Origin of the sequence: Roseofilum sp. SBFL (assembly GCF_017746885.1) — a bacterium.
Classification (GTDB): domain Bacteria; phylum Cyanobacteriota; class Cyanobacteriia; order Cyanobacteriales; family Desertifilaceae; genus Roseofilum.
On sequence record NZ_JAGHZH010000196.1, the window covers coordinates 1 to 57671 of the forward strand.

The window sequence follows — 57671 nt, forward strand, 5'->3', positions numbered from 1 at the left end:
GCAGTTAATGGAAATTTCTCAGTTCTATGGCCAAACCTTGTTGGATAAATTCCGTTATTTGCAAGTCGAACTTAGTCGGCGCTGCTCTATTATTCATTGGAGTTACGATCTGATTCCAGAAACCCTGATTTAGTTCACTAGTGACTTTTCTTCAGTTGAATGTAAAGTTTTATGTCAACCTTCAACACTTCTGCCCTTTTTCCGAAAGTGACAGAAGAGGGATAACTCTCTCTTCTCTTGCTATATTCTGGCGCTCTACTGCATAGCAAAGGAAAACTGCTGAAATTCAAGTTAGGGAGATAGCTTGACGCACTAAAATCACAGTACAATCGCATCCGGAGGCGATCGCCTCTGGAATGTTGCCTTTAATCACCTGTTTGAGTAAACCTTCTCGTGATGCTCCCATAATCACGACATCAATGTGAGATTTTTGAGCTTGTTGAATAATGGCTTCGCTGACCTGTTCAGAAATGAGCTGTACTCGACTCAATTTAGGTAATCTTAACTCTTCCTTGTGTCTATCCCCAGATACCAAAGAAACTGATTTTAAGCGACTGTGCAAAAATTGCTGCACCTCTTCCAACATCGCAGAAACCTGGGCTTTCTGTTCTGGAGAACAGACCTGACACAATTGAATTTCTGGGGGAAAAAAGGGCTGATCCCAATTGTGGCCTTTAGATTTGAACTGAATGTATCGCAAGCGCATTAAACCCGGTAACAATTCAGCACCGGCGATCGCATTCGGCCCTCCTGCCAACGGCAGTAACCAGCGATTAAAATGCCACTTCGCCTGTTGTCCACGGGTAGCCCATTTCACCAATACGACTTCACAAGGGGCTTGACGAATTAAGGTATCCACCACATCCCCAAAAATGCGCCCCTCTGTTGTTGTTTTTCCCTTCCATCCCATCAGCAACAGATCTACATGGCGATACTTCACCGTCTCTAGAATCGTTTTCCCAATATCATGGGTGACTCGCACCTGAGTATGGACACTAATACCTAACTGTTCACCCAACTTTTCGGTATAGTTCGTCCAGCGTTGAAATGCATCAAAGCTGACCCGGGCTCGATCGACCGGAGTATGATGGGAAACCAAAGCGACTTGCAGACATTCCAACTCATAATCTTGTTCTGCGGCGATCGCCCCTGCCATCTGTAACAATAAAGCTGCCGTACGCTGATTGACCACTGGAACCAAAATCCGGCCCTTACCCGTTGCCGGCCCCTGTGTTCTATAAATTACATAAGAAGTCCCACCAGCCGGCCCCAAGGTTGGCCCGATACCACTGAGCAAATCTGACTCCGCCCGGATAATATCACTGCGGGTAATAATCCCGACTAACCTCCGTCCCTCAGTCACCGGAAGACGACTGAGTTTATAACGATTCAGGCAATAGACCACCTCACTTAAGGGACAAGAAGGGGGAACACTCACCGGATCGGGGGTCATAATTTCCCCCAATACGGCCTTCTGATTCATGTTGCGTTTCTTTAGATCTTCCTGGGTAACAATACCGACTAACTGACCTCCATGCACCACAGGAAATCCCCGATGATGAGAGCGAGAAAACGCTTGCACCACTTGATCTAAAGGTAAATTAAGATTCAAAGTTTCCACCCGGTGTTGCATCAGATCCTCGGCAATCAATTCATCAAAGCCTTCCGGCGTTTTTCGTTGATGGCTTTGGGCTTCCATACCATTCCAGACCAACAGGCGTTGGTACAGGGAGTTTTTCTCTAGTAAACTTGATACAAAATAGGCCACCACTGACACAATCATCAGGGGTAAGACCAAATTAAAATCTGCCGTGATTTCAAAAACAATCACAATACTGGTCATGGGAACTTTACCCACGGCACTAAAAAAGGCTCCCATCCCCGCCAGGGCATAAGTATCAGGAGAAATACCTAGAGGTAATCCCAGAGAGTAGCCCACCAAATAGCCAAGAGCTGCACCTAATGTTAGGGTTGGGGCAAAGAGTCCCCCAGGTGTCCCTGCACCATAGGCTAAACAGGTGAGTAAAAAATGAACAACAAAGGCAAGAAGGACTTCAGGAGCCTTGAGATCCCCAACTAGCAACAGTTGTCGTAAACCCGCATGGTCATTAAACGTTTGTGGCAATAAAGCAATACAAAGGCCAGAAATTAAACCAGTCAAAGCCATGCGAGCAGGTAAAGTCAGCGGTAAGCGCCGATTGAGAGTCAGGCTGGTAATAATACTTTGGTTAAAGAGTGTACCTAGAATTCCGGCTAGGATACCTAGCATCAAGAAAGACGGAATTTCTGGGGCAGAGAAATGGGCAACCGAAGCACTGACTTCCCGATTGAGGTTGAGGTCATTTCCAAAGATGCGAGAGACGACTGCACCGATAAAGGAGGCTCCGATCGCTGTTTCTAGAGTTAATTCCGAAACATCATGGAGTAATTCTTCTAATACAAATAACATGCCAGCGATCGGGGCATTAAAGCCAGCCGCCAGTCCTGCGGCGGCACCAGCGGCGACCATTTGCCGACGATGGTTAGGAGAGGTGGGAAAAATTCTCGCAATTTCCGAAGCTAAAGCAGCTCCAATTTGTACAGTTGGCCCTTGACGACCGAGGGTGAGTCCAGAAGAGAGAGAAAGCAATCCGGCAATAAGCTTAACCAGAGCAGTCCGCCAACCCAGAGGAAGCGGGGTTCCTTCGAGAACAGCTTTGACGTGGGCAATACCGCTCCCTTGGGTTTCTGTGGCAAAGGCTTCAATCAAACAACCGGAGAGAAAGGCAAAGGTCATGCCTATGATGGGTAAGACAAACCAAGCGGGGAAGATTTGGGTGAGCCAGATCCGCCACCCCCCCAAGGTTCCTATGCCATTTCTGAGTAAGACGGCGCTACAACCAGAGACTAATCCAATCAGACAAGCCTCGGCAATCATCACCCGTCGTTTGGGTAGCAATAGAGGGCGCACGGTTCAATTATGCGCTTTGCGCTAGAGAATAGGGGAGAGGCAATAGGGAAGAGCCAATAGGGTTATGGTACATGGTAGCCAGAGGATTTAACTCTGATGTCAACCATACCACTACACACTGAGAGTCCCCATCGGATTCAATTAAAAATTTAAAATTAGGTCTGATGTTACAGCGCAAAGCCCTCTATGTGTGGGAATGGGGCAAAGTGAACAACAGACTCAATCTCGCGAGTGATACCATTTCTCCATGATGCTACGCTTAATGAAACGACTCAGACAACTACCTCTAGAGAAATCATTAGTGGTAAGATTAAAGAGAAATAGTATGAGCTTTCTGGCTATCTTTAAAAAACCGCTTATCCCTCTTCTATCACTCTGGGAAGAGTATAATAAAGAAACAAGGCTTTCAGCCTTCTCAGAAGTATGATTGCACCAAGAACTGCTCAACCGACCCTCTCTGTGATTGATAAATATTGCGACTTCTATAGAAATCTATTATCAGGTGTTAGGAGTTATGAAGCATTTAAGTAGCTTCATGAGGGATATAACTGATTTTCCTCCCGTCATACTAAGTGAAGTCATTGTTCAAAGAAACCTCGAATCATGAAACCTCATCTGAGTTTACTTCTAAGTGTTACTGTCGTTCTCTTCGCCTCTCCCTCTCTGGCACAAACTACCTGGCCGAGAGATTTTCCTGTCGATACTCAACCGGCTCCCTCTGAACCATCCCCTCGTGTTCCGACTGATGGAATTCCGGTAGAGACTCAACCCCGGTTCACTTGCGAAATTGAGCAGGGGCAACCAACGGTAAGGTATCATCCCACCAGTCAACCGAATCAATCCTATGCTTGGGCAACTCCTATTGAACTGGGAGGAGGATGGACACCGGAACGTCGATGTACAGAAATTAGTAGACGACTGGAGTTTTATCGCGCCGATGGATTGCTGGAATTGCAAACGGGTTTTGAGAATGGTTATGATACGGTTTGTGTCACAACCCGTGCAGATAATCGCTGTCGCATCGTTCTCACCGTTCCTCCTGGACGAGATCCAGGATTAATTCGCGATCGCGTATTTGAGAATTTGGCGATCGCCGATAGCGGCCAAAATACCCTCCCCGTCACCACCTTTACTGAAGGACGCAGCACCAGCAACTGGTTAGATCTGCTGGGTCAAGTTACGAACCGCGATCTATCCGGACTCAACCGCATTCCCAACCCCCAACCCGACACTCCTCAACCGCGCACCCTATCCAATGGAATCGATCTCAGACCATTCCTCGATCCAGCCGATGGAGGAACTGGCCAACATCTGCGTTAAAATAGGAACTTTGAAGGGAAAAACGGTTTGTTCCTATTCCCTATTCCCCATTCCCAGCGCGAAGCGCTATGAAAATTCTCGCCTATGTTTGGTGTGACCCCATCCTCGAATCTCCCCCTAAATCTAGTATTTGGGGATGGGAAGTCGATTGCATCTACCAAGATTTAGGGGGAAGAGAAGAACTAAAAACCCTATTTCAAGACCTGGAAACAGAAGAAGAAACAGGTGAGATTTACCTGCTCATTCGCCGACTGGAAGAACTGGGAGATAATGCTGAAACGATGGCTAATGCTCTCCAGCGCTTAGAAACTCAAAATGTACAGGTAATTGCACTTCAGGGTGAAGAACAACCTAGACCAGAAAATAGCGATATTCTGCACCTCTTTAATCGCCTCCAAACCTATTATCACAGCCTCCGCATTCGCCAAGGCCATGCTCAAAATCGTCTGCAAGCCAAACCTCCACCCGGAAAAGCACCCTATGGTTATAAACGTAGCCAAAATAGCTATAGTCTAGACCGCAGTTATGCCCCCGTTGTTAAAGACTTTTTTGACCATTTTCTCCTTTATGGATCGGTTCGTGCTGCCGTTCGCTATCTGAATCAAAAATATCGTAAAACAATTTCCGTCTCCACCGGCAAACGATGGCTAACGAATCCTGTTTATCGAGGAGACACTGCCTTTAAAAACGGCGAAGTCCTCTCCGATACTCACACCCCTATTCTCTCACGAGAAGAAGCCGCCCAAATCGATCGCCTCCTGCGTCGGAATCGTCGCCTTCCCCCTCGCTCGGCAAGCGCTCCGCGATCGCTCTCTGGCTTAGTTTCCTGTCAAAACTGCCAATCTGGAATGAAAATTACCCGTGTCACCCGTCATCGCCAACCCGGGGAATATCTCTATCTGCGTCCCATTCACTGCCCTCGACAACCTAAATGCAAAGGATTACGCTATGAACAAGTTTTAGATGCAACCATTACCAAAATTTGTCAAGATTTACAGCCAGCCGTTGCTAAACTCACTCTCCCCGATCTCGAACAGATTGAATCACAACTTCAGCAAAAAATCAACCAGAATCAAAAAATATTAGACCAATTACCTGAACTGAAAAAACACGGAATTCTTGATGCAGAAACTGCCGATCTTCGCACCTATAAAATCCGTAGCGAACTCTCCAAACTACAAGCTAATTTAGCCGCACTTCCTCCAGTTAATTTAACCTCTGTCGCCCAAGCGGTTTCGATTCCCCAATTTTGGCTCGATCTTTCTGAAGCAGAACGGCGCTTTTACTTGCGTGAATTCATCCGCCAAATTCAACTGATCAGACATTTTGAAACTTCCCCTCCGAATTGGTCAGTAAAACTCATTTTTATCTTCTGATCCTTGGTTTAGCTATCCCTTGCTAAAAGTTAAGATTGACTATCCAAACTAAGAATCTGAATCCCATTCCAAAATGTATGATAGTCCGGTAATACCATTTCTCTATGCAGTTGCGCTTAATAAGGCATCAACCAAGTAGTCCCATGCAGTTATCGAGGAGATCGTTACCTTGTATATCCTAAAAGCAAGCCGAAATAGTAGGCAGTTGTGAGAACAGCTATAGATATCCGTGGTATACAGTTACTAGGGATGAATTCGTTCTTGGACTATTTCGATCGAGAGAGCGAAGACAGCACTGACCCAATGTAATCACTCAAGCCTCAATCGTCTAAACCGGTTGAATTGCCATGAATACGGATCTTAAAAACCTGCTCTCGGATTTAATCAAACGCTATCGCGCTCAAGTTGATTTCCTCGCTATCCGTCTGGAAGAAGCAGAAGCGACTGATATCTTGCTGCGGGGGGATAAAGTAGAAACCCTCAGTGAAGGTATTTCCCTAGGGGGACAAGTACGTGCTTGTTACAAAGGCGGTTGGGGAATGAGTAGCTTTAACCAACTGGGGGTATTGTCGAAGCGGATAGAAGAGGCGATTGCCTCTGCGCGGTTAGTGGGACAAGAAGAAACCATCCTAGCGCCGATTCCCATTATCGAAGATAGCCAGGTCTTGCCCCTAGGAGGAACCCATCCCAGGGAGATTCCTTTAATCGAGAAAAAGCAATTGTGCGATCGCTACGCGGACATTCTCCACAGTACCAATCCGCAAGTAGCCACAACCTCCGTGCGCTATGGAGACTGCTGTCAGCGGATTATCTTAATCACCTCTGAAGGAACCCTCATTGAACAATCCTGGGTCGATTTAGAGATGCGCTTTGCCGCCACCGCTCGGCAGGGTTCCACCGTACAAACTGGACGGGAAACCACCGGATCGCGCAATGGGTATGAAGATTTAACCCAACTCGATGACCAAGTGCGATCCGCTGCCCAGCGTGCCGTTAATGCCCTCTCCCATCCTCCCATTAAAGGCAATACCTACACCGTCGTCATCGATCCAATTTTAACCGGATTATTTGTCCATGAAGCCTTTGGTCACCTTTCAGAAGCCGATATGGCCTATGAAAACCCCGATATCCTGGAAGTGATGACCCTAGGGCGCAAATTTGGCCCGGACAACCTGCAAATTCTGGATGGTGGAGCGCCACAAGGTCACCGAGGCAGTTATTTCTATGATGATGAAGGAACCCCAGCCACAACCACCCAACTCATCAAAGATGGGGTATTAGCCGGCCGTCTGCATTCGCGGGAAACCGCTGGTAAACTGGGAGAGGAACCCACAGGGAATGCTCGTTGCCTCAATTATCATTATCCTCCCTTAGTACGAATGACCAATACCTGGATTGAGCGAGGGGAAACTCCTGTGAGCGATTTGTTTAGCGGTATTCAAGAAGGCGTTTACGCTAAAAACTGGCGGGGGGGAATGACCAATGGAGAAATGTTTACCTTTGGTGCAGGAGAAGCTTGGATGATTCGCAATGGGAAAATTGCTGAACCGGTACGAGATGTGACCCTTTCCGGCAATGTGTTTAGTACCTTAGCTGATATTGAAGCGATCGGTGATGATTTTTACTGGGATGAGTCCGGCGGTTGTGGCAAAGGGGGACAAAATGGGTTAGCTGTCGGCTGTGGCGGCCCCTCCTTGCGCATCCGCAATGTAGTGGTGGGGGGAGAAGCCGATAGTGAATAAAGGATTCGATATAAACAAAATAGGAAAAGTGTGATTCCTATGTATGGTCCTGACTTTGCGCGATTCTACCACCTTAAATGTGAGGGTTTTGCTAATGAAGTGGCCCCCAGAATATTAGAGTTCTATGCTTCAACATCTATGGGTCAAACCAATTCCTCCATCTTAGACCTATGCTGCGGTACTGGCGAACTCGCTTTATATTTTTTGCAAAGGGGATACAATGTGACGGGTATTGACCTATCTGCTGCGATGTTAGAATACGCTAGAACTAAAGCCAAACCATACATTGAAACTGGTCGAGCTAGATTTATTCGGGACGAGGCCACTAAATTTACGCTTAATGAGCGTTTTGGTTTAGTGGCAGCCACCTATGATGCACTCAATCATCTGGAGAATGAAGATGCTTTGCACTCCTGTTTTCAGCAGGTCTATGCTGTCAGTGAAGGATATTTTATTTTTGACTTAAATACCCAAGCAGGACTACAGCGCTGGAATAGCATTCAGCTTGATGAGAGTGAAGAGGCGATCGCGATCGTTGACAAGACCTTTAATGAAGAGTTGGGAAAAGCCAGGGCAAAATTTTCATGCTTTCTGCGAACCCCAGAAGGACTCTACGAACGGATTTCCGAAACTGTTTTTAATACGCTCTTCCTGATGGATAATGTCAGAAATGCTCTCTTGGAGGTGGGATGGAAAGAAGTCTATTTTGCTAGGATCGGCAATCTGAATCAGGCTGTTGCAGATCCAGAGCAAGAGGGGCGAGTGTTTATCGTTGCCAAAAAGTAAAATTTAGCAGATGCTCAACTGTCATCGGAGTCTAACGCTGCCTTAAATCTACGCCCTATTCGCATATTTTCTTCTTTAAAATATTCGAGAGAGGGAACGATAATTCTCACGACTTGCAGCCTCTCATCGGGTGGTGTATAAACAACTCTGTAAACAGGCATATCTGTCACGCGGCGCAGACTCTCTAGCAGTAGCTGCCACTCTTGCTCCAGGGTCTCAGTTGCACCTAAATCTGGGATTTCCGAATAGGAGACCATTTTTTCCTGACTAGAGACTTTTGCAGTCATTTGCCGCACAAAATCCGCTTCGCGATCGCCGGTTCCTATATTATGAGGCAAGACATACTTGCGCCCGCCGTGAATAAAAGCAAGGCGACTTTGGGCAACTTCACAAACAGCCCGCACCAAGGCAATATCTCTATGAGTATGGCATCCCCAGCCACCGTTGAAAAATTGGGCGATCGGGTTTTCAGGGTCGAAGAGAAATGCTGAGAAGAAAGGCAGACCATAATCGTTGGGTACATAACGGACTCGGAGTTGCAATCCTTCTCGATCTGCCCGTTCGAGAATATCCCCAACAAGAGCAGGAAAAGTGCGAGGATCGACCAGAAAGGAGGAGTCTTGGATAAACTCAAAAGACCAGATATCCCGTTCGATCACTTCGGCCAGGGCATGAATAGTGGCTTCGAGAACGGAGTTTCCCGAAGCTAGACCATTTGTCGAAGAACCAAACAAGGATTGACCGATATCCGGTGCTGGATGATACACTAACTCGGCGGGAACGAGACATTGCTTCCCATTTTCTACGTCATTAGTAACGGCCAAAAGCAATGGTGCATCAAGATCTATTGGTTTCTGAAATACCGGAGCAAAGTCAAGGATGGCATCTGCCCTGATGTTGGTACCAGCAACATCCCTAGCTGTACCCCATTCTGTGACAACGCTCTCAGTTGCTGGTTCGGCAAAATACAACTCGATCGCCTCCATATACGCTCCCACCTCAGCATCAACTGGAATCAGCCCCTTGCCATAGGTTACTGCCGATCCTGCGGCACGGGGTCTAATACTGGCGAACACTGGAAGTCCCAAGCGATCTAATGGCGTTAGATCGATAAGGTGGTCGATCCCGGCCATTTCTGCCCAAGCCTGAGCTTGAGACAGAGTAACGTCGGCGGAAACACAGCGGACACTTGAAAATCTCTGATGGCTTTTACTTAACATTACATTTAGACTTCTTGCGCAAGTCAGGGAATAGGGAAAATAATACAGGATTACTCTATTGCCATTTATTTTCTACCCACTTTATGCAAGAAGTCTATTAAGGTTTGGCTGACCAATTCAGGCACAATATGGCAAACACCCAACTTAGTTTTTGCATAGAAAAACATCGCGACGTTTGAAAGGGTCACGATGTTTTTCACGGATCTACGGAGTGTGGCAACAGCTATCCGCAATGGGCTGAGGCTGGTGCGTAAACATTACCGCAAGGGACTCCGGCTGGTGAGTGGTAGGCGCAAGGGACTCCGGCTGCATGAATAGATTTTGTACTCAGGTTTTGCAAACGCTTGATGGAACTGGCGCTAAGATCTAGGGATAAGTACTCTTTAGTCATATTTTTCTTCTCGAATCAACTAACTTAATAATAGTCGCTGATCGCATACGATTCTCCAGAGCTAAGGCAAGTTTATCCATAAACTTAATGAAACTTAATGAACTCGCCCAAGCTGACTTTAAGTTCTAGTTGGCTCTAAGTTAATGAAGGTCGTGGTGTATCCCCTTCAACAGCTCTGCGATAGGACTCTACATTATCGTTGTAATCAATCGGGAGGACAGCAACTACGTTCTCGTGGGGACGGGGGATAATCACCCAAGATTCTAGGGTCGCGCCGTAAGCCTTCTCTACAGCGTCTATTCCTGCATCCATCGCCGTTTTGACCTCAGAAACATCTCCCCGGATATTTACGGTAAATCGAGCGCTCCCAACGCGAATATAGCCAACTAAGGTAATCCGTCCAGCTTTTACCATGGCATCAGCAGCAGCCAAAATTCCTGGAAATCCCTTGGTTTCAATAGCTCCAACAGCTTGCTGTCCCATAATTGTTGCTCCTAATGTCCTAATGTTAATCAATAACCATCTCTGTGCAAGACTTTATTGTAGGGGTTTAAGGGGTCACTTGGGTAATCAGGGAATAGGCAATAGGCAATAGGCAATAGGCAATAGGCAATAGGTTAAGAAAACTGGGGTCTATCTTTTCCTTAAGTTGTGACTATTGCCTAGCGCTACGTCTAGCGAAAGGGTTCACTGACTTCCGTGTAGTCGATGGGAAGTACGGCTTGGACATTTTCGGGGGGATTGGGGACAATGTAGTGCATCATCACTTTGCCTCCGTAGACTTTTTCCGCTTCCTGAATGCCCACTTCCATTGCTGGCACAACTTCGGATGTCCCCCCACGAATCGCTATGACAAAGTTGCCACTTTCGGCACGGTCGAAATAGACTAGGGTTACTCGTGCTGCTTTAACCATGGAATCAGCAGCAGCAAGAATAGACGGAAATCCTAGGGTTTGGATAACACCAACAGCTTCAGGCACAGTTGTTCTCCTTTTGGGGGCATTTAGGTGAGTTCACAAAAGTGATTTCACTATTGTAGGGGAGAAAGGCGATCGCGCTGCTTTGGCTTTAAGCTAATTTAGCTTCTAGAGATTTGAGTAACTCTGTATTCACCCCAGATTCACGAGTGAGGGCGATTTTACCCGTGCGGGCAATTTCCCGAATGCCAAATTTTTGCAGCACTTGGACAATAGCTACCATTTTCCCCGGATCTCCGACAACTTCCAAGGTTAGAGAATCTTCCGCTACATCTACTACACGGGAGCGGAAAATATTGGCTAACTCAATAATTTCTGAGCGACTTTGAGCAGGAGCATTAACTTTGAGCAACATTAATTCCCGTTCTACACAGGGGCTGTCCGTTAAGTCTTGTACCTTGAGGACATTAATTTGTTTGTAGAGTTGTTTGGTTATTTGTTCGATAATCTTGTTATCTCCAGGTACAACCATAGTAATCCGGGAGACTCCAAGCTGTTCGGCTGGCCCTACCGCTAGACTTTCGATGTTAAAGCCGCGACGAGCAAACAAACCCGAAATGCGACTTAAGACTCCAGCTTCATCTTCTACGAGTACAGAAAGGGTATGTTTCATAGTTGCTTCATCCGCTTACAGGTGATACAATCAGGTTCTGATTTTAGGTTTAATCTTACAGTATACGCCATAGACCCAACTATGATAGGAGGTTCGACTCGGCGATCGCCGACCCTATAATCCTTTCTTAAGATTAATCGGGGTTAATAACTCCATGAATCAGTACCGTACCAACCTTAAGACTCCTCAGTCCCTGCTCAGAAGCACTCAAAAGGGTCACAATCCTGGTCTAGAGCAAGAAAGAAGTTAAAAATGTAGGGCAATTCAAAATCTGTCAGTTACAATGGCAGAAACTCACCCATTTTGCCCACCTCTCCCACCGATTAAGGAATGGGGAGGTTGTGTTTAAACCTGATATCGAGTTCTCCTGAATCCTTAGATTCAATAGCCCACCATTGTTCTATCCCTAGAAAAACAAAAAACGCCTGTGGTTGACAAGAAAAGAAATCGCGATCTGCCCCAAATTAACGAACGGATTCAATATCCCAAGGTTCGAGTCATTGATGGTGAGAACAAGCAACTTGGTATTCTGTCGCTCAAAGAAGCCCTAAAGCTTGCACAACAAGAAGAGCAAGACCTGGTTCTAGTCAGCGATAAAGCCGATCCCCCTGTATGCCGAATTCAGGACTACGGAAAATTCAAGTTTGAGCAAGAAAAGAAAGCCCGCGAAGCTAAGAAAAAACAGCACACCTCTGATGTTAAAGAAGTGAAAATGCGTTATAAAATTGAGGAACATGATTACAATGTGCGCCTCAAAAACGCCAGGAAGTTTCTCCAGAAAGGAGATAAAGTTAAAGCAACAATTAACTTTAAAGGACGGGAAGCCCAGCATAGCGATTTGGCAGAAGGGTTGCTCAAACGCTTGGCCAAAGATCTAGAAGAAGAAGCCGAAATACAGCAAGAACCGAAGCGGGAAGGGCGCAATATGATGATGCTTCTCTCGCCGAAAAAACAGTCATAAGTCATACTCTACTTAGGTGAACAGAGACTCTCTTGAGAGCCTAGGTAGAGCTAGACCGATGTAAACGACCAAAATATGGAACTCAACTATCAGGGACGCAGCTTAAACAGGTGGGGACAACGATTCTTCCAATGGTTTAACCTTCGGCCAGACGAAAGTGAGCGTACAGTATTAATGCTGGCGTTTTATACCGCAAGTTGTGTGGGACTCAGTTGGACAGAAGCGAGTACCGCTGATTTGTTCTTGCAACGATTTGGAGCCGAATCTTTACCCTGGATTTATATTGCTAGTGCTGTAATGGGTTCAGGATTAGGGTTTTTGTATGACTGGTTGCAGACCCTACTCCCTTTGCGTAAGGTGATTGTGATTACCGCCGTACTGATGGCGATCCCCTTATTTCTATTACGCCTAGGGTTAGATCTAGTTATTATTGCCCCCATCTTAATTTTTTTGCTGCGCCTGTGGTGTGAAGCGATCTTTATTCTCAATGAACTCAACACCAGTATTTGCGCAAATCAACTGTTTAATATTCGAGAAATCAAGCGCACTTATCCGCTGATTTCTAGTGGGATTCTAATGGCCGATGTGGTCAGTGGATTTTCGTTGCCGGTGCTGTTAACGTTTCTGCGGGTCGAGAATATCCTCATTTGTGCCAGTGTCTTGATGTTTGTCGGGGGAGGCGTTGCGTTTTATCTGACTCAAAATTATCAGCAATTTTTTCCCGATACTCCCAATCGTGTCTCTCAAGAAGAAGCGTCAGACTTTACCCAGCGCCGGTTAGGTCGTCCGGTATGGCGGTATGTGATTCCCTTAATTCTGTTCTTTTTCGTCGCCCAAGGGTCTTTGCAGTTGGTTGAATTCCAGTTTTTTGACCAGCTTGAAAAAAAACTTAATTCGGGAGAAGTTGCCAGTTTTCTAGGGTTTTTCAATGGTGTTTTGGGAATCTTTGAATTGGTTCTTCAATGGTTTGTTTCCTCTCGGTTGATTGAACGTTTGGGCGTATTTGTGGCTGCGTCCCTACTGCCTGGAATGATGGGGATCATCAGTTTGGTCTCGTTGGGCAATGTGGCAGATTTATTCTGGTGTCTGATTACGCTGAAGTTTTTTGATGATTTGTTACGCTATACGGTGGTCTTGGGGTTGGGTCCGGCTCTGTTTCAGCCACTTCCAGAGAGTATTCGTAATGGCATCCAGACTTGGCGGGCGATCGCCGAACCGATCTCAACTGGGGTAACGGGTTTGTTGCTCTTGGGAACGATTTGGTTTTGCAATCAAATTCTGCCCCAATTTCAAGACCGTCAGTCAGATATCTTCCTGTTCCAAACCATTCTCATTGCCTTGGGATGGTTATTAGCCATTTTCTTCCTCCGCTCTGGGTACGTGCAACTGTTAGTATCGAGTGCCAAAAGTGGCCGCTTAGGGGTCTCGGATGTGGATTTGCGATCGCTACAACGCAATGTAGCCGAAACCCTCAAACAACCGGGAGCAGAAGAAGATAAGCGCTCTTGTATTGAACTGCTCAACCGGTTTGATTCCCAAAATATTAACGAGGTACTGGTTCCCCTGCTTCCTTCCCTCTCTCCTGCTCTACAACGCCAAAGCTTAGAGGTGCTACTCGAACATCCCCAACCCAAGGATGTGGAATCCATTCGCGCTCTCACCCAAACCTCCTTACTGCCCGATGTGTTGGCCCTTGCCCTCCGCTACATTTGGCTCACGGAACCGGAACCCGATATCCGTCAGTTACGCAGCTATCTGCAACCGGCGGTCGATCCGGTGGTGCGCTCAACGGCGGCGGCTTTAATGTTACGACGAGGGAATGCCAAAGCTAAAGCGGAAGCGACGAATACCCTGCGACGGATGGTCACCAGCGAGCAGGAACGGGAGCGGGTGATGGGATGTCGCGCTTTGGGGGAAGCGGTGTATATGCAAGCGCTACGGCTCTATGTGCCCAATTTACTTCAGGATGATTCTCTGCGGGTGCGCTGTGCCCTTCTAGAGGCGATCGCCGCCACCCGTCTAGAAGAATATTATCCCTCTTTGCTGCGCGGTCTATATTATCAATCCACCCGTGAGGCAGCGTGTAAAGCTTTAGTGCGCTTACGCCATGAAGCTATTCCCCTATTATTAGATTTAGCCCGCGATATCTATAAGCCCGATCTGGTGCGCATGTACGCTTGGATGACCATTGGTGATATTAAAACGCCAGAGTCCTTGCATGTCTTAACCCAAAATTTAATGGCTTCCTGGGGAACCACTCGCCGCAATATCCTCAAAATCCTGATTAAATTACCCGATGATACAGGGATTGAACAGGTACAAGCCGTCTTAGGGCGATCGGGGATTGAATTATTAATCGATCAAGAACTTATGTTTATCGGGCAGCTCTATGCAGGACGTTTAGATCTAGCTGAGGATCGAGTTTCAGGGCGAGAAGCTCAATTGTTACAGCGATCGCTTGCCGATCTCGAAACAGACTCTATTGAGCGCTGCTTCTTATTGATGAAGTTCTTGTATCCCATCCAGAGCGTACAAGCGGCTGCCTTTAACCTTCAGTCCAATTCCATGAGCAGTCAAGCGAAAGGGTTAGAAATTTTAGACAATATTGTAGATATTCCCCATAAGAAAGCGCTGTTAACGGTACTCGATCAATACGCGATCGCCGAAAAACTCTCTTATCTAGAAGATTTATTCTTATATCAACCGCTCAGTCCGAGCGATCGCCTGCGCCATCTTCTCGACCTTCGTCATTTTCTCTCGGATTGGCCCTTAGCTTGCTGTTTCCATGTTGCTCAAGCCTTCCGCTGGAGTACCACCACTGAACATATTCTGGCTGGACTACGGCATCCTAGGGGGTTTGTACGGGAGGCCGTCTTGAATTATCTTAAAGTAGCAAGCCCTTCAACTTTGAGTCAATTGTTGCCTATGCTCAAAAACGATCCCGATCGCCTAGTGGCTGGCCAAGTTCAAGCCTTAATTGAAGAGTGTGGACTCTCCCATATCCAGGACTCCTCACCCTCAATCTTGAGTGAAGATGCCTCAGATTTCCCCATCCCTCCATTTCCCTATCCCCCATCCCCCTAACCCCGACCCGGAGAAGTTATGTTAAGTAGCGTTGACCGCTTGCTGTTTGTGCGAGGTGTTCCCATCTTTAAAGAGTTACGGGATGATTTTTTAGTGAGATTGGCCTCGATTATGGATGAGTTATCGTTTCCCGCTGGGCAAACGATTTTTACGCAAGGACAAGAAGGACGCTCTCTGTATATTGTGGTCTCCGGACGGGTAAGGGTGCATATTGGCGATCGCGATTTGGCTTATTTGGATAAGGGAACGACCTTTGGAGAAATGTCCCTGTTTGATGCAGAACCGAGATCGGCTTCTGTGACGGCGATCGAAACCTGTGATTGTTTGGTTTTAACTCAACAACAACTCTATGATGCTATTGATGAAACTCCAGGCATTGCGGTTAATATTATTCGCTTGCTTTCTCGACGGATTCGCGAATTAAACCAGAAAATTAATGCCCAAGAAAGTAAGATTCAAGAATTACAATTATCTAGCAAGCATTAGGACGTGGTAAGGAATAGGGAATAGGGAATAGGGAATAGGGTCTAATGCTTCAAGCTGTACTTGAGAGAAGAGAGAAGTGCTAATTATTCATTATTCATCAATCCTTGAATCAGCTCGGTATAATACTCCGTTCTTACATTAAGGTGTTGGGCTAATTTCAGGCCTCGTTCAAGGGCAGCTAGGGCTTGTTCTCGTCGATCGAGAGCGCTATGAATCTCGGCAATGCGTTCATAGGTGTTCATCATGCCATAAGCATCATAGGCTTGAGCTTGAGTCCCTAGAAGCGAGCGATAAACGGCTAAAGCTTCGGGGAATTTCTGTTGGTTGTTATAGAGTATTCCCAAGGATTGTAGAGCTTCGGCAGCATAGGCAAGGTGTTGCTGTTCAAAGGCAATCAGGTAGGCTTGTTCGTAGAGTTGGGCACTGGTTTTAAAGTTACCTAGGGTTTCGTAGTGTTTGGCGATCGCTATTTGTTCCTTGGGAATTGAATTAACTTGCCCTAATCGATCGTACAGGTTAATGAGATTGAGTCGCGTGGCGATCGCTCCTTCCCATTCCTCCATCTGCTCGTAACTATAGGCTAACTGTTGATAAGCCTGAATTTGAGTCAGAAAATCCTCCTGTTCTTGGGCAAAACTCAAAACTCCTTCATATCCGGCAACCGCTTGGGGATAATCAAACCAATTGAGGTGGGTTTGGGCAATTTGTCCTAGAAGTGTATTTTGTTGCTCCTCATTAGAGTCTTCAATTGCCAGATCTAAGAGTTTCTGATACACTCCTACAGCAGATTGGGGCGATCGCAATTGTTGATAGGCAACTCCCAACTCCTGCAATGTTCCCTGGTCTGTGCCTTCAACGTCTCCCTGAATTTGATCTAACCGAGCTATAATTTGCCGAAGCATCACTAACTCGCCTTCGGACCAAGCAATGGCTCCCACTCGTGAGAGGGCTTGGATTTCTGGAATGATTCCTAATTCTTGGCGTAACTCTAATTCCTGCTGCCAGAGTTGAAATGCTTCAAGTGAATTCCCCTGTTGTAGTAACTCTAGGGCTTCTTCATGAAGGGTTTCCACATCTGAAGATTCTACAACGCGATCGGAGAGTATCGGCTCGGCTGCAACCGGCACAGTCCACAACCCCCCCAATAGGCAAAGTATCCAGGGAACCAGATATAGGGCTACAGACTGGGGAGTTGGGAGTTGGGAGTCGGGAGTGGAAGTCATGATATCAATGAAAAATTAAAAACTAAAAATTGCCGGAGACAAGGGGATGCGGAAATTACTGCCGATTGCCGATTGCCCACTCCCTATTCCCCTTGCCATTACTCCTTAATCAAACCTAACTTTTGCTTCAGTTGTACCCATTTCATCCGCAAGCGCCAAGCTTTATTGGCTTTAATCGCCGCTAATTCCAGGTTACGGTGATGCAGTTGACTATTGAGATCTTGCAATTGGGCATTCAGTTGAGCTTGAATGTCAGCCGAGAGGGTATGGGTATTTTGCAGTTGGGCACTGGTGTTCACCAATTGTTGGTTAATCTTGACGGCTTCCGCGTGGGATTGATTCAGTTCTTTTTGGGTTTGTTCCAGGTCATAATTGGCTTGTTCGAGTTGCGATCGCAATTGATTCGCCATATGTTTGTAATGTTCGCATTCGGACTGAGTCTTTTTGAAGAGGGCTTGCTTTTTGTGCATCAGGGATTTTTGATATTCTAATTCTTCATACTGCGATCGCATCCGCCGCAACTCTTCTGCTTGTTGCTCGAGTTCCTTCTGTTTCAGTTTTAGCAATTTCTGATATTTTGCCCCACTGCCCACTTCCTGCCAACTGCTAAACGCCCAATCTTGGGGACTCAAGGCTTGAATTTTTTCCAATTCTGCCTCCACATCCAGTTCCGCAGGCATAATCGAGTCTGCGCTTCCCCAAGAACCCGCTAAGGTTTCCAATTCTTGATAGAGCGTAATCGCTTCTGGGAAAAAGGCCTGAATGAGTGCCGGTTTACGGGTTTGAGAAACATCCCGTTGGAGTAATCCCGGTTCAATCACCGAGGGTTCCACAGCGCCTAAAGAGAGTTGCCATTTGTCCTCTAGTCCTTGTATCCACCCTTGCGGATCGCGGACAATAGCATCTAGATTCGCTAGGAAGCACCGTTCTGGATAGGCTCGGACAAATTCGAGCATCTGCTGATTGTAGTGCATCCATAATTCTACTGCCTTTTCGGGATAAGCCGCGACCACTTCATCGGAACTGCGGCGATAGAGGGAATCAACTACTTCCCAGGGAGAGCGATAGACCAATATAAAATAAGCTGAGGGGACTAACTCAGCCCAAAACTTGAGAAATAGGGTGGTGCGGGGGTCTTTCCATCCCCACAGAGGGCGTTGGGTTTTCTCTTTGAGCAGGAGTTTAGCGCTTTGCTGATAGCGAGGAGCGAGGATAATTTCTGATTCTAGGGTGAGTCCGTCGATTTCTAAGCCTTGGGAGCGGAGGACATTTTGGTGGAATTCTACAAAGTCTAAATCTTCAAAATGACCGCGATCGTTACCAATTGTAGTGGCGACGAGGCGATCGCCCAAATGAACGCCCACACTATTGAGCAAGGAGGCACTCAGAGAAGTCCCAGAGCGATGCATTCCCCCCAGAATAAAAATGCCTTCAGCCAATCCTTTACCGGATGAATGTCCCGATTCTAAACTGGCGAGTTGTTCCAAAGTTTGGCACACGAGCATCCGTTCTAAATTCCCCGTTTCCCCTATCGCTTTAATCATCACTACATCGTCGCGCTGCACTTGACTATGATTCAGATGACACACCCAAGATCCTTCAACACGGGGGACACAGCGATGGATAATTGTATCATTCACCCACAATTCAATCGATTTGGCCGAGGTAGGGGCGGGTTTCCCTATCGTTTGACTTTGTAGATCAGATGTCGATAAACCCGCCCTTACAGAATTTAAACTCCAGACTTTACCCTTAAATTCCCAATCTCCAGACGAGTTCAATTCTGTACTCTCTAGATTCCCTTGGGGAGGATAAGTAAAGGTAAATGTTGACCAGTCCGGGCTACTATTTTTACTAATAATGTATAGATCTTGATGGTCAGCGAGTCCCTTGGGGATACGATGATAGGTGGCACTTGGTCCTAAAATTTGATTGAGGGAATGTTGGATAAATTCTTCACTGACATAGGTTGTACCATACACGGAAGGATCTAGGGTACGACTTTCGCTTTGGGGAATAAAATGAATCCCGGAGGCGGAGAGGGCGAAGGGATTTGGGGCTAGAGTAACATCATGGGTGCTAAAAATCAGGAGTCCCCCTTCATTCAAATTATGGTAGAGGGTTTTTAGCCAAGGCACAAAGGTGCTTTCAGGGATATGACTAAAAAAGGAACTGGCGAGAATACAGTCAATGATTTGGTCTATTTTGTACTCAGTAGGGGTGAGGGTGGAATGAATCCCCTGAACTTGGAATTGTTCGATTTGAAATTGTACGGCTTCTGGATAGATGTCCGAAATCCAAATGTGTTCGGGAGGGAGAACTTGAGTCAGGAAGCGGGTAAAGCGTCCATATCCTCCGGCAAAGTCGAGGAACGTGGAGAGGTTGTCCCAACTGCCAAAGTGATGGGTGATAATTTGTTGGATGGCTTGGAAGATGCGGAGTCCATTGCCATGGTAGCGGATAGCGGCTTGAGTCGGGTCACCGTTGCTGTTCTCTAGAGCCATGAGGAACATCTCGTCGTTGTCGGAGATGCTGGTATTGAAGGAGTTGAAGGAGGGAACCATTGCTTGTACAAACGATGCTAGGATGCGATCGCCTGCTCCTTCCTCAAGCTGTTGATTTTCAATCCTACTCACAGTCATTGACACTCCCCTCTACTCTATGGACGTTAACCGTATATTGTATAGCGCGATGCGCTGGTCATGGGAATGAGGAGTTGGACATCTTCCCGATCTGTAATAAAATTCTGGCGATCGCCTCGTTAATCTTTGGATTTTCTGACACTGCATGAGGGTCCATTATCTCAGACAATTCTTTGATCTATCCGATCGCAGTCTTCCTGAACCGCTTTTGCCATCATTTGTAGATCTTCTTGGCAGTTATTGTAACTGGGTCTGACTACAACCGACGAAGTAACTGATCATATTCTGTATGTATACCAATCCAAAACCAGTAAATGCGATCGTCTTCTAATAACCTCGGTAGTTTAAAGTTACACGAGCTGAATAAATGGATGGATTCTGGCGAACTTGTTTGAAATGAAGACTATTATGGTAAGGATCTAATCGCCAAAGGTCATAAGCTTTAGCTGCTTGTTCTTGAACTGAAGCAGGAAGTTCATCAAGTTTTTGACGAAAGGCTTTTGTGACAATTGATTTCATGGCGACTGAGGAGGAAAAACTTCATCAAGAGGTGTTGTTTCACCTGCTGCGATTTCTTTCCTGACGCTCTGGGCGATCGCTTCCCACTGCTCGTCTGTAGTGGCTTCAAATCTTGCTGTCCAGTTCAGTTCGTCTTGGATCTCAGCCAGCAGACGAGCGGCGATTCGCTCCGCGATACCTTCGGGAACGCATCCTGCTGATCTTCGGGTAATTGCTTCAGTTGGGCGATCGCCTCTTCGAGTAATTGAGTCATATTCACGCTCCCAATCGATGGCTTTGCCCGTTATTCTAACGAAACTGACTGGGTTTATAGCGATCGCTCCGCTATACCTTCGGGAATGCCCCCCCATTTTCCCATGAGAGGCCATTTTCTCATAAATGATTAGCGGCTCTGGCGTTGTGCGATTTCCATCAATAATCGTAAGGCTTCATTCACAGATTCTTCACTTGGAAATGCTTTTGCCACATCAGGATCAAGCAAAACTAGATTATTGCCTGCTCGATAACGTTCCACATATTTTCCTTTAATTCCCCCTGTTAACTGGGAAAAATCATACTCAGGTCGCAGTTCATCATCCATTTCATTATTAATGTTATTCGTTTCCTTCTTCATAAAATCTTTGTTGTAGCAAAGCCAACTTAACTCAAGGAAATTTCACCTTTAAAAACATCAATAATTGCCTTTTCTTCCCTGAGAAAATCAATTCCTAATAGTCCATTGGCAAAAGAACTCAGAGGTAAATCCATCGCTACTACAGAAAAATTCTCTTTACGGACTCCTAAACAATTAAACCAAGGAACAGAGACAATCGGCAATTTTACGGTAGCTGAAGCAGTCACAATCGTAGTGGTTTGAAGGGGGTGTTTCAAGTCACACCCTAAACATTCTAGGATTTGGCAGGGCAACACAGTATAACTTGAGCCTGTATCGAGCAATAATCTTAAAACAATGGGACTTTCCCTAGCTCGTCCTACTGATGCTCTCAACCAAAGTAAATTCCCCTGTCGATTTAGGCGATAGATTCTACGAGAACTCATAAAATAAAGGCCACATCTTCAGGAATTTGCCCTACATATTCGATCGCTAGGGGTTGCTCAGGAATAGAAGCTAACATTTCATAGATGTGCGACGGGTTGGGAGAATGAGCCAGCACTTCTCCTTCTATAACCTGCATCTGATCATCAAGGTCTTTATAGGCAATCAGTAACCATTCCCCTTGATAATGCTGTTTCATTTCTTCAAAGGTCATTAGCTCAGACATTTTCTTGGTCTATCCGATCGCAGTCTTCCTGAATTGTTTCTACCATAATTTGTAGATCTTCAGGTAACTGCTTCAGTTGGGCGATTCGCTGCGCGATACCTTCGGGAACACCTCTTCCAGTAATTCAGTCATGGTCACTATCGCGATCTATAGCGTTGCTAGTTATTATAGCAAAAAAACATTTCCTGGACTCTTTAACCCAAGTCTATCTATCTCCCTATCCCTATCCAAGAACCAATTGTTTTGAAAACTTGAACTCCTTTTTGCACCACAGGAGAGTTTGCAACTCTACTAACAAAACTAGCTGCTGCCTTAGCACCACGAGCTACATAAGGCCCAGCTTTCTTGCAGGCCTTTATTACTTTAGGTACTACTTCAGCAATGTCCCCTACTATCTTCACTGTTTTTTCTAGCCATTCAACCATCCGGTTTCTAATGGTTATTTCCTGTTCTTCATTCAGAATAATGTCTTGATTGGTCGCAGAACTTCCACCAGAGTCATTATTCACATTAGCTGATTGACTATATTGAGTTCCCGTACCAGACCCAGACCCGTCTCCGCTGGTTTTAACTCTGTCTATGGTAGACATGAAGTAAGGTAGTATCGCATCCGCATTGACCCGCTGAAACACTGTTGTGTAAAGTTCCCCTAACCATGGTTTTCTGTCAGGAGTATTAATGCTTTTATTATCAACAGCCACTGATGGAACCCGTTCCGCCACTTCTTTGCCAGTGTACCGGGCAATTTCTGCTTGAATTAACTTAGTTCTTGTCCTCAGTTTTCCAGAAAATTTTTCAGGCTCTACAAAACCCGCAAATGTAAATACAATAACTGCTGCTGCCCAAATTTCTGGCCCAAATGATTCATTAATGACACGAATAGCTCGTTGCTCATCAGAGCGTACTCTCGTTTCATAGAGAGGAGTAACAAACCACAGACAGTCCACTTCCCGTAAATCAACTTTGGACTTAATTCTGCTAATATATTCTGCATCATTTTTCCCCTCTATTTCATCACACAATCCTGGAGTATCAATTACCTGAAAAGGAATTCCAGCAACTTTTGCATCAAAAAATTCTACAGTGCAAGTAACTGGTTCATCATCTCCTACTCGACAGACTTGTTTGCCCATCAAAGTGTTAACTGTGCTAGACTTACCTACCCCTGTTCTGCCAACTAGGAGAAACGTAAATCCCCTCTTTTCTCCTTTTTCAAATTCTGCTAATTCTTCCTCTTTCCCCACATCTTTGAGCCGCTGAAACACGGTTTCATGAAATTCTCCTAACCATAATTTACCATCAGGAGTTGTTTTGCTCTTATTACTAATAGGTACTGATGGAATAAGGTCGGCCATTTCTTTTCCAGTGTAACGAGCAATTTCTGTCCGAATTGACTGAGTTTTTTGTATCAGTTGTGCAGGAAACTTTGAACGGTTTACATGATCTGTATCTGTAAATATAATCACAGATGTCTCCCAAATACTTTCTCCAAACGATTCATTAATGAGCCGAATAGCTCGTTTATCGTTCTCATACACTTTCGTTGCACCAAAACGAGTAAGAAACCACAGACAATCCACTTCCTGTAAATTAATTTTAGATTTGATTCGATCGATATATTTAGGATCGTTCTGTCCGTATGTCAGATCGCACAATCCTGGAGGATCAATTACGCGAACAGGAATTCCAGCAATTTTTGTCTTAAAAATTTCTACAGTGCAAGTAAGTGGTGAAAACGGTCTTACCCCACAGATTTGTTGACCTATTAAAGCGTTAACTGCCCTACATCTATCCACTTTATCCACTTCGGCGCTACTAACTAGGAGAAACGTAAATCCCCTGTTTTTTCCTTTTTCAAATTCTTCTATGCTCATATCAGTCTCCTATTGATTGTTATCAAATTACTTTTGGCAAGGGAAATCGCGATTTCCCTTGCTCAGTCAATGTTTCGTCACTAATCCCTGACCCACACTTTCAAGTTATAGGTCAACTTTGTGCCTGCATCGAGCCAGTAGTGAACTCCAACCTTAGATGAGTTTTTCTGAGTATATTTAGCGTCTCCGCGACCCACACCAGGATCGACTTTAGTTATGGAAATTGCACTGACAGTTTTGTTTAATTCGATTTTCGATATTTTTCCGTTACAGGGAAAATCATCATCGCCTTTTTTACCGACCAACTTGGCTTCATAGGTCATCGATGTATTAATGGCAAGCCTTTCACTCATGGCTCATTTAGCTCCTGCTGTTCTTGAAGACAAGGAGTTCCAATTGTAGACTTCCTTGAGAAATAGAATTATTCTTTACAGTATAGAATACTGGTTTTGATTGGCCTACTGACAAAAAGATAAATTTGGTCTATAGTTTAAGCAAGGATTTAACAATTTGTAACGCAAAAAGTTAATTAAAATTAAAAAAAGTTGTAAAAGGTTAAAAAAGTGATAGGATAGCGACGGAGTGATATCGGTATAACTAATGGATGTGGAAGCAATCCTGACATGGGCCGATGAGTTGATGTTGGCTAAAACAGGCACAAGGTTAAGTAGTCTGCAACGAGCTGTGTTAGCTGGGGTTTGGAATCATCAGAAATATAAAGAGATTGCGGATGAATATCACTGTGGCGAAGGGAATGTGAAAATAGTGGCAGGGAATTTATGGAAGTTGATTGCAGAAGAGTTGGGAGAAAAAGTTAATAAGAAGAATTTTCGCGCAACATTGGAGAGGTATTATATTTCCCATTCTAATATTAACAACCTTGTTCAACAGCCAAATTTTAATCAAAGTCATGTTAACATTTGTGCAAAGAATTTGTACCCTAGAGAGCCAACCAAACAACGCTCACCTTCTTACTCTATCAATCAACCACAACAGCGCCACGATCTCACAGAAGCGCCAGAATACTATCCTCTGAACAACCGCAGCACCGAACTAAGCACACTGAAACAGTGGGTATTGGATGAAAAAATCAAGATAGTTACAATTTTTGGATTACCTCGCATCGGCAAAACCACTCTCGCGAGAGCATTGCTAGAAGAGGTTAAAACTCAATTTGAAGCCGTCATCTGGCGCAACTGCACGAATAGTCTAGAACGGGAATTTCTGGAATCTGAAATTATAGACTGTATCGGCAAAGATCAAACCGATAAACCTACAAAGCTCATCCATTATTTACGCTTTTCTCGTTCCCTGATTATCCTCGATGACTTCCAAGAACTCTTTACTCCGGGTGAGTTGGCTGGGACTTATTTACCTGGATGTGAACGTTATGGTAAACTCTTAAGAGAAATAGGGCGCTTCCATCACCGCAGTTGCTTCCTCCTTCTCAGTTGGGAAAAACCGACAGAAATCGCCACCTTAGAACGGGAAAACAACCATTGTCTCAGCTTACAACTGGAAAGTTTAGGAGCAGCAGCACGGGAAATCTTGAGCCAGCACCAACTCATGGATGAGGAGCTATGGGAAGAACTGATTCAACGTTACGGAGGTAATCCGTCTTGGCTCAATATTATTGCTTCTACTATCCAGGACTTCTTTAACGGTAGCGTTGATAAGTTCCTATCCTATCCTAACCCCTTTCTGGGCGACCTAGAACCGATATTGCAAGACTATTATCAACGCTTATCCCCCTCGGAAATGACAGTAGTCCAGTGGTTAGCCAGTCACGAAACCCTTGATATTTTCCACAAACCTACAGACTTAGCCTTATCTGATGCTGAATTTTTGCAAGCGATACACTCTTTAATCAAACGGGGAATTATTAAGAAACACACCCATGATAAAGTCGCCCAATTTATACTACAACCGACGATTGCATCTTATGTTAATTTCTTATAGGACTTATGTATAAACATATTTTTTGGGTAATATGCCATGACGCAAGGTACTGCCAGAGTTGTCCCCCGCTTAACACCACAGGACTATTTGGAATGGGAAGTCCAACAACCACTACGCTACGAATATTTTAATGGGGAAGTATTTGCGATGGCAGGGGGAACGTTGCCCCATGCAGATATTGCCCTAAATTTAGCAAGCCTTCTGCGAGAACCGTTACGGGGGCGCTGTAAGGTGCGGAACTCTGATGCCAAGGTGGGCATCACCGATGAGGGACCGTTTACCTATCCAGATATTAGTATTAGCTGTGATGAACGAGATCGCACCGCCCGACACTTCATCCGCTATCCCTGCGTCATTATTGAAGTGCTTTCTCCGAGTACGGAGGCATATGATCGCGGTGGTAAATTTGCCCTGTACCGTCGTCTCTCAACGCTACAAGAATATGTTTTAGTGAGTTCTGAAACCAAAACAGTTGAGATTTTTCGGCGAGATGCTGTTGGAGAGTGGCGATTCATTCCTTACAGTGAAGGTGATACGATTGAGTTGATGAGTTTGGGAATCACATTATCGCTAAATGCTATTTATGAAGATGTTGTTGTAGAGTTGGAGGATGAAGGGGGTAAAGCCAGTTTATGAACTACCGAGATATCATTACAATTGAGCCTGAAAAACGGGGCGGTAAGCCTTGCGTCCGTGGCTTGCGTATTACAGTCTATGAAGTGCTTGAGTACCTAGCTTCCGAAATGACTGAAGCAGAAATTCTCGACGATTTTCCCGATCTGACGCGAGAAGATTTAAAAGCCTGCATTGCTTATGCTGCTGACCGCGAGCGTCGGTTTATGAGCGCCCCATTATCCGCATGAAATTACTTTTTGATGAAAATCTATCGCCTAAATTACCAAACCGTCTGAGCGATATTTTCCCAAACTCGCTTCATGTTCGAGATGTGGGAATGAAAGCAACAATCGACCCAATCGTTTGGGATTATGCAAAAGACAATGATCTAATCATCGTCTCGAAAGATGCTGACATGCACGATCTGAGTTTAGTATTTGGAAATCCACCGAAAGTGATTTGGATTCGCCTTGGGAACTGTTCCACATTACAAGTTGAAAATTTGCTGCGTCGGGAGTTTAGTGCGATCGCATTATTTTACGAAGATAAGACTTTATCCCTGCTTGCTTTATCATGATGCGCTAGGTATTTACTGACTGCGATCGCAGGCATTTTGCGCGTGCGATCGCTTGCGATACTTCCATCAAAGACAGATAGCGTTTCATTACTGACTGATTAACGTTTTAGGGCGATACCAAGCGGTGATACCATAGCGGTCATAGAGTGTTAGCAGCACGTAGGATACTCCGATAATGAGCGGAATGCCGAGGAAGACTAAACTGGCAGTAATGAGATGGACATTTTCCACCAGAAAGAGCGATCGCATCATTTTCTCTAGAGCAAACCAGATCGGACGGTGAAATAAGAACATCCCATAGGCACAATAGGCGATCGCATGCAAAAATTGGTTAACTGATGCGATCGCTTACTCCACCTTCAAGCTGTTGATTTTCTATAGTTAGCTTTCGATATTAGATACGAGCTTTCCAATATTCCGGTTCTCGGTGAAGATGGGCGACAGCAATAATGATAATGTCATTATTTTCTATCGTGTAAATAATTCCGTAAGGAAATTGTTTGGTTTGACAGCGACGAACTTCCGCATCTAATAAAGACCAACCCAAAGGAAATGCCACAATTCGTTCAATGGTCGATTGCACTTCGTTGCGAAAATCTTTTCCCAATCCAGTGCGCTGTTTTTCATAATACTTGACTGCTTCGAGGAGTTCGCGACGTGCAGGAGTTAAAAATTCAACGTTCAAAGATCGCTTAACTCCTCAAATACTTGTTCTGCTGGAATTGCTTCTAATTCACCCCTGCGATATGCTTGCAAGCGATCTTGAGATTCGCTTAACCAGAGTCGATCCAAACGGGAATCGGGTCGATCTAAACTGGAGACCAAAGCATCAATTAAGACTACTCTTTCAGTGGGAGATAAGATTAATGCCTCTTGCAGCACTTTTTGAGTTGATTCAAGCATACTGAAGATTCTCGCGGAAAGAATACTTCATATTTTAGCATCAGGGCGATACCAAGCGGTGATACCATAGCGGTCATAGAGTGTTAGCAGCACGTAGGATACTCCGACGATAAGGGGAATACCAAGGAAGACTAAGCTGGCAGTAATGATATGAACATTTTCCACTAGAAAGAGCGATCGCATCATTTTCTCTAGGGCAAACCAGATCGGACGGTGAAATAGGAATATCCCATAGGCGCAATAGGCGATCGTATGCAAAAATTGGTTAACTTGGGCATTTTGACAAACGAAATTAGAGAGACGATAGATTAATAGCACAAAAGAGAACATCAACAAATTGAGTAAAATAGCATTGTGTTCAATCGTCAGGTTATAGTTATGCTGCCAAACAAAGCACAAAGAAAAGATGACACAAAACAAACCTGGGTTAATCAATGCAGCTTTTCTCACCACACGAGCATCAAAGAGATTGTTTTTGGCAGCTAAAATACCGCCTAAGAACGGTAAACTGTAGGTAATCAGTCGCCCATCGGCGATCTGCAAATAGGTAGAACACACGCATAGGATAACAACAAAAAACGCTAGGATTGCCACTTTGTAAAGCACTGAAATCTTATGAATATTGAGCAGTGAAAATAGACTATAATAGACCAAAATCAATCCCACATACCATAAAGTCGGTAAAGGGGAATATCCGTCAGAGGCAAAGATTAATTGTAACCCCAAAACATGAATCATGATTTGCGTCCAATCAAACATGCTATAGAGATAACAAAATAGGGCAAGGGAGAGGTAATAGAGCGGGAAGAGTTTAGCCAGCTTTTTGAATAAAAATTTCCCGGCTGTCTGGATATTCGGAAAGGTTAATTGATGTCGGTTAATTAAACTTCCAGCAAGAAAGACTAATAGCCCTAAGCTACATTGAAGACTGAGATGGTGTAACTGCGATAAATCAACTGTTGTGCCGAAAAGGTGGAAGCGATAGGATTTGAAGCAATAATCGGGAAGATTGTACAGTAAGATCGTGGAAATTCCTACGGATCTCATGAAATCGAATCGGGATGAACGATGGACTATTCTGTTCATAGTTCTAGGGTTGATGAGGTTGAACTATATTTGGCACTGCCAATCCCCCGAAATCCCCTTTAAAAAGGGCAATTTTCGCGAGTGCCCGCCTTTTTCAGAGGGTTGGGGAATCTTAGAGTTGTAGGGATTTTGAAAACTAGCTATTATCCTCTAGAACTTCCAGTGTATGAGCTGGAGGTTCTGTCCATTGGCTTTCAAAAGTTAACTTGGGGTCAATCTTGAAATCGACTGTGCCATTGCCACAAACGGCTTCATCTGGATTAACCCGAAACATTGCCGCATCAATACAACGGGCGAGATAAATAAACTCTTCATCTACCATTCCGGAAACTCCGGCATTGAGGAAATAAACTCCGGGATGAAGAAAGCATTCAAAGGAAAACTGAACGGTAATCACTTGATGAGGTTCAAAGTGAGAAATTTTATGAAAAGAAGGGCTGACAGAGGCTCCACCTAATTCTAGCCCGCTAATGGTTTTAATTAACATGCCAAAGCGTACATTTTGAGCCATTTTAGAAAAGCGAACTTTGAATGTATAGATGTAGGGTTGTCTGCGAATCAGATGATTAACTAGTCTACCGGATAGGGTTTCAATGTGAGGGTCAATAATTTCTGCCCCTCTGGTGGTGTAGGAAAGGGTATGTTCGGGGTTAAGATTGGGATCGTAGTAGTCTCCTAATGTGGGTATGGATGGGGAATGAGGGGAGTCTTTAGAGGAAGAAGATTGCCCATTGGTTTCTGATTTTTCTGGTGTGGGAAGGCTTTGCTGTTGATGGGATTTTTTCAGTTCTTCACGTAAGATATGGCTTTTGTCTGAGGGTGCATAAATCAGTTCTTGATATTTGGAGACGACGAATTTCGGTTTATTGCTGAGGATAATTTCGCCTTTATCCATGAGGATAGCCCGATCGCACAATTCGACCACCGAAGAAGCAGCATGAGATACAAATAACACTGTCCCGCCGCGATCGCGAATATCCTGAATCCGAGCAAAACATTTGCGCTGAAACGCTTCATCTCCCACGGATAGAGCTTCATCAACGACTAAAATATCGGGTTCGACACTGGTTGCCACCGCAAATGCCAAGCGCACGAACATCCCACTAGAGTATGTTTTTACCGGTTGTTCAATAAATTCACCGATATCCGCAAAGGACACAATCGAGTCAAATTTAGTTTTAATTTCGTCCTTCGTTAACCCCAATAACTGACCATTAAAAAAGACATTCTGCCGCCCTGTAAATTCCGGATTAAATCCGCTGCCCAATTCCAACAGAGCCGATAGCCGACCTTTCACCTCTACCTCACCTGTGCTTGGCGTGAGGGTAGCAGCAATAATTTGTAGCAAGGTACTTTTTCCCGAACCATTGCGCCCCACAATGCCTAGGGTTTGCCCTTGAGGAATTTCTAAATCAATATCATGCAGCGCCCAGAATTCTTGCCCCCTGGTTTTTCCAGGTAGCAACAGCTCTTTGAGGCGATCGCCCGGATGGGCATATCGCTTAAACGATTTAGAAACACCTTTTAGTGAAATCGCCATTTCACTCATGAAAATTACAATACCTTTAGTTCAGTGAGATCGTCAACCAACCCGACACTCTCCCAGGAATAAATGGGTATCCCTTCCCTAGATCACATCGGCAAACGCGGGGCGCAGTCGTCGATAGACCCACAAACCCCCTGACAACAGTACCAGAGAAATGCCCAAAGCACTCATCCATTCTCCCCAATGTTGCATGTGGCCCACTAAAATCAAATCTCGGTAGGTTTCCGAAATCGCTGCCAAAGGATTGAGCCAAAACACCCACTGTCGCCAAGGTTCGGGAATAATGGTAACCGGATAGACAATGGGAGTCATGTAAAACCACAAATTGGTAATCACCGCTAAACTTTGGGGAATATCGCGCAAAAACACGGTTAATGCCGAGACTAAATAGCCCAAACCTGCCGTAAGCAACAATTGGGGTAACCATGCTAAAGGCAACAATAACAGCGTCGGATGCAGCGTCTGCGTGATCAACCCGCTCAATACAATCAGGGCAATTAACCCCATAGAACTTTCAATGAAGGCGCTCAGAACAGGCACAAGAGGCAATAACCCCAGGGGAAAAACCACCTTTTTCACTAAATTCGGTTGACCAATCACCGCATTTGAGGACTGAAGCAAACCGGTCATAAATGCAGTCCAGGGCAGCAGTCCGGCAAATAACCATAGCCCAAACGTGAGATTATTGGCTGCCATTCCCTGGAGATTGAGCTTCACCTTCAGCACAATTGAAAACACATAGGTGTAAATCAGTAACTGCGAGAGTTGATTGAGCAACGGCCACAAATTCCCCAGTACTGAACCCTGATAACGAGCCGCTAAATCCCGGTGAACCAAACTTTTAAGTAAGTTCGCTTGTAGCAACCATTGACGGTTTCCCAGAAATTTGGCGATAATGCGACTTATCGCTCGCGCGATCGCTTCTACTCCCATTCCTCCTTTATTGGCCTTCAACAAAATTCACATCCTCTCTCACCACTGCACATTCTCAAATCCAACACTCCAAAGAGCATGGCCCTCAAATTTTGACATTCTCCCCGACTACCGTGCAACTGTGTCTTTACCCAAAGTTTTGTAAAATCGTAGTCTTAGTTACAGTAATCCAGTCTAGTCCATCTCTATATCATAAAGTGTTCAACCCACTTGCATCTTACCTATTAGTGTGAACTTTGATTCCTACGATTCAGGGGACTTCTACGATGAACTCTTCGGGGCCGATGGTAATCCCCGCCCCGAATGTCAACCCCTTATAGACCATTTCAATCATCTTTCTCGCGAACACCTTCATCAACGCCAACAAGCGGCCCAAATTGGACTGTTTAAGCTGGGAGTCACCTTTAATGTCTATGGTGCAGAAGAAGGAACTGAACGGATTTTGCCCTTCGATCTCATTCCCCGTATCGTCTTATCTCAGGAGTGGAAAACCCTAGAGCAAGGGCTCAAACAACGAATTCAAGCCCTCAATTTATTTATTGCTGATATTTATGACCAGCAAAAGATCGTTAAAGATAAGGTCATTCCCGAAGAATTAATTCACTCAGCCACCGGTTTTCTCAAACCCTGTATGGGTCTCAAACCTCCCCAAGATGTTTGGGGTCATATTACTGGAACCGACTTGGTGCGCGACAAAGAAGGCCAATGGTACGTTTTAGAAGACAATTTGCGTTGTCCCTCTGGCGTTTCCTATGTCTTGGAAAATCGCCGAGTGATGAAAAGTACCTTTCCTCAAATCTTTAGCTTAATGGATATTGAACCGGTCGATCGATATCCTAGCCGTTTGCTCGATACCTTACTCCATCTAGCTCCTGGCCATCTTCCCAACCCCACCGTAGTCCTCTTAACTCCAGGAATATATAACTCAGCCTATTTTGAACATTCATTTTTAGCCCAGCAAATGGGAGTTGAGTTAGTCGAAGGCCGAGATTTAGTTGTTGTTGATGGCTACTTACAAATGCGAACTACGAAGGGACTGCAACGGGTGGATGTGGTCTATCGTCGCATTGATGATAGCTTTATCGATCCGACGGTCTTTAATCCCGATTCCTTGTTAGGCGTTCCCGGTTTAATGGAAGTTTATCAGTCTGGACGAGTTGCTTTAGCCAACGCCCTGGGAACCGGAGTTGCAGATGATAAGGTAATTTATGCCTATGTTCCCCAAATGATTCGCTATTATTTGGACGAAGAGCCAATTTTAGCTAATGTCCCCACCTATCTGTGTTGGGAACCAAAGCAACAAGACTATGTGCTAAACCATTTACCACAATTAGTGGTTAAAGCCGCCGATGAGTCAGGCGGCTATGGCATGTTGATCGGTCCGAATTCAACTTCAGCCCAACGGGAAGAGTTTGCTCAACGGATTAAGGCCAATCCCCGTAAATATATTGCCCAACCCACCCTCTGTTTATCTAGGGTTCCTACCCTATTAGAGGGGAGTATCGAAGGCTGCCATGTAGATTTGCGCCCCTATATTCTCTATGGTAAAGATATTTCCGTAATGCCTGGAGGTTTAACTAGAGTGGCCCTCAAGCGGGGGTCTCTAGTGGTCAATTCTTCTCAAGGTGGTGGCAGTAAAGATACTTGGGTCTTACGAGATTAGGGGGCTAGGCTAGGGATGATGTCATGAAAATAACGATACATTAAGTTTCGTGAATTATTGATAAAAATGAGTTGCTCAAACTCAGGGTTATCCTTTATCCTTCCAGTAACGAGTTTTTCATGGCAAAAAACCTATGATTGAATCACTTGCATTTACCCATGCTTCACTGGCCTACGAAGATACTAACCCAACTCCCCAATTACGGTCTTTTGAAGGAATTAATGTATCTCTGGCCAAAAGTGCCGTAGGAGTTTTAGCTCTAAGTGTAGCGCTCTCGATTATCAGTGTCGCAGAAAACGCGATGGCCTACCTGAGTTACGGATCTAGAGGTAATGATGTTGTTTATCTGCAAGACTTGCTAAAACGTGCGGGTTATTTCTCCTATGCAGTGGGATCGACTGGTTACTATGGTAGTATTACTTATGATGCAGTTGTCAGTTATCAGTACGATATGGGCCTAGCTGTAGATGGAATGGCTGGCGCTCAAACTTTTGCGTCTCTGGAAGCTAATACTGGCGTAGGTGGTGGGACTCATCGGGTGGTTGCTACAGGTGGCTTAAATGTCCGTTCAGGAATGGGGACATCCTTTCCTGTTATTGGTGGACTCGCTAATGGACAACGGGTTTTTGTGGAATCCTTTGACCATACCGGCTGGGCAAAACTTACCACGGGTGGGTATGTGTCCGGTGATTATTTGGCCGCACTCTAATCTTTAAAATCAGAATTCTATTACAATAGCGAGCTAGTTTCATAATAACTGGCTCGCTATTTGAGTATTTCTTTGTATTAAAAGTTCGTTTTAAACGGCTAGGGATGTGGGGATTAAATCGATTTTACCGCGTTGTACAGCTCGCAATAAACGGTTAATTGACTTCCGCTCATGGGCTTGTAGTTCAGAATAGCTAGACGCGAGTTGCAGGGTATGATAATCGTTACAAGAAACGACACCGGTTGCACCCACTGCTCCAAAGATTTCGGAAATGCGATCGGATAGCTTTTCTGTTGGAGATAACATAGTTTTTTCTCTTCAACTCATCTTATGTTCCTATTGTGGTCGCTCGGGGTCACCTGTGGGGTGACAACCCCCACATAAAGTTTGTGATTTACGTTGGCTATACAAGTGATTTGGATAGGAGAGATAGGAAGAAGAGGAGATAGGGGAAGGTGGAGACGTGAAGGAGTCTGAAATATGTCGCTATTTGGGCATTAGTCTATTCGCCGATTGAAGATCCGTTTAGAATGAGCAGATTTTTACCTTGATTATTCTGATAATACGGGAACTAGGTTTTGATTACTGTTTGAAGTTAAGTTATGTTAAGTCGCGTCGCAGATTCAATCTATTGGCTCAATCGTTATGTAGAGCGGGCAGAAAATACGGCTCGATTTATTGATGCTAATTTGACCTTAATTTTGGATTCTCCGGTTGGGGTTGTCCATCAGTGGGAACCGTTGGTGATTACGACGGGCGATCGCCAGGTGTTTTGGGAGCGCTATGGCGAAGCGACGAAGGAGAATGTGCGCCATTTTCTCACGTTTGATGCGAAAAACCCCAATTCGATTTTGTCTTGTTTGTGGATGGCTCGTGAGAATGCGCGATCGATTCGAGAGGTGATTTCTTCGGAGATGTGGCAGCAAATCAATGAATTTTATTACATGGTTAAAGAGACTTCTCCAGAGGGGTCAATGGTGGAGTTATCGGATTTTTATACGGAAGTTAAGCGCTGTAGTCATTTGTTTGCCGGCTTGATGGATGCCACGATGTCCCATAATGAGGGTTGGCATTTTGGCTTGATTGGCCGGTTGTTAGAACGAGCAGATAAGACTTCGCGAATTTTAGATGTGAAGTATTTTATTTTATTGCCTTCGGCTCAGGATGTGGGCACAACATTAGATGAAATTCATTGGATAGCTCTGTTAAAATCTGCGAGTGCTTATGAAATGTATCGCAAACAAATACACCGTCACCAAATTACGCCTATGGGAGTAGCAGAGTTTTTGTTGCTCGATCGCCACTTCCCCCGTGCAGTACGCTCTTGTCTGTTTCGCTCCGAGCAGTCTCTTCATAAAATTAATGGTACAGCACCAGCAACTTGGAGTGATTCGGCCGAACGAGCCTTGGGTCGTCTGCGATCGGAGCTGGAATACATCACCATTGAGGAGATTATTCAACAGGGATTACATGAATTTGTGGATAATTTACAAAAACAGTTAAATTTGGTGGGCGAGCAGCTCTATCAAACCTATTTCTCTTTAGAGTCAGTGCATTAAATTAACAAAGATGGCAACAGGAACACATGCGCTATAAAATTATCCACTCAACTTATTATACTTATAGTGAATTTGTGGCTCTGAGTCCCCATTGGCTGCGGTTGCGATCGCGCTCCGATGGCGCTCAAACCCTGCATCACTTTCAGTTAGAGATCGATCCGCTCCCTACTGGTCAATCATCTGTCCTCGATGAAGAGGGCAATGTTCTGGAAAAAATTTGGTTCGACGCTCAGGAACTCAAAGCACTAAAGATTACTGCCACTTCTGAAGTGGAAACCCATTGTAGCAACCCCTTTAATTATCTCTTAGAGCCTTGGGCCGTTCAATTTCCAATTGATTATCCGTCTAGTCTACTGGCTCGGCTATCCCCCTATTTTGCCCCTAGAACACTGCCGAGTCCAATCGATCCCAGGGTTTATACTTGGGCGATGGACATTGCCGATCGCGTTCGCTATCAAGTTACCCCGTTTCTGAGTGCGATTAATCAGCAAATTTATGAACGGTGCGATTATTATATTCGCGATACGGGCGATCCTTTTCCTCCGGGAATAACTTGGGAACAAAAAGGGGGAACTTGTCGAGATTATGCTGTCCTGTTTATGGAAGCCTGTCGCGCCATGGGGTTAGCTGCACGGTTTGTCAGTGGCTATCAAGAAGGCGATCGCGATACACCAGACCGCCACCTCCATGCCTGGGCAGAAGTCTACCTTCCAGGAGCAGGATGGCGGGGCTATGACCCCACCCACGGGCTAGCGGTCAGTAATGGCCATATTGCCGTAGCGGCTAGTGCCATTCCCCAAAATACGGCTCCCGTTTCTGGCACCCTGCGCCGCTCTCAGGTACACAGTCAAATGGACTTTGATTTGGCGATCGCATGTTTAGATTAATCTGTGGTTAAATCCCTATCGTCTTCCTGGGCGTAATACTCCCAATCAATATTGGGAATGCTTTCGACTGCCTGGTTGAGAGCCACTTCCCAGGTTTTGCGCAGTCTGCCTAAATAAGGGTCTCTCAGAGGAAGTTCAAGCTGGTGGCGGATCGCCAAACTATCCCGTTCGTACATCACCAGATTGATGGGTGGCCCTACGGAAATATTCGATTTCATCGTAGAATCGATGGATAAGATCGCTGCTTTCGCTGCAACTTCTACTGGGGTGTCAAAGTTCAACGTGCGATCGAGAATCGGTTTACCATATTTAGTTTCCCCAATTTGTAAAAACGGGGTTTCTGGAGTCGCTTGAATCGAATTCCCTTGGGTATAAACCAGATAAAGTTCTGGGTCTTCCCCTTGAATTTGCCCCCCCACTAAAAAGTTACAATGGTAATCAATACCATCCTTTTCCAACCAAGCTCGGTCTTGCTCTAGCAGTTGCCGGACTTTGCTGCCTACATAGCGGGCGATTTCGTGAAACGTGGGCAGAGAATGCAAGTTAACGTCCTGCTGCACTTTAATATCTTTCTTCAAACTAGAGATCACCGCTTGAGTGACAGAGAGATTCCCGGAAGTACAGAGGATAATCACTCGTTCTCCAGGTAGGGAGAAATCAAATAACTTACGATAAGTGGAAATATAATCCACTCCAGCATTGGTTCGCGAGTCTGCCGCCAGCACCAGACCAGAACGGGTGATAATGCCAAGACAATAGGTCATAGAAGCTAGAGAAAAACGCCTTACTGATTGTACGGAATTTTAGGAATGTGGCGTTTCCCGAGTGTATCCTTTATTGTTAAACTCAGGGGGTATAGAGGATGAATTCTCTCAAAACCACTGCTTTAATGTTTACAGGTGGATGCTTAAGCCTGTGTGTGACTGCATCTCCAGTCCAGTCCCTTCAGTTACACTTTCAGTCTCCAGATGGTCAAACTAGCGCCGATCTCTTGTTTGGAAACCATGTTACTTTTGGAAATAGTTATGTCGGTCCTATGGGTATTGAGCTTTATCAAGACCCAACAAAAGACCCGATAGATTCTTTTCTCAAAGGTGAGAGTCATCGAGTTTATTACCATAATGGTTCTCTCGATCCCTATTTGGCTAGTCACTTCCGCAATAATAAACCTGCTAAGTGTGATGCGAGGCAGTGTTTATTGCCACTGAACTCTATTTATTATGGTACTCTCCATTCAACCCCTTCTACTGCTGTGATTACTCAATCTAATGGTCAGTGGCATTTTCATACAGTAATGGGTTCCCCTTGGAAGGCGAACAAGTCGAGTCCGTATCCTACATATTCGATGGGTCTGTTTCGTCTTAGCCTCAATTGTGCGTCAGATTTACTCTCCTGTGTTGGTTCGTCTGGGACTATGAGCATGTTTGCTAGCAGTAGTCAGCATTTGTGGTATGAAGGGCCGATGCAGTTTGTAGGATTTACCAATTCAACAGCGAATCCTACCCCAGTACCGACTCCGACTCCAACGCCCCATCCGACTAGGGTTCCGGAACCTTCCGTTGTTTTGGGACTGTTGTTCTTGAGTGGTTTGGGTTTGCTTAAAAAGAGAAGAATATAAATCCCAATAAGAAAGGCGATCGCCTCTGATGACCTGGTAGACTATCTATTGGTACTCTCTACTAGAGAACGAAGAATGGTCATATCCAATCATTTGGAAACTGAAAAACCGACAAAGAGTGCGATCGCTCTAGGAAGTAACCTCGGTGATTCTCGCGCTACCCTAGAAAATGCCCTAAAAACGATTGACCAAACTCCTGGAATTACCGTCACAACCCATTCGAGTTGGTACAAAACTGCACCCATTGGCCCATCACAACCGGATTATCTTAATGGCTGTGCCCTGTTAGAAGTGAAGCTAACTCCCCACGAGTTACTCAAAACGCTGCTCAATATTGAAGACCAATTTGGCCGAGTCCGTCAAGAAAGGTGGGGCGCGCGAACATTAGATTTAGATGTCCTATTATTTGCCGATTTAATTCTAGACACGACCGATCTGCAAATTCCCCATCCTCGGATGACCGAAAGAGCATTTGTATTAGTCCCATTGGCGGAAATTGCCCCAGACTGGATCGAACCCGTTTCTGGGGAGGCAATTTCTCAACTGGTTGAAAAAGTGGACTGTTCTGGAGTAAGGGGGTTTGAGCTGGAGTCATAGAACTCAAGTATTAACCCGGTCTGAGCATAACTAGGAAGAGGAGAGTCGTTTCGGTAGTGCCATTTAATTCGCGATCGGTTATTGCCAATGGAGTACAGCAGTAATATTTATGTTGGCGAAGCAAAGCAATCTCCGCCATCTCGCTTTAATATGACTATAACTCAACATCGATTTCAAAAAGATACCCATGTTGTTCCACTGGCCAGTCACTTGCATACCAAGGTGCGAGAAACTCTCCTCCTAGCCAAGGAACTACAGATGAGCAAGCAAACAATTTGGCACTGGAACTAAATTCACGATCAACAACACTTAGACTCGTAATATTCATTACAGGTAAAATAATCTCTCTCTTCCTTACTTGCAATTGTGGGTCGATACAGACAATTTTACCGCCAAACCAAAATGTGAGCCAAAGACGACCTGCCCTATCTACAGCCAATCCATCAGGTACACCTTCATTTTCATCAGCAACAATAAATTGGTAATGCTCGCGAATATCGGGTAGGGTAGCTTCAGTTCGATCTGAGTCAAAGGTAAAAACATGAACCGTGCGTTCCAAGCTATCTAAAACGTAGAGCGATCGCCCGTCTGGTGATATTCCCATGCCATTAGCATAGCCTAGTCCGCTAAAAATTTCTTGAACTTGCCCCTGGGGATTACATCCTAGCAGTGCCCCTTTTTCCCCGATTCCTCCCTCATTTTCATGGATAGTGTTGAACCAGATGTATCCAGTTGAGTCAAGAACCACATCATTACAAACCAATTGTCTGCCCTGATATTCTTGGACAATAGGTACTAGCTCTTGGGTATTGACATTCCATTCTACTAGTCCTAACTCTCCAGACAATATGACAGTTCCCTTACTAGATACTGCCAGACCATAAAATGCACTCGGTAATGGGAACCGTTGCACTTTGCGGGTCGTTAAGCATAGTTGAACGAGCTGAAAATTACCGTAGTCCAGACAAAATAATTGATTACGTCTAGAGTCATAGCAAAGTCCCTCACCGCCCTGGAGATCGCACTCTGGCACTACGGTGATTTTATAGGTTGGCGAGCGTCGTTCTAGCAGTAGTGCATTGCGTAGATGCTCCCCATAAAACTGTAATGCATCTCGATTCTTACCAACCAGGTTGAGTTCTGCCAGTGGACTGGGATGATAGTAGGTATCTTGAATTTGCTCTGTTGGTTCGCAATTAAACGCGATCAATTGGGAGCAATTGAGAGTGTGTTGAGCGAGGCTAAAATCAAACAACGCTGACGCGAGACCACTTTTATAAGTTGATAGATACAATCGAATACTGGTGGGTATTTTTTCTATTGATGTCTGTTTGGGAATCTGAGGACAAATTCCCTGGGCTAATTTTAGAGCTGCTTTGGGTAAATTAAAGTTAAGACTCTCCTGGTACAAAAAGCCAAATGTGGCGCTCATACGAGCATTCATTTCAATCAAGATCGGAGAACTTTGGTCTTGAATCCAAAATTCAGCGCTGAAAAAGCTATTGTTCAAACCGCTATCTTGAATAAAATGATCTACTCGCTGATAAATAGCTCTTTGTTGTGCCTGACTCACTTGAGAAGGAAAAGCATAACAATCTACCGATCCATCTTGTGCTTCCACAGTATCCACTAAACCCAAAAAATGAACCTCTCCTTTATAGACAAAGCCATCACAGGTTAAAGGTTGACCAGAAATTAGCTCTTCGACTAAAAGTGGCACTTGAGATGTTACAGCTATGGGGTATTTTGTGCCATCAACAAATTCTTGGAATAAGTTTTGATACATTTGCCACCACGGTTGGTAAGAGCTGGCAAGTTCTTTACATACTTGTTCTAATTGTTCAGGTTGCTCTACTTTTGCACAAAACATTCCGTAACTCGAACAAACGGGTTTAACAAATACGGGAAACTTCAGTTGATTTACAATGTCCTTGTCAATTAATATCTCAGTTTTATTGGCCAGTTGTACAACACTGTATCTGGGGGGATATGAGTCGATTTCACGAGCATAAAACTTATGAAAACAGTTGAGTACACCTTCTATAGAAGGGCCAAAAAGATTCAGGCTTTGACAAACCACAGCCGCCACTAAATTGGCGATATCAAAGCTATAGTAAACAAACCCGATCTGGTGAACTTGGGCATAAACAATTGCATCTTGGCAAAAGGCAACTAAATCGGCTTCACCTTTAAGTTTAGGTGGTGTAGTTTGTATACATGAATACTCTAAACAATGAAAGCAATAGGCAAAAAAATCAGAGCTAGAAAATAATTGCTTCTCATCTTTAGATGGACATAACACCAATACTGGAATGAGTTTATCGGCTGAATTATTGGTCTGGAGTACAGTTGCTGTTGCTACTTTGAGCATGAATTTATAGTATGAGCCATCATACTAATTTTACTTGATACTGCTACAGATTTTTTTGCCGATCGGTTGCTTCTAAAAATGAAAAGATTATTCCCATAAGCGAAGTTTCGTTATAGCAATATTGCCGGATAAACACACCTCAACATCTGTTCCTGGATCGGATGTGCGGTTGATATCATCTCCCACATATAGATATCCATCTCCTTGCTTGACAAACTCAGTGAGTAGGGGACGGGTACAGAGGGGACAAAAGACAAGTTCCGGATCGGGTGTATCGGGTTCTAAGTGGGGAAAATTGATGCTCCATAAGGTTCCCGACTCAGGGGGTTGAGCTAATAAGTTTTCCAACACCTGCACTGTCCATTGGGTTGCCCTTTCCCAGTCTAGTTCTCTGTCGCTTCTTTTGAAGTGAGACAAGGCGATCGCTGGAAGACGATGTATTGTGGCTTCTCGGGCTGCTCCTATTGTCCCGGAAGGATAAATGTCTGAACCCATATTGCAGCCAGCATTAATCCCAGAGATCGCAAAGTGGATATCGTCGTAGAGATAGTTGACTCCAAGACGGACACAATCGGCTGGTGTACTGTCCACACTCACTTCAGTATCCGATCGCCGTTCGACTGGAATCACGGTGCGAATATTGACCTGATGACCACAACCAGACTGGTGGTGTTTGGGCGCAACAACCACAATGCGATCGGTCGTTACTTGAGATAATGCCCTGTGTAATGCACGAATGCCCGGAGCATCAATCCCATCATCATTAGTTACTAAAAAGCTCATAATCCTAACCCCCCTCTTTTGATGTAAGGTGCTAATTCCTCTGGAATTAAATTATCTTTTTCTTCTTCATGATTCAAAATATAAGGCTTAGAAATCATCTCTATGATTTTTCACCAATCGCTTCAATCGATTACCCAAGCTTTTTCCATATTAGAGTTTCAATTTGTCTAAATAGACTGTAATACAAATACCAAAACACTCCATAAAAAATCAATATCCATTCATCTTTGTCGCGTCTAACCACATTACTCCAAACAAGTCATGACCCACACCATAGCCCGGTTGTTGAGTTTCCTCTAATTGCTGCAACACTTGAGCTAGCATAAATTCGACTTTCTGTCTGCACAAATGTTTGTCCGAAATCTGTTGTACTTCTTTCTGGGCGACCGTTTTAAATCCTTGAACTGCTGGGGGCAAATCAACGGGTTCTATGGGCAAAGACTCGCCCAGTAGCATTGCTGCTTCACTAACTAAACTATTCCACCAGCCAGAGAATTTCTTGAAGAAATCCAAGATATAATCGGGTGCCGATCCTAACTCAACTTGGAAGATTAACTGGCTCAATTCAGTTTCTTTCGAGGGATCGAGCAAACTATTGATGAGGTTACGATACTTAGGTAGCTCTGGGTTAAATTGTCCCGTTGAGGTATGACGACCTACCATAATGGAGCGATCGAAAAACTTGAATTTCTCAACAGGGCAGCCTACAGCATCAGCCGCTTGCTGCATAATCTCTTGCAACTGTTCATGGGCGTAAAAACTCATCCATGTGGGTTCTGCATCTCCTTGGCTCTCGAAAAAGCTCATGCAGTAATCCCACCGGTTTTCTTTCCATTTGGGTGTCCACTCGATGCTGTACCGTCCTAATACATCTACAACCACTGCACACCGGGAGCGATTTTCACAAGCATTCTCCGCAATTTTCTGTAGGGCTTGGTTTAGCTCATCATGAGTCAGATGAGAGTAAGGAACGCCACAGGAAAGGTACACATCAAAAGGTCGATGGAACTCCCTAGTCCGAATATCCGCACATTCAAACCTCACGTTACTGTGGTTGCTATATAGCTCATTGGCAGTTGCCACCATTGGGGCACTGATATCAACTCCCAGGTAATCTAGATCGTAGCTGCTGCCTAGTTCTGATTCCTCGGACAACAGTGTTGATAGCAACAGATATCCATCTCCTGTACCTGCACCAACATCTAAAACTCTTAGTTTCTCTCCCTTTTCCTTACTATATGGCGCGATCGCATACTTAAACACTGAACGAGAAAATGGCTCTTCCCACTCAACTTTTACACCGTCACGACGACTTTTAGATAAGTAATGTTGAACCGCATTGGTTTCGTGGTACAACGTCTCTATATGCTCTGAAGTTACTTTCATTGCTACTTACCTCCATCTTTAAATTATACTCAAAGTATCTAAAATCGCTTTAACTTTAGACACTTCATGGGTTCTCAACAGATCGCTTTTTCCTAACGCAGCAAAAACTCCCGTGAGGACTTGAGAACTACTGTATTCTTCCCCAAAAATTTCCAATGCAGTGGGAATTACATTGAAAACAGGAAACCCTAATTTCCTTAGTCTAAACGCATTTAAAAGACTGCTTATTTGATACCTTATCCGATTTGAAGCATTTTGGGATTTATAGTACAAATTGGTGTATCCCAGACCGACTGCTGGATCGATAAAAATTTTCCTGACTCCATGTTTTGTCGCGATTTCGATCTCTTTTCCAAAATAATCGTATAGTAAATCAATCGGATCTTTGGTTACATCTAATTCAAACTCCCCTACATCTCTAGCATGTTTTCCTTGAATGTAACACAAAATAATGGCCGCATCGAACTCAGCCACTATTCGATACATTTCTTCGCTATGTTCGATACCTGTAAAGTTAATGACGTTTGCCCCTGCCTTCAAACATTTCTCTGCCACTTCTGGGTAATAGGTGTCAACTGAACTTAAAACACCTGCTTTACTGAATCCTTCAATAATAGGGAGAAGTTGACTGATTTGTTTCAACCCATCGGCTCTCGCGGCATTTTTGGCAGTAGCTTCAGCTCCAATATCGATGATATCCGCCCCTTGAGCGGTTAAAACCTTGCCACGACGAATTGCTTGCTCAGTCGTGTAACAGATGCTCTTCTTGTACCAAGAATCAACGGAAAGATTAACAACTCCTAAAATCGCTTTTTCTGAATTAAACTTAAATTGCTTATGACCAATAGTGAACTCTTCTACTTCAGCATTGTAGTCATCTTTATATTGGTCATAAATGGCGTAAATATCCGCGAGAGAAAACACTTTTAACCTCCGTTTATTGCCTGCTTTGTGTTGTAACTTTACTCGATCAGGTTCCGACTATTACAACCGCAAACCCCCTGCAACTTCCAAATTTTGTCCAGTAATGTAATTAGCTTCAGGACTGATAAAGAAACCTACTGCATCGCTTACTTCTTTTAAAGTTGCAGGTCGTTTTGTTGGGAGCAGTGGAATACTTTCCTCTAAACCAATAGAATTTTCTGCGACTCCTGGAGAAATAACATTGACGGTAATGTTGTCTTCAATCAACTCTACTGCCAGGGATTTAGTATAGACAATAATACCTGTTTTGGCAATTCTATAGACGGGATTTATGCGATCTGCTATCACATTTTGGGCACTAGCAAACGCAAAGTTGACGATCCGCCCCCAACCTGCTGCCTTGAGATAAGGAATTGCGGTTTGATTAATATAGAACGCGCTATGGAGGTTTGAATTAAATATTTGATGCCATTCCTCTATAGAGACCTGGCTAATTTGTTTTTCCAAATAGTCACCCACATTATTGACAACTACTGATAAGCCTCCAAGTTGTTGCGCTGCCGTTTCGACGAGAGACTTAGCTTGTTCTGGTTGGGTAACATCTGCTTGTAGGGCAATCGAGTTTACGCCATAGGTAGCAGCAGCTTCTTGACTCACTTTTTGGGCTACTTCTGCACTTTTATTATAGTGAAATGCGACATCAAATCCTTTACTTGCCAGATCTAGAGCGATCGCCTGTCCTATTCCCACTGCCGATCCGGTTACCAGAGCCTTTTTTAACATGATCTTCCGATCCTCATGAACTGAAAATATGATTTGATTGAGACAAACGATCTAACTTTACCATGTCTAGGTAAACTATACTATAGACTTAGTCTGCTATGATTGCTTCTGCTTCAATCTCAACCAAAATTTTGGGATCAATTAATCGACTTACTTCAACCATTGCGGTTACAGGTCGAATTTCTCTAAAAAACTCTCCATGAGCTTGTCCAACACTTTTCCAATCTTCGATATTGACAACATATATTCGTGTTCGTACTACGTCTTTTAGATTAGCTCCAGCCTTGTGGAGTATGGTTTCAATATTTCTTAGGGTTTGTACGGTTTGCGCATAAGCATCACCAGGACAAACAATCTGACTTTCTTCATTAGTTGGGGTCGTTCCTGCTATCCAGACTTGATTTCCAATCCGAACTGCACGTGAATATCCAACAATAGGTTCCCAAGGAGTTCCACTAGAAAAGTTTTCACGTTTCACATTGCTAACCTTTATTTTTTTCTACATTATACTTTTATGAGTATGTTTCTATTTATTCTAGCGATTTTACACGCTATTTAGAGAATGTTGGGTTTAAATCCAACCTCTAAGACCATAGACAAACAGGCCAATATACTCTTTTAAGGCATTGGTGGTATCTCGCAGGCGACTGCTATCTGGAATAAGACTCAGTAGGGCTGATTCCCAAGTGGTTTCAGTTTCAATGGGACTGAGACCGGGGGGACTGAGGAAGTCTGTGGGTGCGGGAATGGCTTCGATACCTTGTTTTTGGAAGACCAGGAGCGATCGCACCATATGAGTTGCTGACGTTACTAACAATACCCGATTAATTCCCTCTTCGTCCAGAATTTGGCGCACATTCACCGCATTTTCATAGGTATTTAAGGAACTGGGGTCTTGTAAAATTGCCTCTTGGGGAACTCCCAAAGCTCTGGCAATTTTGGCCATATCTGCCGATTCTGGCGGCCCACCATCCTTCCAGTCAATGCGTCCTCCAGTGAGGATTAACCGGGGGGCTTTCCCTTGCAGATATAACTGTGAGCCATGTAGAATGCGATCGCCAGCCTCCGACACATCCACCCAAGGACGGGGATAAATTTGGGCTTTAATCCCCCCTCCCAGCACCACAATAGCCTCCGCAGTCGGTAACTCATCTGGAGGAATATGGCGCAGTTCCAGGGATTGAATTAATGTCTGATTCACCCAACCATTACCACCAAGCAATAACACCAGCAGTGCCAAAGAAATCGAAATTGCCGCTCGTTTCGGCCATTTCCACAGCAACACCAAAGAAACGACCATCAACACACAACTTAACCCCATCGGATAAACGAATAAGGGGAGTAACTTAGAGAGAAATAAGAACATATAGCGCTTCGCGCTGGTAATGAGTCATTAGCCACGGGTCAATTGTTTTGCCCCTTAAAGTCCTACTTAAAAAGGAGGATTTAGAGCGATCTTAACATAGCTTCTCAAAACAGAAAACACGGTATACGATTCTTATTTCCGCCAACGTTCTACTTTCGTGCGATTTTGGGCTAGAGAATTATTTTCTGCTCTCGGATCGGTGGGTAAAATCCAAGTTTCTTCATTGATCTCTTCCTCCGTTCGCCAAGAGGTTTGAATCCACCAACTCGCCACACCTCCCACAATTCCCCAAACTATACTAATTGGAGGGGAAAAGTTAACCAGCAAAAAAGTGATGGTAAACCCTAGCCCCATCAGCACTCCTCGAGGCAACGTTCTCCTAGATTGAGAAGATACAGCCGGTGTATCCGGTTGTTGGGAGGAAGAATTTGGAATCTGATCTACTTCATCTGCCATACTACTGGGTTTTTAGTCCTTCTCAATTAGAAATAGATGTACCGCATCAAGTGCGAAAACTGCTGTAACTGATTCCCTACTCTATCACTTCAAAAACCAGGGTCGGTTTTGATTCTCCAGTAAATCTAACACTTTTTGACTATCAATCGGTCTCGAAAAAAAGTACCCTTGTCCCCACTCGCAACCCAATTCAGACAATATTTTCAATTGTCCTAGGGTTTCTACTCCTTCAGCAATCACTTGCATCTTTAAGTGATGGGCTAAATTAATAATTGTCCTGACAATATCTGAGTGTTCCCCACTTTCTCCCATGTTGCTCACAAAGGATTTATCAATTTTCAGGATATCTAACGGAAATCGATGTAAATAACTCAGAGAGGAATAACCTGTACCAAAATCATCCATACAAAGTTTAATCGAACGTTCTTTTAATTGACTTAAGACTTGCTTGACATACTCGGCATTATTAATAATCATACTTTCCGTGATTTCCAGTTTTAGGTAATGGGCATGAATCTGGGATTGATGAATAATTTGATCGATTTTTTCTAATAAATCAGGTCGTGAGAGTTGACAACCGGATAAATTAACGGCCATGGTTAAGCGATGGTGACCATAACTTTCCCATCGACGCAATTGATTGCACGCTTCTTCGAGTACCCATTGTCCTAGTAAAGCAATTAATCCAGTTTCTTCGGCAATAGGAATAAATTGCACAGGGGAGACCATCCCTAATTCAGGATGTTGCCAGCGCAAGAGAGCTTCAAATCCAGCAATTTCTCCGGTTTGTAAGCAAGTAATGGGTTGATAATAAACAATAAATTGATTATCTTTAAGGGTATCTGGGCTTTCTAATAGTTGGACTGCATGACGCAAATCATTTTCGAGTTTCAGTTGATTCATCACTCGCGTATGGGTTTCTAAATCAAAGACTTCATAGCGAGCGCGTCCTTTACATTTGGCATGATACATGACAATATCAGCATCCCGAAGCACTTGTTCAGGTCGTTGATAACCGGTAGAACTTAGAGCAATCCCAATACTAACAGTAGAGAGAATCTGATGACTCTCTATAACAAAGGGACGAGTCATATCTTGGTGAATGGATTCTGCTAATTGATTAGCTTGGGAAAATGCTGAGATATCAGTTAAAAGAATGGCAAATTCATCACTACCTAAATGAGCAATGGGTGTTGCTTCTATGGACAGATGAGACTGTTTTTGTAAGATCCGATCGAGTCGTTTGGATAACTCAATTAGGAGGCGATCGCCAAGAGTATGCCCCAATGTATCATTAACAACTTTGAATCGGTCTAGATCGAGAAACAAAATTGCAAATTTATACTCTTTTGACTCTTTGACTTTCTCAATCGCTTTTTGCAAATGATCTATAAATAGAGAGCGATTTGGTAAGCCTGTGAGAGGATCGTGGTAAGCATTGTAACGGAGTTGGGTAGCAATTGTTTCTTTTTCGTCGATTTCAGCCTGGAGTTGTTTAACCGCAGCTTTGAGCTTAAATGTTCGTTCCTCAATCGCGGCTTCTAGTTTAGTTTGGATAGTATTGAGTTCTGTTTCGGCACGATGGTGAGAGATCGCTCCCCCAAAACTATCGGCAACAGTATTTAAAATTTCAATTTCTTCTGCTGTCCATTGGCGATCTCTCTGACAATCGTCAAACTCGACAAAACCCCAAAAGTGTTGATCGACAAAAATCGGCAGCACCAGCAGGGAACACACTTGGCGATCGCCTAATAACTGTTTTTCCCATTCTGGCAGTTCATCCTGATAACCCGTAATCGGTTTTCCCTGGGAAAGGTAATCATACCAGCGCCGCAGTATCGTAGCATAGGATAAATTTTGCAATTCTAGATTATTAAAAGGAAGCGAGCTTCTCTCTGGAGTCCATTCCCACCATTGGCTGGCTAATAAGGACTGGGTAACCGGATCGGTATGATTCTGAAAAATATACACTCGATCAACCGCTAGAGCTTTGCCTAAATGAGCTAAAGCCAGATGCATTGCTTCATGACGATCCGATAGGGTAAGCAAGCAATGAGTGGCTTGAGTCACCCCTTGAAGAAGACGAATATGATATTCAGGATCGAGCATAAAATACTTTAATCATAACCATCAGTCTTGAGAGGAAAGAATTGAGCGTCTAAACTGAACCCATGCCCCCACTATGGACGGGGAAAAGACGGTAGATCGATCGCGGCTAAAGACTTGCGTTTTTTCGGGGGTCGCAGGGGATACACTAGAGGAGAAGGCCAATTACCTTGGGGAAGATTCACAGGAACTTCTGATTCCTCAGATTGCGGAGCTTCTTCAGAAGAGATATCCTCTAGTACTTCTGGGCGATCGGAGATGACTTGAACACTTTCTTCCTCTTGTACATTTTCTTGCTCGATCAAACTCTCCTCTGAATCGTCAAACTCAGCACTAAAAGAGGGAGGTTCTGGTTCTAACTCGTCTGACTCTTCTAAAGGTTCTAACTCTCGTGACTGAGCTATCGTCTGGAAGGGAGAATCCTGGAAATCTTCGATCGCCCCACTAGGAGACGGAGAAAGTTCTGGGCTTGAAGATAAGGATTCTTCCGGTTTAAACAGTTGTAAATGAGGGGGATTCACCTCTGGTGAAGGCGGTTGAGCTAATAACTCTGGAGACTCTGGAGAGGAGATTTCTCGATTGGGGGTTTCTACATTTCTAGTCCTTATTTCCTCTGGTACAGGATTAGGCAGATCGGTTTCCGATAAAGAGTCTTGCCATTGATTGATTGACCAAGGTTGAATCGCAACGACTTTGGGGGCTAATCCCTGTTCAATTTTGGCCAATTTTAAGCCCTTGAGAGCTTGAGAGGATTCATGGAGGATCTGTTTTCGGTTTGAGGGAGATAATTCTAAACACCGATCCAGGGCATTTTTGAACTGTAAGGTATATCGTTGTTGGCGGTGGAGACGGGTTTGTAAGTCGATGCAAAACTTATCCCGTTGATTGAGTTGGGTGGCTTGTTCGTGAGAGCGTTGTTGGGCGATCGCACAATCTCGTTCGAGTCTCGCTGTTTGAATTTGGCTACTTTCGAGTTGTTCGGTTAAAGTTTGGACTAAAATTTGTTGTCGTTGGGTACTTTGATAGGATTTTTCTAATTCTCGCAAGAGACGTTTATTTTCTTCTTGAAGCGTATTAATTTCTTCTAGACGTTGGGATAAGAGGGCTTCAGTGGCAGGTTGGCGCTCTTGATAGGTTTGTAAGGCTTGTTGAGAGTGAGCTAGGGCACTTTCGAGTTGACTGATGCGATCGAGCAGAGCCACATTCTTATGTAATACTTGCTCCATTTCCTGTTGCACGGCTTCTAAGACTTCTGGAGCAATCCCTTCACTGACTGATTCTTCAATGTCGTGCCAGTTGAGACTATCATGAGCGATCGCATCTAGTTTCAGCTCTACAGAAACATCGGTAAATTCAGCCGGAGGAGGATTTGGATTCACGTCCTCAACCGCGATCGCTTCTGCTTCGATTGGCTTATCCACTACTGATTCAGGGGTTGGCTCGCACTCAGAAGAGTCGAAGGGGGAGGTGGGTGTATGCTCTTCGTTCATAGATTGGCGTGGGAATAACGGGGGAAACTAATTACAGGATATCGAACTTTTGAGTAATGGGTAATAGTGAAGAACCTTAGGTTTCCCCTTCCCGATTCCCTATTTCCGATTCCCTATTCCCCGTTCCCCATAAAGTCTCGCACGCAGGATAGATAAACCGGGGGATCTTCGAGCATGGGAAAGTGGGCTGTTTTTTGAATGACTTGATAGCGAATCTTGGGGTTTAAATCGGCTGCTTTTTTACCCATGGGAGCGGGAATAATCTGGTCTTTTTCCCCAGAAATGAGCAAAACAGGTATGGAGAGCTGGGAAAAGGCGATGGGCATGGTTTTAGCCATGTGTTCGCTCACTGAGGTGTAAATCGTTCCTAAAGCAGCTTCAGTGTCAGCAATCAAGAAATCGGTCAGAAACCCTTGGCGCTGTTCGTCAGGAATGGGGCGACAGAGAAACCGCGCCATAAAAAAGCGATCGGCAAAGGGAATTTTTGCTAACCAGGGGGGACGGAATTTGACCACGTAGCCGCCAAATTTATGGAAGGCTTCAAAGGATGGGCGATCGTATTCAAAAATGCCGCTACAGGTCAGAATCAGCTTTTCAATGCGCTCTGGATACTTTTGGGCAAAGAGAACGGCGATCGATGCCCCGGTAGAATGGGCGTTAATCCAAACCTTTTGTAGTCCCAGTTGATTCAGCAGTTGGGCGAGATCTTCGGCGTATTCTTCCAGAGCGTAACTTAAGTCTACGGGAGTTTGGGGCAATAGAGAGCGTCCAAAGCCCCGCAAGTCGTAGAGTAAACAGTCAAAATCCTCCTTAAAGGCTTCTGCTGTGGTTTCCCAATAGCGAGCCGAGCCAGCCCAACCATGGAGGAAAACGAGTACAGGTTTTTGGGGACTGGATGCACTCGGGGTTTTGGTTATCCACTGATAATAGTGGTCAACCCCACGGACTGTTATCTCTGGCATGATCTAGGCAGATTCAGGTTTGGGTAAGGAGGAGGGGTGAAGCAAGAGTTCTGCGGTCGATCGCTTCTCAACCATATCTTTGGTAATTACACAGCGAGTCACATCTTTGCGCGAGGGCAGTTCATACATCACCTCTAACATCAGTTCCTCGACGATTCCCCGTAAGGCTCTAGCTCCAGTTTTACGGCGATAAGCTTCCCGGGCGATCGCTGCTGTCGCATCTGGGCGAAACTCCAGAGCCACGTTATCCATCTTCAGCAGTTTTTGATACTGTTTAACCAAAGCATTTCGAGGTTGCGTTAGGATGCATTTCAATGCTTCTTCATCCAATGGATCGACCACAGCAACTACGGGAATGCGGCCAATAAATTCGGGAATCATGCCAAATTTCACTAAGTCTTCTGGCTCTAATGCCTTCAGGACATCCGCCGCCCGTTTTTCTTTGGGTTGGCTATCTCCTGGCTGAATAAAGCCCATGGATTTTTTCCCAGTGCGCTGGCTGACTACTTTATCTAGGCCAACAAAGGCTCCACCACAGATAAACAGGATGTTACTTGTGTCTATTTGGATACAATCTTGGTACGGGTGTTTACGACCTCCTTGGGGAGGAACATTGGCGATCGTACCCTCTAGCATTTTCAACAGAGCTTGTTGTACCCCTTCCCCGGAGACATCACGGGTGATGGATGGGTTTTCGCTCTTGCGGGCAATCTTATCGATTTCATCGATATAGATGATGCCTCGCTGGGCTTCTTCAACATCAAAATCTGCGACTTGCAACAAGCGCAGTAGAATATTTTCTACATCTTCACCCACATAGCCTGCTTCCGTTAGTGTTGTAGCATCAGCTACAGCAAAGGGCACATCTAGCATATCCGCCAGGGTTTGGGCAAGTAGGGTTTTCCCACATCCCGTGGGGCCTACGAGCAAAATATTCGATTTTTGCAGTTCTATATTATCTTCTGAACTGGGTTTTCCCCCATTTGCTCCAGTATTGTTGAGCTTGGATTGGATAAAACTCAATCGCTTGTAATGGTTATATACGGCCACAGATAGAACTTTTTTGGCTTCTTCCTGGCCAATGACATTATCATCAAGATAATGTTTAATTTCTTTAGGTTTAGGGATTTGACCTAGAGTTAAATTTGCGGTGCGCGATCGCCGTTTTTTCTGAGCCGGTTCCCCCCGTCTAGGATTGGGAGGAGCAGCAGTGGAACTTGAGTCAAACAGCTCTTCATCCAGAATTTCATTACAGAGTTCCACGCATTCATCGCAAATATAGACCCCTGGGCCCGCGATCAACTTCCGTACTTGTTCCTGGGATTTTCCACAAAATGAACATTTGAGATGGGAGTCATATTTAGACATAAAGCGGCCTCTGATTAAACAGTGGGGTGGGAGTCGGATGGATGGGACTGGGGTTGGGTAATCACCCGATCGATTAGACCATAGGTTTTCGCTTCCTCAGCAGACATAAAAAAGTCTCGTTCTGTATCTTCTGAAATTTTTTCCAAGGATTGACCCGTGTGATGGGCCAATAGCCCATTTAACGTTTCCTTATGATAAAGAATTTCTTTAGCCTGAATTTCAATATCAACCGCTTGTCCTTGGGCCCCTCCCAGGGGTTGGTGGATCATGATCCGGGAGTTGGGTAAAGACATTCGTTTTGCGGCTGTTCCTGCTGCTAACAGAAACGCTCCCATACTTGCTGCTAATCCGTAACAGATCGTGACCACATCGGGGCGGATTTGCTGAATAGTATCATACATTGCCATTCCTGCGGTCACCGATCCACCGGGGGAGTTAATGTAGAGTTGAATGTCTTTTTCTGGGTCTTCTGCTTCTAGGAACAGAAGTTGGGCCACGACTGAGTCAGCCACCATATCATCGATCGCTGTTCCCAGAAAGATAATCCGCTCTCGCAAGAGTCGAGAATAGATATCAAAGGCTCTTTCTCCCCGACCTGACTGCTCAACCACCATTGGAATCACCCCTTGGGGATGGTAGGAAATGATGTCTTGCGAGCGATGACTTTCAGGAGAAGAATACTGGGATTGAGATCGGAATATCATGGGGTTTCTCAGAGATTTGAGTTCCAAGTTAGAGGTTAGTTTATTTTAGGGTCATTTTTAGGCTAATTGACCTCTTGGGTTTATTATGCCTTAATCTCCCCCATTCTGGCAGGTCAACCCAAGAAAAGTTAGCTCTTGTTTCACTTTTAGGGGAGATTCGGTTGGTTATACCCTAGCTAGGAGCGTTAATTTCTGAGGATTCAGCTTCGGGTTGGGTTTCTGGGTTTTCTATCTCTGGACTCGTCTCTTCTGAGTTTAGGCTCCCTTCGGCAACTAATTCTACTGTGCCATTGGCTTCTAGCCATTCGAGGACTTTTTCCCGATTTAAGTCTTCGGTGACGATTTCTTGCAAGCGATCGCGATTAATCTCTTTAGGATCTTCGACTGTTTTTAGCACATCATCCATTTTGGCTTGAATTTCGGATTCATCGGCCTGCAAGGATTGTTGCTTGGCAATTTCGGCGATCGCCAGAGATTCTCTGATCGCTTTAATCGCTTCTGGGCGCGCATTTTGGCGAAATCTAGGAATCTGTTCGGGGGTGAAGACCTTATTCATATCCATGCCTTGATTGGACAATTGCATAGCCATTTGGGTCAACTGCTGGGTCACTGTATCTTCAATTAAGCTCTCTGGCAGTTCCACCTCCACTTTCTCTAACAGGGCTTTCACTAGGGCCTGTTGTTTATTGCTTTTTGTCTTATCTTCTGCTTCCTTAGCAAACCGCTCGGTCAACGAAGTTGTTAGAGCCTCTAGAGTTTCAAATTCACTGACCTCTTCAGCAAACTCATCATCGAGTTCTGGTAGTTCCTTTTCCTTAATCTCTTTCAGAGTAATTTCAAACTCGGCCGGCTGACCGGCAATATCTTCTTGGGGATACTCGTCTGGAAATTTCACAGCAATGGTTTTAGTTTGTCCCTGCTCCATTCCGACAATTCCATCGATAAAGCCAGGAATAAAGCGATCTGACTCCATTTCCACCTGAAAGTCAGTGGCACTCGCGCCGGGGATCTCTGCGGGTTCTGGCACTTCTTCCCCGTCTTTCGCCACTCGACGACCGACAAAATCCACCACAGCCACATCCCCAAGTTGACAGGGTCGATCTTCAATGGGAATTAAGGTCACCCGTTTCTCTTGTTCGGACTTGAGGACTTCATTAACCGCTTCTGGATCGGGTTTAATCTCTTCCGCCTTGACACTTAAGCCCTTGTATTCCGCTAATTTTGGCTCTGGGGGCACATCTACTGCCGCCTTAAACGCGATCGCTTCCCCGGGCTTGAATTGGTTCACGAGGCTATCAAATTCCGACTTGAGTTGGGGAGAGCCGAGGGTGTCTAATTGTTCTTGGGCGATCGCCTCATCTACGGACTGTTTGATTAACTTTTCTACGGCTGCCGCCTTCAGGTTTTGACTGCCCAATTGCTGGATCAGCACATGGCGGGGAATTTTTCCTTTCCGAAACCCAGGAAGCTTAGCGGTACGGCTAAATTCCTTAATCACCTGCTCATAAGCAGCCTTTGATGCTTCGGCAGGCACTTCAATTTCTAAACCAACTTGACTGGCGGGCAATTTTTCCTGGGTAACTTTCATCACTAGATCTGTATACTGAATGGGAATTGAGCCACGGGCAGTGAAGGGGAGGGTCAAGCTCCTGACACACCACGCAATAGTATTATATAATAGGGGGTTGACAATTCAACCCGAATCAAAACAAAAACTTGTCAAAGGAAGTCCTACAGCGCTTTGCGCTGTGGAATAGGGAATAGGGAATAGAGTTGTGGTACATAGCTTTGAGGATTCAAGCTTGTGTTTCATAACGCAAGCAAAGTGCTGTAAGTTGTCAACAGAAATTGGCCCAGAGCAGCCTTAACCTGCTAGAATCTGGAAGATGGTGCGCTCGGCGCTCTGGTGAAAGAGGAATGGAGGAAATTAGATCCTTCTCAGCAGAGCCAAGTATACGGTAAGCTAAGTTCTAACGCCAAAAAAAACTTAAAAGTTTGCTCTATATATTATTCATCTCGTGCCCGATTCAGAAATTTTAAGAAAATCCAGATAGTCTAAACCTGAACGCTAAAGTTTTAAAATCAAGGAGGATCACCTTTTGCCAAAATCCTATAGAGTTGCCATTCTGGGAGCCACTGGTGCAGTTGGAACTGAGTTAATCGACCTATTAGCAGCCCGTAATTTTCCTCTAGAGAGCCTAAAACTCTTGGCTTCTCCTCGGTCAGCGGGACGGACTCTATCCTTTAGAGGGGAAACTCTGCCCGTTGAACCTGTAGCAGAGGGATGTTTCGACCAAGTAGATGTGGTACTTGCCTCAGCCGGAGGTTCAACCTCCAAAACTTGGGCCCCGAAAGCGGTGGCAGCAGGTGCAGTGGTCATTGATAACTCCAGTGCCTTTCGCATGGTTCCTGAAGTCCCCTTAGTGGTTCCCGAGGTCAATCCCGAAGCGGCAGCAACCCATCAGGGAATTATTGCTAATCCCAATTGCACTACGATTTTAATGACGGTAGCCGTGTGGCCGTTGCATCAAGTGCAACCTGTAGAGAGAATCATCGCAGCGACCTATCAATCCGCTAGTGGTGCAGGTGCGCGGGCTATGGAAGAAGTGAAAATTCAAGCCCAGCAGATTCTTAATGGCCAAGATCCAAAACCCGAACTGTTTCCCTACCCCCTAGCTTTTAATCTGTTTCCCCACAATTCGCCCTTGAATGATGAAGGCTATTGTCAGGAAGAGATGAAGATGGTTAATGAAACCCGGAAAATCTTTTCAGCTCGAGATTTGCGAGTGTCCGCTACCTGCGTGCGCGTCCCCGTACTCAGAGCGCACTCAGAGGCCATTAACTTAGAATTTAAACAACCCTTCCCTGTGGAAAAAGCCAGAGAAGTATTGCAAACGGCTCCAGGGGTGAAACGGGTTGAAGATTGGATCGCCAATTATTTTCCCATGCCGATGGAAGCCACGGGTAAAGATGAGGTTTTAGTGGGTAGAATTCGTCAGGATTTATCCCATCCTTGTGGTCTAGAACTGTGGTTATGTGGGGATCAAATTCGTAAGGGAGCGGCTTTAAACGCGGTTCAAATTGCTGAACTGTTGGTGGAAAAAGATTGGGTTAAACCCCGTGAAGTGGCATTAAGTCAATAAAGTGAACCGAAAAATCATCAAGCGCATCAAAGAAAAAGGAGCATAAAAAGGGTGAGTAATTTTGGACGAGTGATCACAGCGATGATCGCGCCATTTTCGGCTGATGGTAGCGTTAATTATGAGGTGGCTGAAGAATTAGCCATTCATTTAATCAAAAACGGCAGTGATAGCCTCGTAATCTGTGGTACAACCGGGGAGTCGCCTACCTTAACCTGGGAGGAACAACATCAGTTATTCCAGGTGGTGAAACAAGCAGTAGCCGGTAGAGCTAAAGTAATTGCCGGGACAGGCTCGAATTCAACCTCAGAGGCAATTTCAGCGACTCAAAAAGCGATGGAGTGGGGATTAGATGGCTCATTGCAAGTGGTACCCTATTACAATAAACCTCCCGCAGAAGGACTGTATCAGCATTTCAAGGCGATTGCCAAAGCTTGCCCCGATATTTCTCTTTTGCTGTACAATATTCCTGGACGGACCGGGCAAAATATGCCCCCAGAAATCGTAGGCCGTTTAGCAGAAATTCCCAATATTGTTGGCATTAAAGAAGCCAGTGGGAAACTCGATCAAGTCAGTCTTATTCGCCAACTGGTTTCCCCTGAATTTGATATCTATTCTGGAGATGATTTCCTAACGTTACCCATGCTCTCGGTTGGTGGGCAAGGTGTGGTCAGTGTAGCCTCTCACCTAGTGGGTAAGGAATTACAAGAGATGATTCAGTGCTTTGAAATGGGAAAGACCCAACAAGCAACGGCAATTCATTTGAAACTTTTTCCCCTCTTTAAGGCTTTGTTTCTGACGACTAACCCAATTCCAATTAAAGCAGCACTGGCTCTTCAAGGATGGCCGGTTAACCAGTTACGTTTACCCTTGGTAGAAGCCCCAGACTCCGTTCAAGCAGAATTGAAAAATGTCTTGAATCAGTTGGGTTTAAACTGAGCCGTTTGGTCAGGAGTAGAGTTGAAAAATCGACCTAAAAACGGGAGGAAATCCCCATGATAAGCGCCCCATTGGTTAGGAAAAAAGTGATTGAAATGTCTCTTAGAGCGCAAAGCGCTAGGAAAAAGGCAAGAGCTTCTGGTACTCAAAGTGTGAACCTTTGATCCCGTACCTTAGCGCAGCGCATTTCATGTCCGCGACAGCATAAATTGCTGTCACTTGAATCACAGTTAAGGCTAAGTGCAACTGAACTTAGCCCATACATCTGTCACACTAATGTCACACTAAACTCGAAAAATTATGGTTAGAAAGAATCAAAAGTCTGCAATCAAAATTATTCCCCTGGGAGGTTTGCATGAAATTGGCAAAAACACCTGCGTCTTTGAATATGAAGACGAAATTATATTACTCGATGCTGGATTAGCCTTTCCCACAGATGGGATGCATGGAGTCAACATTGTCTTGCCGGATATATCGTATTTGCGGGAAAATCGCGATCGCATCAAAGGCATGATTGTCACCCACGGCCATGAAGACCATATTGGTGGTATTGCCTATCATCTGAAACAGTTTGACATTCCTGTGATTTACGGCCCCCGGTTAGCGATGGCCCTATTGGAAGGTAAACTCGAAGAAGCAGGAGTGAGCGATCGCACTGAGTTGAGAACCGTTGGTCCCAGAGACATGGTACGGGTAGGGAAAAACTTTGTCGTAGAATTTATCCGTAATACTCACTCCATGGCCGACAGCTTTACAGTTGCCATCCATACTCCCCTCGGTGTCATTATCCACTCTGGAGACTTCAAAATCGATCA

Annotated in this window: 56 protein-coding genes and 1 pseudogene (1 of these 57 running past the window's edge); 20 read left to right on the forward strand and 37 right to left on the reverse strand. The window is 44.8% G+C overall.

Going from position 1 to position 57671, the window contains the following annotated elements; genetic code table 11:
* Positions 1 to 286: 286 nt before the first annotated feature.
* Positions 287 to 2950 (reverse strand): chloride channel protein, encoded by a 2664-nt coding sequence (locus tag J7545_RS22615; protein ID WP_318698486.1) that lies wholly within the window; start codon positions 2948 to 2950, stop codon positions 287 to 289.
* Between the two features lie 603 nt (positions 2951 to 3553).
* On the opposite strand from J7545_RS22615, the gene J7545_RS22620 reads away from it, so the two are divergent.
* The 4 genes from J7545_RS22620 to J7545_RS22635 all read left to right on the forward strand — a co-directional run bounded on the left by J7545_RS22620 (position 3554) and on the right by J7545_RS22635 (position 8174).
* Positions 3554 to 4270, forward strand: a complete 717-nt coding sequence (locus J7545_RS22620; RefSeq protein ID WP_318698485.1) for a COP23 domain-containing protein — start codon at positions 3554 to 3556, stop codon at positions 4268 to 4270.
* Between the two features lie 68 nt (positions 4271 to 4338).
* Positions 4339 to 5646: a recombinase family protein gene (locus J7545_RS22625; RefSeq protein WP_318698484.1), complete on the forward strand. Its 1308-nt coding sequence runs from the start codon at positions 4339 to 4341 to the stop codon at positions 5644 to 5646.
* 347 nt (positions 5647 to 5993) lie between these two features.
* Positions 5994 to 7388 carry a TldD/PmbA family protein gene (locus J7545_RS22630; protein ID WP_318698483.1) on the forward strand — a complete coding sequence of 465 codons (1395 nt, stop codon included), beginning with the start codon at positions 5994 to 5996 and terminating at the stop codon, positions 7386 to 7388.
* 39 nt (positions 7389 to 7427) lie between these two features.
* Entirely contained in the window at positions 7428 to 8174 is a 747-nt protein-coding gene (locus J7545_RS22635) for a class I SAM-dependent methyltransferase (protein WP_318698482.1), read from the forward strand.
* Positions 8175 to 8188: 14 nt separating this feature from the next.
* Here J7545_RS22635 and J7545_RS22640 read toward each other — a convergent pair whose 3' ends face one another.
* The 5 genes from J7545_RS22640 to ilvN form a co-directional block, all read right to left on the reverse strand.
* On the reverse strand, positions 8189 to 9394 hold the full coding sequence (locus J7545_RS22640) for a YcaO-like family protein (RefSeq protein ID WP_318698481.1): 1206 nt from the start codon (positions 9392 to 9394) through the stop codon (positions 8189 to 8191).
* Positions 9395 to 9617: 223 nt separating this feature from the next.
* Positions 9618 to 9785 (reverse strand): hypothetical protein, encoded by a 168-nt coding sequence (locus J7545_RS22645; RefSeq protein ID WP_318698480.1) that lies wholly within the window; start codon positions 9783 to 9785, stop codon positions 9618 to 9620.
* Positions 9786 to 9920: 135 nt separating this feature from the next.
* Complete coding sequence (locus J7545_RS22650; protein WP_318698479.1) at positions 9921 to 10268, reverse strand: carbon dioxide-concentrating mechanism protein CcmK; 348 nt, start codon at positions 10266 to 10268, stop codon at positions 9921 to 9923.
* A 191-nt stretch (positions 10269 to 10459) separates the two neighbouring features.
* Positions 10460 to 10765, reverse strand: coding sequence for a carbon dioxide-concentrating mechanism protein CcmK (locus J7545_RS22655; RefSeq protein WP_271942577.1), 306 nt, complete (start codon positions 10763 to 10765; stop codon positions 10460 to 10462).
* Positions 10766 to 10853: 88 nt separating this feature from the next.
* Entirely contained in the window at positions 10854 to 11375 is a 522-nt protein-coding gene (gene ilvN / locus J7545_RS22660) for an acetolactate synthase small subunit (protein WP_271942579.1), read from the reverse strand.
* A 394-nt stretch (positions 11376 to 11769) separates the two neighbouring features.
* Here ilvN and infC point away from each other — a divergent pair, with 394 nt between their 5' ends.
* The 3 genes from infC to J7545_RS22675 all read left to right on the forward strand — a co-directional run bounded on the left by infC (position 11770) and on the right by J7545_RS22675 (position 15906).
* Positions 11770 to 12336, forward strand: a complete 567-nt coding sequence (gene infC, locus J7545_RS22665; RefSeq protein WP_413038577.1) for a translation initiation factor IF-3 — start codon at positions 11770 to 11772, stop codon at positions 12334 to 12336.
* 75 nt (positions 12337 to 12411) lie between these two features.
* Positions 12412 to 15420, forward strand: coding sequence for a HEAT repeat domain-containing protein (locus J7545_RS22670; protein ID WP_318698477.1), 3009 nt, complete (start codon positions 12412 to 12414; stop codon positions 15418 to 15420).
* Positions 15421 to 15438: 18 nt separating this feature from the next.
* On the forward strand, positions 15439 to 15906 hold the full coding sequence (locus tag J7545_RS22675) for a Crp/Fnr family transcriptional regulator (RefSeq protein ID WP_271942585.1): 468 nt from the start codon (positions 15439 to 15441) through the stop codon (positions 15904 to 15906).
* 83 nt (positions 15907 to 15989) lie between these two features.
* On the opposite strand, the gene J7545_RS22680 is transcribed toward J7545_RS22675, so the two are convergent.
* The 9 genes and pseudogenes from J7545_RS22680 to J7545_RS22720 form a co-directional block, all read right to left on the reverse strand.
* On the reverse strand, positions 15990 to 17129 hold the full coding sequence (locus J7545_RS22680; RefSeq protein ID WP_318698476.1) for a tetratricopeptide repeat protein: 1140 nt from the start codon (positions 17127 to 17129) through the stop codon (positions 15990 to 15992).
* 98 nt (positions 17130 to 17227) lie between these two features.
* Positions 17228 to 19771, reverse strand: coding sequence for a sulfotransferase (locus tag J7545_RS22685; RefSeq protein ID WP_318698475.1), 2544 nt, complete (start codon positions 19769 to 19771; stop codon positions 17228 to 17230).
* 256 nt (positions 19772 to 20027) lie between these two features.
* A pseudogene (locus J7545_RS22690) lies at positions 20028 to 20290 on the reverse strand (hypothetical protein).
* A complete protein-coding gene (locus tag J7545_RS22695; protein ID WP_318720154.1) occupies positions 20287 to 20658 on the reverse strand; it encodes a hypothetical protein in 372 nt (123 codons plus the stop codon). The pseudogene J7545_RS22690 and the gene J7545_RS22695 overlap by 4 nt, the downstream one beginning before the upstream one ends.
* A 14-nt stretch (positions 20659 to 20672) precedes the next feature.
* Positions 20673 to 20903 carry a hypothetical protein gene (locus tag J7545_RS22700; protein WP_318698472.1) on the reverse strand — a complete coding sequence of 77 codons (231 nt, stop codon included), beginning with the start codon at positions 20901 to 20903 and terminating at the stop codon, positions 20673 to 20675.
* A 26-nt stretch (positions 20904 to 20929) separates the two neighbouring features.
* Entirely contained in the window at positions 20930 to 21328 is a 399-nt protein-coding gene (locus tag J7545_RS22705) for a retropepsin-like aspartic protease (protein WP_318698471.1), read from the reverse strand.
* Entirely contained in the window at positions 21325 to 21552 is a 228-nt protein-coding gene (locus J7545_RS22710) for a hypothetical protein (protein WP_318698470.1), read from the reverse strand. Before J7545_RS22710 ends, J7545_RS22705 begins: the two co-directional genes overlap by 4 nt.
* 209 nt (positions 21553 to 21761) lie before the next feature.
* Positions 21762 to 23426 (reverse strand): GTPase, encoded by a 1665-nt coding sequence (locus J7545_RS22715; protein WP_318698469.1) that lies wholly within the window; start codon positions 23424 to 23426, stop codon positions 21762 to 21764.
* Positions 23427 to 23506: 80 nt separating this feature from the next.
* Positions 23507 to 23779 (reverse strand): hypothetical protein, encoded by a 273-nt coding sequence (locus tag J7545_RS22720; RefSeq protein WP_318698468.1) that lies wholly within the window; start codon positions 23777 to 23779, stop codon positions 23507 to 23509.
* 247 nt (positions 23780 to 24026) lie between these two features.
* Here J7545_RS22720 and J7545_RS22725 point away from each other — a divergent pair, with 247 nt between their 5' ends.
* The 4 genes from J7545_RS22725 to J7545_RS22740 are packed head-to-tail and all read left to right on the forward strand — an operon-like array spanning position 24027 to position 26577.
* Positions 24027 to 25385, forward strand: coding sequence for an NB-ARC domain-containing protein (locus tag J7545_RS22725; RefSeq protein WP_318720155.1), 1359 nt, complete (start codon positions 24027 to 24029; stop codon positions 25383 to 25385).
* A gap of 36 nt (positions 25386 to 25421) precedes the next feature.
* On the forward strand, positions 25422 to 26021 hold the full coding sequence (locus J7545_RS22730; RefSeq protein WP_318698466.1) for a Uma2 family endonuclease: 600 nt from the start codon (positions 25422 to 25424) through the stop codon (positions 26019 to 26021).
* Positions 26018 to 26248: a DUF433 domain-containing protein gene (locus J7545_RS22735; protein ID WP_318698465.1), complete on the forward strand. Its 231-nt coding sequence runs from the start codon at positions 26018 to 26020 to the stop codon at positions 26246 to 26248. Before J7545_RS22730 ends, J7545_RS22735 begins: the two co-directional genes overlap by 4 nt.
* Positions 26245 to 26577: a DUF5615 family PIN-like protein gene (locus J7545_RS22740; RefSeq protein ID WP_318698464.1), complete on the forward strand. Its 333-nt coding sequence runs from the start codon at positions 26245 to 26247 to the stop codon at positions 26575 to 26577. The genes J7545_RS22735 and J7545_RS22740 overlap by 4 nt, the downstream gene beginning before the upstream one ends.
* An 87-nt stretch (positions 26578 to 26664) precedes the next feature.
* Here the strand turns inward: J7545_RS22740 and J7545_RS22745 are convergent, their stop codons facing one another.
* From J7545_RS22745 to J7545_RS22770, 6 genes are all read right to left on the reverse strand, one after another.
* A complete protein-coding gene (locus J7545_RS22745) occupies positions 26665 to 26901 on the reverse strand; it encodes a hypothetical protein (RefSeq protein WP_318720156.1) in 237 nt (78 codons plus the stop codon).
* Between the two features lie 70 nt (positions 26902 to 26971).
* Positions 26972 to 27262, reverse strand: a complete 291-nt coding sequence (locus J7545_RS22750; RefSeq protein ID WP_318698462.1) for a type II toxin-antitoxin system RelE/ParE family toxin — start codon at positions 27260 to 27262, stop codon at positions 26972 to 26974.
* Positions 27259 to 27480, reverse strand: a complete 222-nt coding sequence (locus tag J7545_RS22755; RefSeq protein WP_318698461.1) for an addiction module protein — start codon at positions 27478 to 27480, stop codon at positions 27259 to 27261. The genes J7545_RS22750 and J7545_RS22755 overlap by 4 nt, the downstream gene beginning before the upstream one ends.
* A 27-nt stretch (positions 27481 to 27507) precedes the next feature.
* Positions 27508 to 28566, reverse strand: a complete 1059-nt coding sequence (locus J7545_RS22760; RefSeq protein ID WP_318720158.1) for an acyltransferase family protein — start codon at positions 28564 to 28566, stop codon at positions 27508 to 27510.
* Between the two features lie 136 nt (positions 28567 to 28702).
* Positions 28703 to 30115 carry an ABC transporter ATP-binding protein gene (locus J7545_RS22765; RefSeq protein WP_413038571.1) on the reverse strand — a complete coding sequence of 471 codons (1413 nt, stop codon included), beginning with the start codon at positions 30113 to 30115 and terminating at the stop codon, positions 28703 to 28705.
* Positions 30116 to 30193: 78 nt separating this feature from the next.
* Positions 30194 to 31069, reverse strand: coding sequence for an ABC transporter permease (locus J7545_RS22770; protein WP_271942609.1), 876 nt, complete (start codon positions 31067 to 31069; stop codon positions 30194 to 30196).
* 205 nt (positions 31070 to 31274) lie between these two features.
* Here J7545_RS22770 and J7545_RS22775 point away from each other — a divergent pair, with 205 nt between their 5' ends.
* Positions 31275 to 32708 (forward strand): circularly permuted type 2 ATP-grasp protein, encoded by a 1434-nt coding sequence (locus J7545_RS22775; RefSeq protein ID WP_318698458.1) that lies wholly within the window; start codon positions 31275 to 31277, stop codon positions 32706 to 32708.
* Positions 32709 to 32841: 133 nt separating this feature from the next.
* The gene (locus tag J7545_RS22780) at positions 32842 to 33417 is read left to right on the forward strand and encodes a peptidoglycan-binding protein (RefSeq protein ID WP_318698457.1); all 576 of its coding nucleotides are present in this window, start codon (positions 32842 to 32844) and stop codon (positions 33415 to 33417) included.
* A 90-nt stretch (positions 33418 to 33507) separates the two neighbouring features.
* On the opposite strand, the gene J7545_RS22785 is transcribed toward J7545_RS22780, so the two are convergent.
* Positions 33508 to 33723: a hypothetical protein gene (locus J7545_RS22785; RefSeq protein WP_318698456.1), complete on the reverse strand. Its 216-nt coding sequence runs from the start codon at positions 33721 to 33723 to the stop codon at positions 33508 to 33510.
* Between the two features lie 296 nt (positions 33724 to 34019).
* Between J7545_RS22785 and J7545_RS22790 the strand changes: the two genes are divergently transcribed.
* Together J7545_RS22790 and J7545_RS22795 are read left to right on the forward strand one after the other, a co-directional pair.
* Positions 34020 to 34976 carry an alpha-E domain-containing protein gene (locus J7545_RS22790; RefSeq protein WP_318698455.1) on the forward strand — a complete coding sequence of 319 codons (957 nt, stop codon included), beginning with the start codon at positions 34020 to 34022 and terminating at the stop codon, positions 34974 to 34976.
* Positions 34977 to 35002: 26 nt separating this feature from the next.
* A complete protein-coding gene (locus J7545_RS22795) occupies positions 35003 to 35863 on the forward strand; it encodes a transglutaminase family protein (protein ID WP_318698454.1) in 861 nt (286 codons plus the stop codon).
* Here the strand turns inward: J7545_RS22795 and J7545_RS22800 are convergent.
* Positions 35860 to 36627 carry a proteasome-type protease gene (locus J7545_RS22800; RefSeq protein WP_318698453.1) on the reverse strand — a complete coding sequence of 256 codons (768 nt, stop codon included), beginning with the start codon at positions 36625 to 36627 and terminating at the stop codon, positions 35860 to 35862. The genes J7545_RS22795 and J7545_RS22800 overlap by 4 nt on opposite strands.
* A 98-nt stretch (positions 36628 to 36725) precedes the next feature.
* On the opposite strand from J7545_RS22800, the gene J7545_RS22805 reads away from it, so the two are divergent.
* Positions 36726 to 37481, forward strand: a complete 756-nt coding sequence (locus J7545_RS22805) for a PEP-CTERM sorting domain-containing protein (RefSeq protein ID WP_318698452.1) — start codon at positions 36726 to 36728, stop codon at positions 37479 to 37481.
* A 75-nt stretch (positions 37482 to 37556) separates the two neighbouring features.
* A complete protein-coding gene (gene folK / locus J7545_RS22810) occupies positions 37557 to 38078 on the forward strand; it encodes a 2-amino-4-hydroxy-6-hydroxymethyldihydropteridine diphosphokinase (RefSeq protein ID WP_318698451.1) in 522 nt (173 codons plus the stop codon).
* Between the two features lie 154 nt (positions 38079 to 38232).
* On the opposite strand, the gene J7545_RS22815 is transcribed toward folK, so the two are convergent.
* From J7545_RS22815 to tig, 14 genes are all read right to left on the reverse strand, one after another.
* Complete coding sequence (locus J7545_RS22815; RefSeq protein ID WP_318698450.1) at positions 38233 to 40449, reverse strand: SMP-30/gluconolactonase/LRE family protein; 2217 nt, start codon at positions 40447 to 40449, stop codon at positions 38233 to 38235.
* 87 nt (positions 40450 to 40536) lie between these two features.
* Positions 40537 to 41232 (reverse strand): 5'/3'-nucleotidase SurE, encoded by a 696-nt coding sequence (surE, locus tag J7545_RS22820; RefSeq protein ID WP_318698449.1) that lies wholly within the window; start codon positions 41230 to 41232, stop codon positions 40537 to 40539.
* 210 nt (positions 41233 to 41442) lie between these two features.
* Positions 41443 to 42618 (reverse strand): class I SAM-dependent methyltransferase, encoded by a 1176-nt coding sequence (locus J7545_RS22825; protein ID WP_318698448.1) that lies wholly within the window; start codon positions 42616 to 42618, stop codon positions 41443 to 41445.
* Between the two features lie 18 nt (positions 42619 to 42636).
* Positions 42637 to 43542 (reverse strand): dihydropteroate synthase, encoded by a 906-nt coding sequence (locus J7545_RS22830; protein ID WP_318698447.1) that lies wholly within the window; start codon positions 43540 to 43542, stop codon positions 42637 to 42639.
* A gap of 60 nt (positions 43543 to 43602) precedes the next feature.
* Complete coding sequence (tmpR, locus tag J7545_RS22835) at positions 43603 to 44325, reverse strand: bifunctional dihydropteridine reductase/dihydrofolate reductase TmpR (protein ID WP_318698446.1); 723 nt, start codon at positions 44323 to 44325, stop codon at positions 43603 to 43605.
* Between the two features lie 88 nt (positions 44326 to 44413).
* Entirely contained in the window at positions 44414 to 44803 is a 390-nt protein-coding gene (locus J7545_RS22840; RefSeq protein WP_318698445.1) for a RidA family protein, read from the reverse strand.
* A gap of 93 nt (positions 44804 to 44896) precedes the next feature.
* Positions 44897 to 45691 (reverse strand): YdcF family protein, encoded by a 795-nt coding sequence (locus J7545_RS22845; RefSeq protein ID WP_318698444.1) that lies wholly within the window; start codon positions 45689 to 45691, stop codon positions 44897 to 44899.
* A 132-nt stretch (positions 45692 to 45823) separates the two neighbouring features.
* Positions 45824 to 46147, reverse strand: a complete 324-nt coding sequence (locus J7545_RS22850) for a hypothetical protein (protein WP_318698443.1) — start codon at positions 46145 to 46147, stop codon at positions 45824 to 45826.
* 84 nt (positions 46148 to 46231) lie between these two features.
* Positions 46232 to 48256, reverse strand: a complete 2025-nt coding sequence (locus J7545_RS22855; RefSeq protein ID WP_318720160.1) for an EAL domain-containing protein — start codon at positions 48254 to 48256, stop codon at positions 46232 to 46234.
* A 71-nt stretch (positions 48257 to 48327) separates the two neighbouring features.
* Positions 48328 to 49743, reverse strand: a complete 1416-nt coding sequence (locus J7545_RS22860) for a hypothetical protein (RefSeq protein WP_318720161.1) — start codon at positions 49741 to 49743, stop codon at positions 48328 to 48330.
* A 113-nt stretch (positions 49744 to 49856) separates the two neighbouring features.
* Positions 49857 to 50705: an alpha/beta hydrolase gene (locus tag J7545_RS22865; protein ID WP_318698440.1), complete on the reverse strand. Its 849-nt coding sequence runs from the start codon at positions 50703 to 50705 to the stop codon at positions 49857 to 49859.
* Between the two features lie 3 nt (positions 50706 to 50708).
* Positions 50709 to 52073 carry an ATP-dependent protease ATP-binding subunit ClpX gene (gene clpX / locus J7545_RS22870; protein ID WP_318698439.1) on the reverse strand — a complete coding sequence of 455 codons (1365 nt, stop codon included), beginning with the start codon at positions 52071 to 52073 and terminating at the stop codon, positions 50709 to 50711.
* 14 nt (positions 52074 to 52087) lie between these two features.
* A complete protein-coding gene (gene clpP, locus J7545_RS22875; RefSeq protein ID WP_413038576.1) occupies positions 52088 to 52774 on the reverse strand; it encodes an ATP-dependent Clp endopeptidase proteolytic subunit ClpP in 687 nt (228 codons plus the stop codon).
* Between the two features lie 175 nt (positions 52775 to 52949).
* Entirely contained in the window at positions 52950 to 54365 is a 1416-nt protein-coding gene (gene tig / locus J7545_RS22880) for a trigger factor (protein ID WP_413039299.1), read from the reverse strand.
* A 511-nt stretch (positions 54366 to 54876) separates the two neighbouring features.
* On the opposite strand from tig, the gene J7545_RS22885 reads away from it, so the two are divergent.
* The 3 genes from J7545_RS22885 to J7545_RS22895 form a co-directional block, all read left to right on the forward strand.
* Positions 54877 to 55920 (forward strand): aspartate-semialdehyde dehydrogenase, encoded by a 1044-nt coding sequence (locus J7545_RS22885; protein WP_318698437.1) that lies wholly within the window; start codon positions 54877 to 54879, stop codon positions 55918 to 55920.
* A 51-nt stretch (positions 55921 to 55971) separates the two neighbouring features.
* Positions 55972 to 56856, forward strand: a complete 885-nt coding sequence (gene dapA / locus J7545_RS22890) for a 4-hydroxy-tetrahydrodipicolinate synthase (protein ID WP_318698436.1) — start codon at positions 55972 to 55974, stop codon at positions 56854 to 56856.
* A 300-nt stretch (positions 56857 to 57156) separates the two neighbouring features.
* Positions 57157 to 57671: the 5' end (the start) of a ribonuclease J gene (locus J7545_RS22895; RefSeq protein ID WP_318698435.1), read on the forward strand. It continues 1303 nt past the right edge of the window; only the first 515 of its 1818 coding nucleotides appear in the window; it begins with the start codon at positions 57157 to 57159; its stop codon lies beyond the right edge, outside the window.

Excerpts from the sequence above, each read along its gene's own strand:
- J7545_RS22620 (WP_318698485.1), top strand. The coding sequence starts at position 3,554 with ATGAAACCTCATCTGAGTTTACTTCTAAGTGTTACTGTCGTTCTCTTC.
- J7545_RS22625 (WP_318698484.1), top strand. The coding sequence starts at position 4,339 with ATGAAAATTCTCGCCTATGTTTGGTGTGACCCCATCCTCGAATCTCCC.
- J7545_RS22630 (WP_318698483.1), top strand. The coding sequence starts at position 5,994 with ATGAATACGGATCTTAAAAACCTGCTCTCGGATTTAATCAAACGCTAT.
- J7545_RS22635 (WP_318698482.1), top strand. The coding sequence starts at position 7,428 with ATGTATGGTCCTGACTTTGCGCGATTCTACCACCTTAAATGTGAGGGT.
- J7545_RS22640 (WP_318698481.1), bottom strand. The coding sequence starts at position 9,394 with ATGTTAAGTAAAAGCCATCAGAGATTTTCAAGTGTCCGCTGTGTTTCC.
- J7545_RS22645 (WP_318698480.1), bottom strand. The coding sequence starts at position 9,785 with ATGACTAAAGAGTACTTATCCCTAGATCTTAGCGCCAGTTCCATCAAG.
- J7545_RS22650 (WP_318698479.1), bottom strand. The coding sequence starts at position 10,268 with ATGGGACAGCAAGCTGTTGGAGCTATTGAAACCAAGGGATTTCCAGGA.
- ilvN (WP_271942579.1), bottom strand. The coding sequence starts at position 11,375 with ATGAAACATACCCTTTCTGTACTCGTAGAAGATGAAGCTGGAGTCTTA.
- J7545_RS22670 (WP_318698477.1), top strand. The coding sequence starts at position 12,412 with ATGGAACTCAACTATCAGGGACGCAGCTTAAACAGGTGGGGACAACGA.
- J7545_RS22675 (WP_271942585.1), top strand. The coding sequence starts at position 15,439 with ATGTTAAGTAGCGTTGACCGCTTGCTGTTTGTGCGAGGTGTTCCCATC.
- J7545_RS22680 (WP_318698476.1), bottom strand. The coding sequence starts at position 17,129 with ATGACTTCCACTCCCGACTCCCAACTCCCAACTCCCCAGTCTGTAGCC.
- J7545_RS22685 (WP_318698475.1), bottom strand. The coding sequence starts at position 19,771 with ATGACTGTGAGTAGGATTGAAAATCAACAGCTTGAGGAAGGAGCAGGC.
- J7545_RS22695 (WP_318720154.1), bottom strand. The coding sequence starts at position 20,658 with ATGGCCTCTCATGGGAAAATGGGGGGGCATTCCCGAAGGTATAGCGGA.
- J7545_RS22700 (WP_318698472.1), bottom strand. The coding sequence starts at position 20,903 with ATGAAGAAGGAAACGAATAACATTAATAATGAAATGGATGATGAACTG.
- J7545_RS22705 (WP_318698471.1), bottom strand. The coding sequence starts at position 21,328 with ATGAGTTCTCGTAGAATCTATCGCCTAAATCGACAGGGGAATTTACTT.
- J7545_RS22710 (WP_318698470.1), bottom strand. The coding sequence starts at position 21,552 with ATGTCTGAGCTAATGACCTTTGAAGAAATGAAACAGCATTATCAAGGG.
- J7545_RS22715 (WP_318698469.1), bottom strand. The coding sequence starts at position 23,426 with ATGAGCATAGAAGAATTTGAAAAAGGAAAAAACAGGGGATTTACGTTT.
- J7545_RS22720 (WP_318698468.1), bottom strand. The coding sequence starts at position 23,779 with ATGAGTGAAAGGCTTGCCATTAATACATCGATGACCTATGAAGCCAAG.
- J7545_RS22725 (WP_318720155.1), top strand. The coding sequence starts at position 24,027 with ATGGATGTGGAAGCAATCCTGACATGGGCCGATGAGTTGATGTTGGCT.
- J7545_RS22730 (WP_318698466.1), top strand. The coding sequence starts at position 25,422 with ATGACGCAAGGTACTGCCAGAGTTGTCCCCCGCTTAACACCACAGGAC.
- J7545_RS22735 (WP_318698465.1), top strand. The coding sequence starts at position 26,018 with ATGAACTACCGAGATATCATTACAATTGAGCCTGAAAAACGGGGCGGT.
- J7545_RS22740 (WP_318698464.1), top strand. The coding sequence starts at position 26,245 with ATGAAATTACTTTTTGATGAAAATCTATCGCCTAAATTACCAAACCGT.
- J7545_RS22755 (WP_318698461.1), bottom strand. The coding sequence starts at position 27,480 with ATGCTTGAATCAACTCAAAAAGTGCTGCAAGAGGCATTAATCTTATCT.
- J7545_RS22760 (WP_318720158.1), bottom strand. The coding sequence starts at position 28,566 with ATGAACAGAATAGTCCATCGTTCATCCCGATTCGATTTCATGAGATCC.
- J7545_RS22765 (WP_413038571.1), bottom strand. The coding sequence starts at position 30,115 with ATGAGTGAAATGGCGATTTCACTAAAAGGTGTTTCTAAATCGTTTAAG.
- J7545_RS22780 (WP_318698457.1), top strand. The coding sequence starts at position 32,842 with ATGATTGAATCACTTGCATTTACCCATGCTTCACTGGCCTACGAAGAT.
- J7545_RS22785 (WP_318698456.1), bottom strand. The coding sequence starts at position 33,723 with ATGTTATCTCCAACAGAAAAGCTATCCGATCGCATTTCCGAAATCTTT.
- J7545_RS22790 (WP_318698455.1), top strand. The coding sequence starts at position 34,020 with ATGTTAAGTCGCGTCGCAGATTCAATCTATTGGCTCAATCGTTATGTA.
- J7545_RS22795 (WP_318698454.1), top strand. The coding sequence starts at position 35,003 with ATGCGCTATAAAATTATCCACTCAACTTATTATACTTATAGTGAATTT.
- J7545_RS22800 (WP_318698453.1), bottom strand. The coding sequence starts at position 36,627 with ATGACCTATTGTCTTGGCATTATCACCCGTTCTGGTCTGGTGCTGGCG.
- J7545_RS22805 (WP_318698452.1), top strand. The coding sequence starts at position 36,726 with ATGAATTCTCTCAAAACCACTGCTTTAATGTTTACAGGTGGATGCTTA.
- folK (WP_318698451.1), top strand. The coding sequence starts at position 37,557 with ATGGTCATATCCAATCATTTGGAAACTGAAAAACCGACAAAGAGTGCG.
- J7545_RS22815 (WP_318698450.1), bottom strand. The coding sequence starts at position 40,449 with ATGCTCAAAGTAGCAACAGCAACTGTACTCCAGACCAATAATTCAGCC.
- surE (WP_318698449.1), bottom strand. The coding sequence starts at position 41,232 with ATGAGCTTTTTAGTAACTAATGATGATGGGATTGATGCTCCGGGCATT.
- J7545_RS22825 (WP_318698448.1), bottom strand. The coding sequence starts at position 42,618 with ATGAAAGTAACTTCAGAGCATATAGAGACGTTGTACCACGAAACCAAT.
- tmpR (WP_318698446.1), bottom strand. The coding sequence starts at position 44,325 with ATGTTAAAAAAGGCTCTGGTAACCGGATCGGCAGTGGGAATAGGACAG.
- J7545_RS22845 (WP_318698444.1), bottom strand. The coding sequence starts at position 45,691 with ATGTTCTTATTTCTCTCTAAGTTACTCCCCTTATTCGTTTATCCGATG.
- J7545_RS22850 (WP_318698443.1), bottom strand. The coding sequence starts at position 46,147 with ATGGCAGATGAAGTAGATCAGATTCCAAATTCTTCCTCCCAACAACCG.
- J7545_RS22855 (WP_318720160.1), bottom strand. The coding sequence starts at position 48,256 with ATGCTCGATCCTGAATATCATATTCGTCTTCTTCAAGGGGTGACTCAA.
- J7545_RS22860 (WP_318720161.1), bottom strand. The coding sequence starts at position 49,743 with ATGAACGAAGAGCATACACCCACCTCCCCCTTCGACTCTTCTGAGTGC.
- J7545_RS22865 (WP_318698440.1), bottom strand. The coding sequence starts at position 50,705 with ATGCCAGAGATAACAGTCCGTGGGGTTGACCACTATTATCAGTGGATA.
- clpX (WP_318698439.1), bottom strand. The coding sequence starts at position 52,073 with ATGTCTAAATATGACTCCCATCTCAAATGTTCATTTTGTGGAAAATCC.
- tig (WP_413039299.1), bottom strand. The coding sequence starts at position 54,365 with ATGAAAGTTACCCAGGAAAAATTGCCCGCCAGTCAAGTTGGTTTAGAA.